Source organism: Pseudomonas sp. p50(2008), from assembly GCF_015351605.1.
Classification (GTDB): domain Bacteria; phylum Pseudomonadota; class Gammaproteobacteria; order Pseudomonadales; family Pseudomonadaceae; genus Aquipseudomonas.
The window spans coordinates 285,358-343,028 of record NZ_JACMYF010000003.1 but is presented as its reverse complement, the minus strand read 5'-3'; the positions used below and the strand labels follow the sequence as shown (position 1 = coordinate 343,028).

Annotated in this window: 54 protein-coding genes (2 of these 54 only partly in view); 36 read left to right on the top strand and 18 right to left on the bottom strand. The window is 59.3% G+C overall.

What is annotated here, in order from left to right; genetic code table 11:
- The 8 genes from H7698_RS10035 to H7698_RS10000 all read left to right on the top strand — a co-directional run.
- Positions 1-599, top strand: partial view of a RodZ domain-containing protein gene (locus H7698_RS10035; protein WP_194691272.1) — the 3' portion only. 409 nt of this gene lie to the left of the window's left edge; only the last 599 of its 1,008 coding nucleotides appear in the window; its start codon lies off the left edge, out of view; it ends in the stop codon at positions 597-599.
- Between the two features lie 3 nt (positions 600-602).
- Positions 603-1,712: a flavodoxin-dependent (E)-4-hydroxy-3-methylbut-2-enyl-diphosphate synthase gene (gene ispG, locus H7698_RS10030; protein ID WP_162438253.1), complete on the top strand. Its 1,110-nt coding sequence runs from the start codon at positions 603-605 to the stop codon at positions 1,710-1,712.
- A gap of 51 nt (positions 1,713-1,763) precedes the next feature.
- Positions 1,764-3,053 carry a histidine--tRNA ligase gene (gene hisS / locus H7698_RS10025; RefSeq protein ID WP_162438254.1) on the top strand — a complete coding sequence of 430 codons (1,290 nt, stop codon included), beginning with the start codon at positions 1,764-1,766 and terminating at the stop codon, positions 3,051-3,053.
- A gap of 40 nt (positions 3,054-3,093) precedes the next feature.
- Positions 3,094-3,735, top strand: coding sequence for a tetratricopeptide repeat protein (locus H7698_RS10020; RefSeq protein WP_162438255.1), 642 nt, complete (start codon positions 3,094-3,096; stop codon positions 3,733-3,735).
- Positions 3,728-4,879 (top strand): outer membrane protein assembly factor BamB, encoded by a 1,152-nt coding sequence (gene bamB / locus H7698_RS10015; protein ID WP_162438256.1) that lies wholly within the window; start codon positions 3,728-3,730, stop codon positions 4,877-4,879. The genes H7698_RS10020 and bamB overlap by 8 nt, the downstream gene beginning before the upstream one ends.
- 139 nt (positions 4,880-5,018) lie before the next feature.
- Positions 5,019-6,488 (top strand): ribosome biogenesis GTPase Der, encoded by a 1,470-nt coding sequence (der, locus tag H7698_RS10010; protein ID WP_194691271.1) that lies wholly within the window; start codon positions 5,019-5,021, stop codon positions 6,486-6,488.
- Between the two features lie 146 nt (positions 6,489-6,634).
- Positions 6,635-7,783, top strand: a complete 1,149-nt coding sequence (locus tag H7698_RS10005; protein WP_194691270.1) for a pyridoxal phosphate-dependent aminotransferase — start codon at positions 6,635-6,637, stop codon at positions 7,781-7,783.
- Positions 7,771-8,562 (top strand): amidohydrolase, encoded by a 792-nt coding sequence (locus H7698_RS10000; protein ID WP_194691269.1) that lies wholly within the window; start codon positions 7,771-7,773, stop codon positions 8,560-8,562. Before H7698_RS10005 ends, H7698_RS10000 begins: the two co-directional genes overlap by 13 nt.
- 106 nt (positions 8,563-8,668) lie before the next feature.
- Here H7698_RS10000 and leuA read toward each other — a convergent pair whose 3' ends face one another.
- From leuA to H7698_RS09985, 3 genes are all read right to left on the bottom strand, one after another.
- Complete coding sequence (leuA, locus tag H7698_RS09995) at positions 8,669-10,348, bottom strand: 2-isopropylmalate synthase (RefSeq protein ID WP_162438260.1); 1,680 nt, start codon at positions 10,346-10,348, stop codon at positions 8,669-8,671.
- Between the two features lie 363 nt (positions 10,349-10,711).
- Positions 10,712-11,215: a L,D-transpeptidase family protein gene (locus H7698_RS09990; protein WP_162438261.1), complete on the bottom strand. Its 504-nt coding sequence runs from the start codon at positions 11,213-11,215 to the stop codon at positions 10,712-10,714.
- Between the two features lie 107 nt (positions 11,216-11,322).
- The gene (locus H7698_RS09985; protein ID WP_162438262.1) at positions 11,323-11,874 is read right to left on the bottom strand and encodes an NUDIX hydrolase; all 552 of its coding nucleotides are present in this window, start codon (positions 11,872-11,874) and stop codon (positions 11,323-11,325) included.
- A 216-nt stretch (positions 11,875-12,090) separates the two neighbouring features.
- Here H7698_RS09985 and H7698_RS09980 point away from each other — a divergent pair, with 216 nt between their 5' ends.
- The 5 genes from H7698_RS09980 to purT all read left to right on the top strand — a co-directional run bounded on the left by H7698_RS09980 (position 12,091) and on the right by purT (position 15,451).
- Entirely contained in the window at positions 12,091-12,690 is a 600-nt protein-coding gene (locus H7698_RS09980) for a CoA pyrophosphatase (protein ID WP_194691268.1), read from the top strand.
- A 66-nt stretch (positions 12,691-12,756) separates the two neighbouring features.
- The gene (locus H7698_RS09975) at positions 12,757-13,281 is read left to right on the top strand and encodes a gamma carbonic anhydrase family protein (protein ID WP_027924900.1); all 525 of its coding nucleotides are present in this window, start codon (positions 12,757-12,759) and stop codon (positions 13,279-13,281) included.
- Entirely contained in the window at positions 13,278-13,493 is a 216-nt protein-coding gene (locus H7698_RS09970) for a DUF1289 domain-containing protein (protein WP_162438265.1), read from the top strand. The genes H7698_RS09975 and H7698_RS09970 overlap by 4 nt, the downstream gene beginning before the upstream one ends.
- A gap of 207 nt (positions 13,494-13,700) precedes the next feature.
- Positions 13,701-14,168, top strand: coding sequence for a preQ0 transporter (locus tag H7698_RS09965; protein WP_162438266.1), 468 nt, complete (start codon positions 13,701-13,703; stop codon positions 14,166-14,168).
- Positions 14,169-14,269: 101 nt separating this feature from the next.
- Positions 14,270-15,451, top strand: a complete 1,182-nt coding sequence (gene purT, locus H7698_RS09960; RefSeq protein WP_194691267.1) for a formate-dependent phosphoribosylglycinamide formyltransferase — start codon at positions 14,270-14,272, stop codon at positions 15,449-15,451.
- Positions 15,452-15,552: 101 nt separating this feature from the next.
- Here purT and H7698_RS09955 read toward each other — a convergent pair whose 3' ends face one another.
- From H7698_RS09955 to H7698_RS09945, 3 genes are all read right to left on the bottom strand, one after another.
- Positions 15,553-16,869: an MFS transporter gene (locus H7698_RS09955; protein ID WP_162438268.1), complete on the bottom strand. Its 1,317-nt coding sequence runs from the start codon at positions 16,867-16,869 to the stop codon at positions 15,553-15,555.
- Between the two features lie 333 nt (positions 16,870-17,202).
- Positions 17,203-18,438: a transporter associated domain-containing protein gene (locus H7698_RS09950; protein WP_194691266.1), complete on the bottom strand. Its 1,236-nt coding sequence runs from the start codon at positions 18,436-18,438 to the stop codon at positions 17,203-17,205.
- A gap of 12 nt (positions 18,439-18,450) precedes the next feature.
- Positions 18,451-19,263 (bottom strand): cytochrome C assembly family protein, encoded by an 813-nt coding sequence (locus H7698_RS09945; RefSeq protein ID WP_194691265.1) that lies wholly within the window; start codon positions 19,261-19,263, stop codon positions 18,451-18,453.
- Between the two features lie 210 nt (positions 19,264-19,473).
- On the opposite strand from H7698_RS09945, the gene ffh reads away from it, so the two are divergent.
- The 10 genes from ffh (at position 19,474) to H7698_RS09895 (ending at position 28,474) form a co-directional block, all read left to right on the top strand.
- Positions 19,474-20,850 (top strand): signal recognition particle protein, encoded by a 1,377-nt coding sequence (gene ffh, locus H7698_RS09940; RefSeq protein ID WP_162438271.1) that lies wholly within the window; start codon positions 19,474-19,476, stop codon positions 20,848-20,850.
- Between the two features lie 249 nt (positions 20,851-21,099).
- Complete coding sequence (gene rpsP, locus H7698_RS09935) at positions 21,100-21,351, top strand: 30S ribosomal protein S16 (RefSeq protein WP_007944872.1); 252 nt, start codon at positions 21,100-21,102, stop codon at positions 21,349-21,351.
- Positions 21,352-21,356: 5 nt separating this feature from the next.
- Positions 21,357-21,893: a ribosome maturation factor RimM gene (gene rimM / locus H7698_RS09930; protein ID WP_162438272.1), complete on the top strand. Its 537-nt coding sequence runs from the start codon at positions 21,357-21,359 to the stop codon at positions 21,891-21,893.
- A 2-nt stretch (positions 21,894-21,895) separates the two neighbouring features.
- Positions 21,896-22,648: a tRNA (guanosine(37)-N1)-methyltransferase TrmD gene (trmD, locus tag H7698_RS09925; RefSeq protein WP_090188015.1), complete on the top strand. Its 753-nt coding sequence runs from the start codon at positions 21,896-21,898 to the stop codon at positions 22,646-22,648.
- A gap of 45 nt (positions 22,649-22,693) precedes the next feature.
- Complete coding sequence (gene rplS / locus H7698_RS09920) at positions 22,694-23,044, top strand: 50S ribosomal protein L19 (RefSeq protein WP_063322826.1); 351 nt, start codon at positions 22,694-22,696, stop codon at positions 23,042-23,044.
- A 99-nt stretch (positions 23,045-23,143) separates the two neighbouring features.
- Entirely contained in the window at positions 23,144-24,040 is an 897-nt protein-coding gene (gene xerD, locus H7698_RS09915; protein WP_162438273.1) for a site-specific tyrosine recombinase XerD, read from the top strand.
- 278 nt (positions 24,041-24,318) lie between these two features.
- Entirely contained in the window at positions 24,319-25,050 is a 732-nt protein-coding gene (dsbC, locus tag H7698_RS09910) for a bifunctional protein-disulfide isomerase/oxidoreductase DsbC (protein ID WP_194691264.1), read from the top strand.
- 134 nt (positions 25,051-25,184) lie between these two features.
- Positions 25,185-26,489, top strand: coding sequence for a homoserine dehydrogenase (locus H7698_RS09905; RefSeq protein WP_162438275.1), 1,305 nt, complete (start codon positions 25,185-25,187; stop codon positions 26,487-26,489).
- Between the two features lie 66 nt (positions 26,490-26,555).
- Complete coding sequence (gene thrC / locus H7698_RS09900) at positions 26,556-27,965, top strand: threonine synthase (RefSeq protein ID WP_162438276.1); 1,410 nt, start codon at positions 26,556-26,558, stop codon at positions 27,963-27,965.
- 221 nt (positions 27,966-28,186) lie between these two features.
- A complete protein-coding gene (locus tag H7698_RS09895) occupies positions 28,187-28,474 on the top strand; it encodes a DUF3509 domain-containing protein (RefSeq protein ID WP_162438277.1) in 288 nt (95 codons plus the stop codon).
- A 170-nt stretch (positions 28,475-28,644) separates the two neighbouring features.
- On the opposite strand, the gene H7698_RS09890 is transcribed toward H7698_RS09895, so the two are convergent.
- Positions 28,645-29,586, bottom strand: coding sequence for a TIGR02285 family protein (locus H7698_RS09890; protein ID WP_442966282.1), 942 nt, complete (start codon positions 29,584-29,586; stop codon positions 28,645-28,647).
- Positions 29,567-30,766 (bottom strand): CaiB/BaiF CoA transferase family protein, encoded by a 1,200-nt coding sequence (locus H7698_RS09885; RefSeq protein WP_194691262.1) that lies wholly within the window; start codon positions 30,764-30,766, stop codon positions 29,567-29,569. The genes H7698_RS09890 and H7698_RS09885 overlap by 20 nt, the downstream gene beginning before the upstream one ends.
- A gap of 145 nt (positions 30,767-30,911) precedes the next feature.
- Between H7698_RS09885 and H7698_RS09880 the strand changes: the two genes are divergently transcribed.
- From H7698_RS09880 to H7698_RS09870, 3 genes are all read left to right on the top strand, one after another.
- Positions 30,912-31,454 carry a YaeQ family protein gene (locus tag H7698_RS09880; RefSeq protein ID WP_008151638.1) on the top strand — a complete coding sequence of 181 codons (543 nt, stop codon included), beginning with the start codon at positions 30,912-30,914 and terminating at the stop codon, positions 31,452-31,454.
- 66 nt (positions 31,455-31,520) lie between these two features.
- On the top strand, positions 31,521-33,230 hold the full coding sequence (recJ, locus tag H7698_RS09875) for a single-stranded-DNA-specific exonuclease RecJ (protein WP_194691261.1): 1,710 nt from the start codon (positions 31,521-31,523) through the stop codon (positions 33,228-33,230).
- 219 nt (positions 33,231-33,449) lie between these two features.
- Positions 33,450-34,556 (top strand): NADH:flavin oxidoreductase/NADH oxidase, encoded by a 1,107-nt coding sequence (locus tag H7698_RS09870; protein ID WP_194691260.1) that lies wholly within the window; start codon positions 33,450-33,452, stop codon positions 34,554-34,556.
- 102 nt (positions 34,557-34,658) lie between these two features.
- Here the strand turns inward: H7698_RS09870 and H7698_RS09865 are convergent, their stop codons facing one another.
- Complete coding sequence (locus tag H7698_RS09865) at positions 34,659-36,284, bottom strand: glucan biosynthesis protein D (protein ID WP_162438282.1); 1,626 nt, start codon at positions 36,282-36,284, stop codon at positions 34,659-34,661.
- A 389-nt stretch (positions 36,285-36,673) separates the two neighbouring features.
- Here H7698_RS09865 and H7698_RS09860 point away from each other — a divergent pair, with 389 nt between their 5' ends.
- The 3 genes from H7698_RS09860 (at position 36,674) to H7698_RS09850 (ending at position 37,655) form a co-directional block, all read left to right on the top strand.
- Positions 36,674-36,859, top strand: a complete 186-nt coding sequence (locus H7698_RS09860; protein ID WP_162438283.1) for a hypothetical protein — start codon at positions 36,674-36,676, stop codon at positions 36,857-36,859.
- A 143-nt stretch (positions 36,860-37,002) separates the two neighbouring features.
- On the top strand, positions 37,003-37,254 hold the full coding sequence (locus H7698_RS09855) for an AbrB/MazE/SpoVT family DNA-binding domain-containing protein (RefSeq protein ID WP_194691259.1): 252 nt from the start codon (positions 37,003-37,005) through the stop codon (positions 37,252-37,254).
- Positions 37,254-37,655: a type II toxin-antitoxin system VapC family toxin gene (locus H7698_RS09850; RefSeq protein ID WP_194691258.1), complete on the top strand. Its 402-nt coding sequence runs from the start codon at positions 37,254-37,256 to the stop codon at positions 37,653-37,655. The genes H7698_RS09855 and H7698_RS09850 overlap by 1 nt, the downstream gene beginning before the upstream one ends.
- Before the next feature lie 65 nt (positions 37,656-37,720).
- Here the strand turns inward: H7698_RS09850 and H7698_RS09845 are convergent, their stop codons facing one another.
- The 9 genes from H7698_RS09845 to H7698_RS09805 all read right to left on the bottom strand — a co-directional run bounded on the left by H7698_RS09845 (position 37,721) and on the right by H7698_RS09805 (position 49,753).
- Positions 37,721-39,583 carry an NAD(P)/FAD-dependent oxidoreductase gene (locus H7698_RS09845; RefSeq protein ID WP_194691257.1) on the bottom strand — a complete coding sequence of 621 codons (1,863 nt, stop codon included), beginning with the start codon at positions 39,581-39,583 and terminating at the stop codon, positions 37,721-37,723.
- A gap of 63 nt (positions 39,584-39,646) precedes the next feature.
- Positions 39,647-41,131, bottom strand: coding sequence for an APC family permease (locus tag H7698_RS09840; protein WP_194691256.1), 1,485 nt, complete (start codon positions 41,129-41,131; stop codon positions 39,647-39,649).
- 251 nt (positions 41,132-41,382) lie between these two features.
- On the bottom strand, positions 41,383-42,807 hold the full coding sequence (locus H7698_RS09835; protein WP_194691255.1) for a gamma-aminobutyraldehyde dehydrogenase: 1,425 nt from the start codon (positions 42,805-42,807) through the stop codon (positions 41,383-41,385).
- A 147-nt stretch (positions 42,808-42,954) separates the two neighbouring features.
- On the bottom strand, positions 42,955-43,764 hold the full coding sequence (locus H7698_RS09830; RefSeq protein WP_162439224.1) for an ABC transporter permease: 810 nt from the start codon (positions 43,762-43,764) through the stop codon (positions 42,955-42,957).
- Positions 43,754-44,701, bottom strand: a complete 948-nt coding sequence (locus H7698_RS09825; RefSeq protein ID WP_194691254.1) for an ABC transporter permease — start codon at positions 44,699-44,701, stop codon at positions 43,754-43,756. Before H7698_RS09825 ends, H7698_RS09830 begins: the two co-directional genes overlap by 11 nt.
- A 1-nt stretch (position 44,702) precedes the next feature.
- Positions 44,703-45,740, bottom strand: coding sequence for an ABC transporter ATP-binding protein (locus H7698_RS09820; protein ID WP_194691253.1), 1,038 nt, complete (start codon positions 45,738-45,740; stop codon positions 44,703-44,705).
- Between the two features lie 266 nt (positions 45,741-46,006).
- A complete protein-coding gene (gene ydcS / locus H7698_RS09815; protein WP_194691252.1) occupies positions 46,007-47,158 on the bottom strand; it encodes a putative ABC transporter substrate-binding protein YdcS in 1,152 nt (383 codons plus the stop codon).
- 90 nt (positions 47,159-47,248) lie between these two features.
- Positions 47,249-48,706: a gamma-aminobutyraldehyde dehydrogenase gene (locus tag H7698_RS09810; protein ID WP_162439228.1), complete on the bottom strand. Its 1,458-nt coding sequence runs from the start codon at positions 48,704-48,706 to the stop codon at positions 47,249-47,251.
- Between the two features lie 132 nt (positions 48,707-48,838).
- The gene (locus H7698_RS09805; RefSeq protein ID WP_162439229.1) at positions 48,839-49,753 is read right to left on the bottom strand and encodes a LysR family transcriptional regulator; all 915 of its coding nucleotides are present in this window, start codon (positions 49,751-49,753) and stop codon (positions 48,839-48,841) included.
- Positions 49,754-49,939: 186 nt separating this feature from the next.
- On the opposite strand from H7698_RS09805, the gene H7698_RS09800 reads away from it, so the two are divergent.
- The 7 genes from H7698_RS09800 to H7698_RS09770 all read left to right on the top strand — a co-directional run.
- Positions 49,940-50,662: a tellurite resistance TerB family protein gene (locus H7698_RS09800; RefSeq protein ID WP_194691251.1), complete on the top strand. Its 723-nt coding sequence runs from the start codon at positions 49,940-49,942 to the stop codon at positions 50,660-50,662.
- Positions 50,663-50,946: 284 nt separating this feature from the next.
- Positions 50,947-52,569 (top strand): methyl-accepting chemotaxis protein, encoded by a 1,623-nt coding sequence (locus H7698_RS09795; RefSeq protein WP_194691478.1) that lies wholly within the window; start codon positions 50,947-50,949, stop codon positions 52,567-52,569.
- Positions 52,569-53,105 (top strand): chemotaxis protein CheW, encoded by a 537-nt coding sequence (locus tag H7698_RS09790; RefSeq protein ID WP_194691250.1) that lies wholly within the window; start codon positions 52,569-52,571, stop codon positions 53,103-53,105. Before H7698_RS09795 ends, H7698_RS09790 begins: the two co-directional genes overlap by 1 nt.
- Positions 53,102-54,373, top strand: coding sequence for a CheR family methyltransferase (locus tag H7698_RS09785; RefSeq protein ID WP_194691249.1), 1,272 nt, complete (start codon positions 53,102-53,104; stop codon positions 54,371-54,373). Before H7698_RS09790 ends, H7698_RS09785 begins: the two co-directional genes overlap by 4 nt.
- On the top strand, positions 54,370-55,053 hold the full coding sequence (locus H7698_RS09780) for a chemotaxis protein CheW (RefSeq protein ID WP_194691248.1): 684 nt from the start codon (positions 54,370-54,372) through the stop codon (positions 55,051-55,053). Before H7698_RS09785 ends, H7698_RS09780 begins: the two co-directional genes overlap by 4 nt.
- Entirely contained in the window at positions 55,050-57,347 is a 2,298-nt protein-coding gene (locus tag H7698_RS09775; protein WP_194691247.1) for a hybrid sensor histidine kinase/response regulator, read from the top strand. Before H7698_RS09780 ends, H7698_RS09775 begins: the two co-directional genes overlap by 4 nt.
- A protein-coding gene (locus tag H7698_RS09770; protein ID WP_194691246.1) for a chemotaxis response regulator protein-glutamate methylesterase crosses the window boundary here: on the top strand, positions 57,344-57,671 show its 5' end (the start). Its footprint extends 683 nt past the window's final position; only the first 328 of its 1,011 coding nucleotides appear in the window; the start codon lies at positions 57,344-57,346; the stop codon falls past the right edge of the window. Before H7698_RS09775 ends, H7698_RS09770 begins: the two co-directional genes overlap by 4 nt.

The following is a 57,671-nucleotide window of genomic DNA, read 5'->3' as shown; positions in this document are numbered from 1 at the left end:
CTTCACAGCGCGCCAAGGACCTGACCACGTTGAGCCCGGAGCACGTTGAAGTCGAAGGCGCCGACGGCACCACCCAGATTCATCCGCTGGATGAGCCTGAAGATCAGGCCATTGTGGAAAATCAGACCGAAGCCGGGGCCCCTTTGGCGTTGCCGCAGACCAGTACATCGGCTGAGCCTGAAGTGGCTGCGTCGGCGACAACACCGACGGCACCAGCTCAAAATACCGCGCCTGTTCCTGCGACGCCTGCCACTCCAGCGACCCCGGCCCCGGCCGTTCCCGCTGTGCCTGCTCCAGTCGCGACTGCGCCCGTTGCGCCGACTGTTCCTGCCCCGGCAGCAGCGGCTCCGACCGCCGGTCAAGGCCAGGTTTCGCTGCAGTTCACTGCAGACTGCTGGACACAAGTGACCGATGGCACCGGCAAGGTGCTGTTAAGCGGTCTCAAGCGTAAAGGCGAAAACGTTTCCGTTACCGGCAAACCACCCTTTTCCGTGCGTCTGGGCTTTGCCCGTGGCGCACAGGTCAGCTACAACGGGCAGGTGGTTGATGTCGCTCCGTTCACCAGTGGCGAGACTGCTCGCCTGAAGTTGGGTCAATAAGTCATGCACGGCGAATCTCCAATCAAACGTCGCGAATCTCGCAAGATCTGGGTCGGTAACGTGCCTGTTGGCGGCGATGCGCCTATCGCTGTGCAGAGCATGACCAACAGCGATACCAATGACGTGGCCGCCACCGTGGCCCAGATCAATCGTCTGGAAGCCGCTGGCGTCGATATCGTACGGATTTCCGTGCCGGATATGGACGCCGCCGAAGCCTTTGGCAAGATCAAGAAACTGGTCAAGGTTCCGCTGGTTGCCGACATCCACTTCGACTACAAGATCGCATTGCGAGTGGCCGAGCTGGGCGTTGATTGTCTGCGGATCAACCCGGGTAATATCGGTCGCGAAGACCGCGTGCGCGCAGTCGTCGATGCCGCCCGTGATCGCGGGATTCCGATTCGAATCGGCGTGAATGCCGGTTCCCTGGAAAAAGACCTGCAAAAGAAATACGGCGAGCCGACACCCGCTGCACTCGTCGAATCCGCCCTGCGCCACGTAGAGCACCTTGAGCGCCTTAATTTCCAGGACTTCAAGGTCAGCGTGAAAGCCTCCGACGTGTTCATGGCCGTCGCGGCCTACCGTTTGCTGGCCAAGGAAATCGTCCAGCCACTGCACCTGGGCATCACCGAAGCCGGTGGTTTGCGTTCAGGCACGGTGAAATCCGCCGTGGGCCTCGGTATGCTGCTCGCCGAAGGGATTGGCGATACTATCCGCATCTCGCTGGCGGCCGACCCGGTCGAGGAAGTGAAGGTCGGCTACGACATTCTCAAGTCCTTGCACCTGCGTTCCCGTGGCATCAACTTCATCGCCTGCCCGAGCTGCTCGCGGCAGAACTTCGATGTGGTCAAAACCATGAACGAGCTGGAAGGGCGCCTCGAAGATCTGCTGGTGCCGCTGGATGTTGCAGTGATCGGTTGCGTGGTAAACGGACCGGGCGAAGCCAAGGAAGCCCATATCGGCTTGACCGGCGGCACGCCAAACCTGATCTACATCGACGGCAAGCCGGCGCAGAAACTGACGAATGACAATCTGGTGGATGAGCTTGAACGCTTGATCCGCCAGAAAGCGGCCGAGAAGGTCGAAGCTGACGCTGCTGTAATCGCTCGCGGCTAAGCACTACTTAAGAGTCGAACGGCTGAAGAGCCGAACGAATAAGGATTTATAGTGAGCAAGTCTCTGCAAGCCATTCGTGGCATGAACGATATCCTGCCCGAGCAGACTCCCCTGTGGCGTCACTTCGAGGGCACCGTCTCGCGCCTGCTGGATAACTACGGTTACAAGCAGATCCGCATGCCGATCGTCGAGTTCACCGAGCTGTTCAAGCGCTCCATCGGTGAAGTGACCGACATCGTCGAAAAAGAGATGTACACCTTCGACGACCGCAATGGCGACTCCCTGACCCTGCGCCCTGAAGGCACAGCGGCCTGCGTGCGTGCGGTGCTCGAGCACGGCATCACCGGCGGTGGCCAGGTGCAGAAACTCTGGTACATCGGTCCGATGTTCCGCCACGAACGTCCACAGAAAGGCCGTTATCGTCAGTTCCACCAGATTGGTTGCGAAGTCTTCAACCTGGATGGTCCGGACATCGATGCCGAACTGATCGTGCTGACCTGGCGCCTGTGGGGCGAGCTGGGTATCCGTGATGCGGTCAAGCTTGAGCTCAACAGCCTGGGCACCGCCGAGTCTCGTGGTCGTTATCGCGAAGCCCTGGTCGAGTTCCTGTCGGCTCGTCTGGACAAGCTGGACGAAGACAGCCAGCGTCGCCTGAAAACCAACCCTCTGCGGGTTCTGGACACCAAAAACGCTGATACACAAGCGGTTCTGGTCGACGCGCCGAAAATGGCTGATTACCTGGACGAAGAGTCCCGCGTGCACTTCGAGGGCCTCAAGGCTCGCCTGGACACTGCCGGCATTCCTTATGTCATCAACCCGAAGCTGGTTCGCGGGCTGGATTACTACAGCAAGACCGTTTTCGAATGGGTCACCGACAAGTTGGGCGCTCAGGGCACCGTTTGTGCCGGTGGTCGCTACGACGGTCTGGTGGAACAGATGGGCGGCAAGCCAACGCCGGGTGTCGGTTTCGCCATGGGCATCGAGCGCCTGGTGTTGCTGCTGGAAACCCTGGAACAGATCCCGGAAGAGATCTCCCGCCAGGTTGACGTTTACCTCTGTGCCTTCGGGGAAGCCGCCGAGCTTGCCGGGTTGGCCTTGAGTGAACGTGTTCGTGATCAATTACCCAACCTGCGCTTGCAAGTAAATGCCGGCGCCGGCAGCTTCAAAAGCCAGTTCAAGAAGGCCGACAAGAGCGGTGCATTGTATGCGCTGATCCTCGGTGACGACGAAATGGCCCAGCAAGTGGTAGGTTTCAAACCCCTGCGTGGCCAGGGCGAACAACAAAGCATTGCCTGGGATGCGCTTGCTGCACACCTGGCCACCTGCATCGTGCAGGGTTGAAGCTGTCAAACAGCCGATTTAGCGATTAAGGAGTATTGGGGTGTCGAATAGCGAAGACGAACAGCTGGCGGATTTTAAGGACTGGTGGACACGCAACGGCAAGCCCCTGGTCACTGGCGGCCTGTTGGCGCTGGTCATCGTGTTCGGCTGGCAGGCCTTTCAAAAGTATCAGAGCAATCAGTCGCAAGGCGCCTCGATTCTCTATCAGCAATTGCTTGAAACCACGCTGACGCCTGATGGCAAGCCTGATGCGGCACGTGTTTCGGACCTGGCCGGCAAGCTCAACAGCGAGTACGGCGGCAGCGCCTATGCGCAGTACGGCAGTCTGTTTGTGGCGAAAGTAGCAGTCGACAGCGGCAAGCTGGATGACGCAGCCAGCGAGCTGAAAGCCATTGCCGACAAGCCGGCGAACCCGGCGTTGGGCGAAATTGCCCGTCAGCGCCTGGCTCAGGTACTGGCCGCGCAGAACAAGGCCGATGAAGCCCTGAAACTGCTCGAAGGCGATGCTGATACTGCATTCCTGGCCACTCGCGAAGAACTCAAGGGCGACCTGCTGGTGCAGCTGGGTCGTACCGACGAAGCAAACGCGGCGTACCAAAAAGCCAAGGCGGCACTGTCGGACGAAGCGGCGGTCGGTGGCTTACAAATCAAGCTGGACGACCTGGCCAAAGGGGATGCGTGACGTGATTCGTTGGAAACATGCAGCATTGCTGGCTCTGGCCATTTTGGCCGCGGGTTGCAGCAGCAACAGCAAAAAGGAATTGCCACCGGCTGAGTTGACCGACTTCAAAGAAGAAGTGGTTCTGCAAAAGCAGTGGAGTCGTTCGATCGGTGACGGTCAGGGCGAGACGTACAACATGCTGGTTCCGGCGATCGAAGGCGATACCATCTATGCCGCCGACGTCACCGGTGTGGTGATGTCGATGGATCGCAGCAACGGCGACGTCAAATGGGAGAAAGATCTCGACGTGCCTGTGTCCGGCGCCGTTGGCGTGGGTTACGGTCTGGTCATGATCGGTACGCTCAAGGGTGAAATCGTTGCCCTCGACGCCAGCAGCGGTGAAGAGAAATGGCGCGCTCGCGTGTCCAGTGAAGTCCTCGCTCCGCCGGCCAACAACGGCGACGTGGTTGTGGTTCAAACCCAGGATGATCGTCTGATCGGTCTGGATGCCTCCACCGGCAACCAGCGCTGGTTGTATGACAGCACTCCGGCAGTCCTGACGCTGCGCGGCACCAGTGCTCCTATCGTCACCAACCGCTTTGCGGTGGCTGGCCTGTCGACCGGTAAAGTGGTTGCTCTCGATATTTCCAACGGCGTGCCGGTATGGGAACAACGGGTAGCGATTCCACAAGGTCGTTCGGAGTTGGAGCGTGTCGTCGATATCGACGGCGGCTTGCTGCTGTCCGGCGGTACGCTTTACGTCGCCAGCTACCAGGGTCGCGTCGCGGCACTGGACCTGGAAAGTGGTCGTCAGCTCTGGCAGCGTGATGCTTCCAGCTATGCCGGCGTCGCTCAGGGTTTCGGCAGCGTCTACGTGAGCCTGTCTTCGGGCACCGTTGAAGGCGTCGATGAGCGTTCCACCACCGCTTTGTGGAGCAACGATTCGCTGGCGCGCCGTCAGCTGTCGGCTCCTGAAGTGTTCTCCAGCTATGTTGCAGTCGGTGATATGGAAGGCTACCTGCACCTGCTGAGTCAGGTTGACGGTCGTTTCGTCGGCCGCGAGCGCATCGACAGCGACGGCCTGCGTGCCCGTCCGCTGGTGGTGGGTGACACGATTTATCTGTATGGCAACAGCGGCAAACTGGAAGCCCTGACCATCAAGTAATGTTTGACTATGCTTGGGGTTTAACCCCCAGGCGGCCTTGCTCTGCAAGGCTTGCAACGCCTTCAAGCGTTGCCCCGAGCACCAGCCGCTGCCTCGCAGCGGCTTTTGTATTTTCTGAAATAACGAAGTGGAGAGCCGCATGGTTCCCGTAATCGCCCTGGTGGGCCGACCGAACGTCGGCAAGTCCACCTTGTTCAACCGCCTGACCAGGACTCGTGACGCCATCGTTGGCGACTTGTCCGGTCTGACCCGTGATCGCCAATACGGTGAGGCCAAGTGGCAAGGGCGTTCCTACATTCTGGTCGACACCGGTGGTATCTCCGGTGACGAGCATGGTATGGACGAAAAAATGGCCGAGCAGTCCCTGCTGGCCATCGAAGAAGCCGATGTCGTGCTGTTCCTGGTAGATGCCAAGGCTGGTTTCACCGCCGCCGACCAGATGATCGCCGAGCATTTGCGCAAACGTAACAAGCGCTCTTATGTGGTTGCCAACAAAGTCGACAACATCGACCCGGAAATGGCCCGCGCTGAATTCGCCCCGTTGGGTATGGGCCACGCGATTCCGATCGCCGGTGCTCATGGCCGTGGCATCACCCAGATGCTGGAAATCGCACTGAGCGAATTCCCGAAAGACGAAGAAGAGCCGGAAGACGGCGAAGAAGAGATCGTTGCCGAAGGTGAGGAAGCCAAGCGCATTCCTGGCCCAAGCGAAAAAGACGGTATCAAGATCGCGATCATCGGCCGCCCGAACGTAGGCAAGTCGACACTGGTCAACCGCATGCTCGGTGAAGACCGGGTAATCGTCTATGACGAACCCGGCACCACTCGCGACAGTATCTACATCCCGTTCGAGCGTAACGACGAGAAGTACACGCTGATCGACACCGCCGGTGTGCGCAAGCGCGGCAAGATCCACGAAGAAGTTGAAAAATTCTCCGTGGTCAAAACCTTGCAAGCGATCAAAGACGCCAACGTGGTGATCTTCGTGATGGACGCCCGCGAAGGTGTGGTCGATCACGATCTCAACCTGCTGGGCTTCGCCATCGAGGCGGGTCGTGCGCTGGTTATCGCGATCAACAAGTGGGACGGCATGACGCCGGGCGAGCGCGACTTCGTCAAGGTTGAGCTGCAACGTCGACTGTTCTTCGTTGATTACGCCGACATCCACTTCATCTCGGCCCTGCACGGCACGGGCGTGGGCAACCTCTACGCTTCCGTACAGAACTCGTTCAAGTCTGCGGTTACCCGCTGGCCAACCAACCGTCTGACCACGATTCTGGAAGATGCGGTTGGCGAACACGCGCCACCGATGGTCAACAATCGCCGGATCAAGCTGCGTTATGCCCACTTGGGTGGCGCGAACCCGCCGATCATCGTGATTCACGGTAACCAGATCGAGAAGGTGCCGAAGTCTTACGTTCGTTACCTGGAAAACACTTACCGTCGTGTTCTGAAGCTGGTCGGTACGCCGATTCGCATCGAATTCAAAGGCGGCGAGAACCCGTACGAAGGCAACAAGAATTCGCTCACCGACCGCCAGGTCAACAAGAAGCGTCGCATGATGTCGCACCACAAAAAGGCCGACAAAAAGCGCCGCGACAAGAAATAGAAGCAGCTTTAAATTTCAAGCTGCAAGCTTCGAGTCAAAGCAAGAAAGGGTCCTGTCAGGGGCCCTTTTTTGTGCCTGAAGGTTTGAGACTTGACCGCTTGCCGCTTACAGCTTGAAACTTGCAGCTCACCTGCAAGGGGCTACCGATGATCACCAGTAAGCTGCCGAATGTCGGCATCACTATCTTCACTCAGATGTCTCAGCTCGCGGCGCAAACCGGGGCGCTCAATCTGTCCCAGGGTTTTCCGGATTTCGATGCCCCGCAGGCCCTGTGTGATGCGGTCGGCCGGCATATTGCCCAAGGCCACAATCAGTATTCTCCAATGACTGGCCTGCCCGCATTGCGCGAGCAGATTGCGACGAAGATTGCCCGCAGCTATGGCGTCAATGTGGATGCCGATCACGAAGTGACCGTCACACCCGGCGCCACCCAGGCGATCTTCTGCGCGATCCAGGCGGTGATCAATCGTGGCGACGAAGTCATCGTGTTCGACCCGTGCTACGACGCCTACGAGCCCTCGGTGGAATTGGCTGGCGGCCGTTGCGTGCACGTCCAGTTGGGCCTGGATGACTTCGCCATCGATTTCGAAAAACTCGCCCAGGCGCTGAGCCCGCGCACGAAGATGATCGTCCTCAATGCCCCGCACAATCCCAGCGGTGCGCTGATCAGTCGTGCCGAACTGGATCAGTTGGCTGATCTGATTCGTGATCGCGACATCTACCTGATCAGCGATGAGGTCTACGAGCACCTGGTGTTCGACGGCGTACCTCACGTCAGCGTGCTTAACCATCCGGAATTGTACGAGCGCGCCTTCGTCGTCAGTTCCTTCGGCAAGACCTATCACGTCACCGGCTGGAAAACCGGCTATGTGGTCGCACCACCGGCTCTGACGGCGGAGCTGCGCAAGGTTCACCAATACGTCAGTTTCTGCGGTGTGACCCCGCTGCAATACGCGCTCGCTGACTTCATGGCCGAGCACCCTGAACACGTCGAAGAGTTACCAGCCTTTTATCAGGCCAAGCGCGATCTGTTTTGCGATTTGCTGGCACCGTCGCGTTTCACTTTCAATCGCGTAGCGGGCACGTATTTCCAGCTGGTCGATTACTCGCAGATCCGCCCGGACCTTACTGACGTCGAGATGGCATTGTGGATGACCCGCGAACATGGCGTGGCGAGCATCCCGATCTCGGTGTTCTACCAGACACCCCCCGAAGGCCAGCGCCTTGTGCGCCTGTGCTTCGCCAAACGCGAGGAGACCCTGCGTGAAGCAGCGGCAAAACTATGCGTGATCTGAGTGCACTGCCCAATCTGAACATCGCGCTGATCCAGACCACCCTGGCCTGGCACGATCGCCTGGCTAACCTGGAGCATTTCGAGCAGTTGCTGGAGCAGGCTCGCGGCGCTGACCTGATCATCCTGCCGGAGATGTTCACCACCGGTTTCTCCATGGAGTCCGAGACCCTGGCCGAAGCGGAGAACGGTCCCACCAGCAAATGGTTGCGGGTTCAGGCAGCGAAGTTCGAGGCGGTGATCACCGGCAGTGTGATTGTCCAGGCTGCCGACGGCAGTCATCGTAATCGCCTGCTGTGGGCGAGGCCGGACGGCGAGGTGCTGCATTACGACAAGCGCCACCTGTTCCGCATGGCCGGCGAGCACAACCACTACACCCCCGGCGAGCGCCAGGTGCAGTTCGAGCTCAAGGGCTGGCGTGTGCGTCCGCTTATTTGCTACGACCTGCGATTCCCGGTGTGGAGTCGTGACGCACAGGACACCGACCTGCTGCTCTATACGGCCAACTGGCCAGGTGCACGGCGCCAGCACTGGAACCGTTTGCTGCCGGCTCGGGCGATTGAAAACTTGTGTTACGTGGCGGCTGTGAATCGCATCGGTACGGACGGCAAAGGCTTCGCCTACACCGGCGACAGTCAGGTTCTGGATTTTCAGGGGGAGACGTTGCTCAGTGCGGGGGAGGCGGATGGGGTGTTTACGGTGGTGCTCAATGCTGCCGACCTTCAGGCGTATCGGACGCGGTTTCCGGCGAATCTGGATGCTGATACCTTCGAGTTCACCTGAAATTCAGCCGATCGTTCCCACGCAGAGCGTGGGAACGATCAAGGCGCCACACAAACAAAAAAGCCCCAAGGTTCACCCCCGGGGCCTTTTGTATTACCGATAACGCTTACGCCGCTTTCGCTTCCGGCTGGCTCAGCGAGCGATTCAGCGCACTGAACAGCGCCTTGAAGCTCGCCGTGGTGATGTTCTCGTCGATACCGACGCCGTGCACCGCACGCTCACCGTTCACACGCAGCTCGATGTAAGCCGCCGCTTTGGCATTGGTGCCCGCGCCGATTGCATGTTCGTTGTAGTCCATGATTTCGACGGGGATCGGCAAACCCGCCACCAGCGCTTCCAGGGCACCGTTACCCTTGCCGCGCCAGTTCAGGTTGGTTTCGCCCTGGCCCTTGCTGGACACTTCCACTTCAACAGCGCTGTGGCCGTTTTCTTCCTGCAGGCGATGGCTCACCAACGCATACGGAGTGTTGGCTTGCAGATACTCGCTGTGAAGCAACGCGTGGATCTGCTGTGCAGTCATCTCCAGGCCCAGGCGATCGGTTTCACGCTGCACGACCTGGCTGAACTCGATCTGCATGCGACGCGGCAAGTTGATGCCATATTCCTGTTCCAACAGGTAAGCGATACCGCCTTTGCCCGACTGGCTGTTGACGCGGATCACCGCCTCGTAGCTGCGACCGATGTCGGCCGGGTCGATCGGCAAGTACGGCACTTCCCAGAGGGCGTCCGGTTTTTGCTGGGCAAAGCCCTTGCGAATGGCATCCTGGTGGGAGCCGGAGAACGCGGTGTGAACCAGGTCGCCGACGTACGGATGACGAGGGTGCACCGGAAGCTGGTTGCATTCCTCAACGACTTTACGCACGCCGTCGATATCGGAGAAGTCCAGCTCAGGGTTCACGCCCTGGGTGTAGAGGTTCAATGCCACGGTCACGAGGTCGACGTTACCGGTGCGTTCACCGTTACCGAACAGGCAGCCTTCGACGCGATCAGCGCCGGCCATCAGGCCAAGTTCGGTGGCCGCAACGCCAGTACCGCGGTCGTTGTGGGTGTGCAGGCTGATGATCACGCTGTCACGACGGTTGATGTTACGACCGAACCATTCGATCTGGTCGGCGTAGATGTTTGGTGTGGCGCATTCGACGGTGGCAGGCAAGTTGAGGATCATCTTGTGCTCAGGCGTCGGGTTCCAGACTTCAATTACCGCATCGCAGACTTCCTTGGCGAAATCCAGTTCGGTGGCGCTGAAGGTTTCCGGCGAGTATTCGAAGGTCCACTGAGTGTCCGGCTGTTGGGCAGCGTATTTGACGAACAACTTGGCCGCGCTCACGGCGATTTCCTTGATTCCGTCCTTGTCCTGGTTGAAGACAATGCGGCGGAACGAAGGGGAGGTCGCGTTGTAGAGGTGAACGATGGCTTTCTTCGCCCCACGCAGGGATTCGAAGGTGCGCTCAATGAGGTCTTCACGGCCCTGGGTCAGCACCTGAATGGTGGTGTCGTCCGGGATGTGGTTGCCTTCGATCAGGGTACGCACGAAGTCGAAGTCGGTTTGCGATGCGGCCGGGAACGACGCCTCGATTTCTTTCACGCCGACCGACACCAGGGTTTTCCAGAAGCGCAGTTTCTTCACCGCATCCATCGGCTCGATCAGCGACTGGTTACCGTCGCGAAGGTCCGAGCTGCACCAGATCGGCGCGGCAGTGATGGTCTTCGACGGCCAGGTACGATCCGGAATGTCGATAGTCGGGAACGCGCGGTATTTCGAAGACGGGTCTTTGAGCATGCTCATCGGGAAATCCTTATTGTGTCGGCCGAAAAAAGGCGGCCTGCCGGTGTATCAAAAGTTCTGGGGATAGAGCGTAGGGCGAGGCACCGCGATTCAGCCCGGCAGTCGTGCACTGACGAGGCACAGACTGCGGTGCTGGCGAAGCTGAATGAGGGTGTGAGATGTTTTCATGCCTTCAACCCTAACCGCGAGGATGAGGGTTGGCAAGCAGTCGAAAAAAATTGAGAGGAATACTCTTAAAGACGACTTTTCTGAGATTTTATTGCTCGAAAGTGCCTCGATAGTTTCAATGATTGCTGCAGGTTTCAGCGTTGCGCAATTGAAAGTGGTTTGCTCGAGTGTTTCAAGATCGACTGGCTCCAAGGGTTACGGACGTATCTCGATCATCGTGCCATCCGGCACCAGACCCCATACCTCGCGCATGTCCATGTTGCGCATGGCAATGCAGCCGTCGGTCCAGTCCAGCGTGTGGAACAGGTTTTCCGGGTAGTCGTAGGTGTCGGGTGTGCCATGGATCATGATCATCCCGCCCGGATCGACCCCTTCGCGTCGGGAGCGGGCGGAGTCAGCAACGTTGGGATAGGAGATATGCATCGCCAGATTGAAGCGGTCGCTGACCTTGCGCCAGTCGACCCAGTAAAAACCTTCAGGCGTGCGCTTGTCGCCCTCCATCAGCTTGGCGCCTTTGGGCTGCTTGCCCAGGGAAATACGGTAGGTCCGCAGAGGCTTGCCATCGGCGATCAATTGCAATTGATGAGCGGACTTGAGCACCAACACCTTTTCGATCGGTTTGCCATCCAGGGTCACCACGGTGGAAGCCTGGGACACAGCGATGAACGACATGCAAAGCAGGGCAAGCAACCAGCGCATTGAAACGATATCCCTAAAAGGTGTCGCGACTATGTATTTATAGGTGATTTTGCAGGAGCTGCCGCAGTCGACGATCTTTTAGCGTCGGCAGCATTCCAAAATTCAAATCAAGTAATGACCGGCTGAGCAAGCGGCGGGATCGATTCGGACCGTACGGGGTAGACCTCGGTCCGCCGGTCAGCGAAAAAGCATTCTAGAGTACGACCCACTGTGCGGAAAGCCAGGTCGGACCAAGGGATGTCGGCCTCTTCAAATAGTTGAACTTCGAGGCTTTCGATGCCTGCTGCAAAGTTCAGGTCAACCAGTTCCGCGCGAAAGAACACATGCACCTGACTGATGTGCGGCACATCGATCAACGTATAGATGCTCAAGTCGCGGACCCGGGCGCAAGCTTCTTCGGCGGTCTCGCGAATGGCCGCTTGCTCGATGGTTTCCCCGTTCTCCATGAAACCGGCGGGCAGGGTCCAATAGCCGAGCCGTGGCTCGATGGCGCGGCGGCACAACAGTACTTTGGAGCCCCAGGTGGCCACGCAACCGGCGACGATATTGGGGTTCTGATAATGAATCGTATGACAGCTGTCGCAGACAAACCGCAGGCGTGCATCGCCTTCGGGAATGCGTTGGGTCACTGGGTTACCGCACTGACTGCAAAATTTCATGCTTGGGTTCCTGAATGCTGCGCCTATCTTGGCGTGCGGCGGTGTCAGTCGGCAAGTTGTCGTTTAGCGACACACGGCTGTTCGGGGCTTGGGCGGTCGGTGTGATTGGTGCATGATGCATAGGGTCTGTTGACGTTTGCTCGCGAACTGCGGTGGCGCCCAACGCGGTCGTCAGCAAACGTCAACAGACCCTACAGGCACAGATCGAGATCACTCATGCTGGATGAGCTACTGCATCGGGTAAGCAACCACACGCCGCGAACCCTGGAAACCGACAAACGCTTTCCCGAGGCCGCCGTACTGGTGCCCATCACCCGCAGTGACGAACCGGAACTGGTTCTGACCCTGCGCGCCAGCGGGCTCTCGACCCATGGCGGTGAAGTGGCCTTCCCGGGTGGTCGACGCGACCCTGAAGACCCTGACCTGATTTTTACCGCCCTGCGTGAGGCTGAAGAAGAAATCGGCCTGCCCCCAGGACTCGTCGAGGTGATCGGCCCGCTCAGCCCGCTGATTTCTCTGCACGGCATCAAGGTCACACCGTATGTTGGCGTGATTCCGGATTTCGTCGAGTACCGCGCCAACGACGCCGAGATCGCTGCGGTGTTCAGCGTGCCGCTTGAATTTTTCCGCGAAGATCCCCGCGAGCATACCCATCGCATCGACTACCAAGGTCGCAGTTGGTATGTACCCAGTTATCGTTACGGCGAATACAAGATCTGGGGCCTGACGGCGATCATGATCGTCGAGTTGATCAACTTGCTGTATGACGCGAAAATCAGCCTGCATCAGCCACCCAAGAGTTTTATCAATACCTGAGCCATCGTTCGTATTGCGAACCCCCCGGCTTTTTAAGTGCGCCTGCCTGGCCCTGAGGACAATAAGATGAAATACCGCCTGGGCGACGCCCGCGTCGAAACCCACCCACAAAGCTGGGTCGCTCCCAATGCCGTGCTGGTGGGCAAGGTCAAACTGGAAGAGGGCGCCAACGTCTGGTTCAACGCTGTGCTGCGCGGCGACAACGAGTTGATCCTGATCGGCAAGAACAGCAACGTTCAGGACGGCACCGTGATGCACACCGACATGGGCTATCCGCTGACCATCGGCACCGGTGTGACCATCGGCCACAACGCCATGCTGCACGGTTGCACGGTGGGCGATTACAGCCTGATCGGTATCAATGCGGTGATTCTCAATGGGGCGAAGATCGGCAAGAACTGCATCATTGGCGCTAATTCTTTAATCGGCGAGGGCAAGGAAATCCCTGATGGCTCGCTGGTCATGGGGTCGCCGGGCAAGGTCGTGCGCGAGTTGACCGAGCCGCAGAAGAAGATGCTGGAGGCCAGCGCTGCCCATTACGTACATAACTCCCAGCGTTACGCCCGGGATCTGGCCGAGCAGGAAGAATGAACACCCCTGAACGGCCGGTCCGATCGCCCTGCGTGAATGTATGTGCGCTGGACGATGATGATATTTGCACCGGGTGTCAGCGCACAGTGGATGAGATCACTCGCTGGAGCCGGATGGACAACGACGAACGACGCCAGGTCCTGGGGTTATGTCATGAGCGGGCCAAGTCCAGTGGTTTGCTCTGGATGATCGGCAAAACACCAAACCTGTAGCAGCCTGCGTCCGGCTGCGCAGCAGTCGTAAATCCTGAGTTCACGATTAACCTATCAGACCGCAGTGTCTGTTTTTACGACTGCTGCGCAGCCGGACGCATGCTGCGCCAGCTGCTACAGGTTCGTTGTCGTGTCCGTGTCCGTGTTTGGTGCTTGTGTGCGGGTGAAGTACCCTGCGCACAAAATTGACAGGTATCCCCCATCTCCATGCTTTTCCTGATCGCCTACATCAGCAGCGTCGTGCTGATCAACTACGCCTTTTCCACTGCCCCGCACCTGGACATCATCTGGTCTGCCTGGGGTGGGTTGGTGTTTGTCCTTCGGGACATGGTGCAAATCCGGTTCGGACACGGCGCCATCGCCGCAATGCTGGCTGCGCTGGTGCTTTCCTACGTCACTTCCGACCCTTCCATCGCGCTGGCCAGTGCCACGGCTTTCGCGGTGTCGGAATGCATCGACTGGCTGGTATTCACCATTACCCGACGCCCGTTGCATGACCGCCTGTGGATAAGTTCTGCGCTGAGCATCCCCCTCGATACTTTCATCTTTTTCGGCATGATCGACGCGTTCACACCGGGCGTGATCCTCACGGCGATGGGCTCAAAGTTCGCGGGTGTGACGGCGGTGTGGCTGATCATGGCGTGGCGTCTGCGCAAACAGGCCGTCGCCAGCTGAAGCCAAAGCCTCAGGTTCATGTAAAATGCCGCGCTTTCGCCCCATGGGAAGCGCGCCACGTGCTCGCTACCCTCGATGATCCGCTTCTTTGAGGACCTGAGATGACCCGTATCGGAACTCCATTGTCGCCAACCGCGACCCGCGTATTGCTGTGTGGCTGTGGCGAGTTGGGCAAGGAAGTGGTGATCGAGCTGCAGCGCCTGGGCGTTGAAGTGATTGCCGTGGATCGCTACGCCAATGCGCCGGCCATGCAAGTGGCGCATCGCAGCCACGTGATCAACATGCTCGACGGCGCCGCTTTGCGCGCGGTCATCGAAGCCGAGAAGCCGCACTTCATCGTGCCGGAAATCGAAGCCATCGCCACCGCCACGCTGGTTGAGCTGGAAGCTGAAGGCTTCACCGTGATCCCGACGGCGCGCGCAACGCAGCTGACCATGAACCGAGAAGGCATTCGTCGTCTGGCGGCTGAAGAGCTGGACCTGCCGACGTCGCCGTATCATTTCGCCGACACCTTCGAGGACTACAGCAAAGCCGTCGAAGACCTCGGTTTTCCGTGCGTAGTGAAACCGGTAATGAGCTCGTCGGGCAAAGGCCAGAGCCTGCTGCGCAGTGCAGATGACGTGAAAACCGCCTGGGATTACGCCCAGGAAGGCGGTCGTGCCGGTAAAGGCCGTGTAATTGTTGAAGGCTTCATCGACTTCGACTATGAAATCACCTTGCTGACCGTGCGCCACATTGGCGGCACCACGTTCTGTGCACCGGTGGGTCACCGTCAGGAGAAGGGCGATTACCAGGAATCCTGGCAGCCGCAAGCCATGAGCCCGATTGCCTTGGCTGAATCCGAGCGCGTGGCGAAAGCTGTCACCGAAGCCTTGGGTGGCCGCGGTCTGTTCGGTGTGGAGCTGTTCATCAAAGGTGATCAGGTGTGGTTCAGCGAAGTCTCACCACGTCCGCATGACACCGGTCTGGTGACCCTGATTTCCCAGGACCTGTCGCAGTTCGCACTGCATGCACGGGCGATTCTGGGCTTGCCGATTCCGCTGATTCGTCAGTTCGGCCCTTCGGCTTCCGCTGTGATACTGGTGGAAGGTCAATCGACCCAGACGGCGTTCGCCAACCTGGGCGCGGCGTTAAGCGCGCCGGACACGGCGCTGCGTCTGTTCGGTAAGCCTGAAGTGAATGGTCAACGCCGGATGGGCGTGGCGTTGGCGCGGGATGAGTCGATTGAAGCAGCACGTGCCAAAGCGACCCGCGCTGCTCAGTCGGTTGTTGTAGAGCTGTAAAAGCATCGCGAGCACGCTTTGCTCCACAGGTCAGTGCCTTTCACATAATTGTGCATGAACACTGACCTGTGGGAGCAAGGCTTGCCCGCGATGACGCCTTGTCAGGCAACCCGATTCAAATCGTTGTGACGGGTTTCCTTCAAGCACAACACCGCAATCAGACTCAACACCGCCGCCCCCGATACATACCCCCCGACATAACTCAAACCACCCATCGCCACCAGCTTCTGCGCGAAGAACGGTGCCGCGGAGGCGCCGACGATGCCGCCCAGGTTGTAAGCGGCCGACGCGCCGGTGTAGCGCACGTGCGTTGGAAACAATTCAGGCAGCAGCGCGCCCATTGGCGCAAACGTCACGCCCATCAGAAACAGCTCGATGCACAGAAACAGCGCCACGCCCCAGGTTGAGCCTTGAGTCAGCAACGGCTCCATCAGGAACCCCGACAGAATTGCCAGCACACCACCGATGATCAGTACCGGTTTGCGCCCGTAACGGTCGCTGGCCCAGGCCGATAATGGCGTCGCAGCGGCCATGAACAGAACCGCAAAGCACAGCAATGCAAGGAAGGTTTCGCGGGTGTAGCCCAGTGTCGAGACGCCATAGCTCAGCGAAAACACGGTCGAGATATAGAACAGGGCATAGCACACGACCATCGAACCGGCGCCCAGCAACATGGGCGCCCAGTACTGGCTGAACAGCTCGACCACAGGCATTTTTACCCGTTCCTGGCGCGCCATTGCGTTAGCGAATACTGGGGTTTCGTGGAGCTTGAGGCGGACATACAGACCGACCATCACCAGTGCGGCACTCAGCAGAAACGGAATGCGCCAGCCCCACGAGCGGAACTGCTCATCGGTCAGCGTCATGGCCAGGGTCAGGAACAGACCATTGGCGGCGAGGAAGCCTATGGAGGGGCCAAGCTGCGGAAACATGCCAAACCAGGCGCGTTTTCCTTTGGGCGCATTTTCCGTAGCCAATAGTGCCGCACCGCCCCATTCACCTCCCAGTCCCAGGCCTTGGCCAAAGCGCAGCACGCACAGCAGGATCGGCGCCCAGGCCCCGATGCTGTCGTAGCCCGGCAGCACGCCGATCAGCGTGGTGCACACGCCCATTAGCAGCAGCGAGGCGACCAGTGTCGATTTGCGACCAATGCGGTCGCCGAAGTGGCCAAACAGCGCCGAACCCAGCGGTCTGGCGATGAAAGCGATACCGAAAGTGAGAAACGCCGACAGCATCTGAGCCGTGCCGGAAGTTTGCGGAAAGAACACCGGGCCGATCACCAGCGCGGCGGCCGTGGCGTAAACGTAGAAATCGTAGAATTCGATGGCGGTGCCGATGAAGCTCGCCGTGGCCACACGTGTGGCGGAATTCGTCGGCTGCGCAGGCGCGGTATCTGAGTAGGTCGTGCTGGTCGTCATGCGGTTATCCCTGACAGTCATGTGCCCCAGTGGAGCAAATTTTATTATGGTCGAACACCCAGGGATGTGGGTTTAACGCAGAGTGCGGGTAGCACAAGGGTGAGGCGAGGCTTGGGTAAGCGCCCCGATTATAGGAAGGAGCCTAACGATCAAACAAGTGCAAATCCTTGTAGCAGCTGGCGAAGCCTGCGTTCGGCTGCGCAGCAGTCGTAAACCCCGTAAACGCGGATTTTCTGAACCACCACATTGTCTGGTTTTACGACTGCTGCGGTCGAGCGCGACCCCGGAGCCAACGCAGGCTTCGCCAGCTGCTACAAGGGGCGACTGTGAGAATTAGAGAATGGCTGGCACTGAACTGGTATGCCAGATCAACACCCGAGTAACTCGATTGTCTTCCGTCTCCAGGATTTCCAGCCGATACCGTCCGATCTTCAGGCAGACCGCGCTTTCCGGAATCGTCTCCAGTGCCTCGGTGACCAGCCCGTTGAGGGTTTTCGGGCCATCGCTGGGCAGGTGCCATCCCAGGCTCTTGTTCAGCTCGCGAATTGACGCTGCGCCCTCGATCATCAGCCTGCCGTCGGCTTGAGGGTGAATATGAGGGTTGTCCAGGCTGTGCTGGCTTTCGAATTCACCAACGATTTCTTCAAGAATGTCTTCCAGCGTGACGATGCCGAGCACTTCGCCGTACTCGTCGACCACCATGCCCAGGCGCCGTTGTTGCTTGTGGAAATTCAATAGTTGCAGCTGCAGCGGCGTACTTTCCGGAACGAAGTACGGTTCGTGGCTGGCCGCCAGTAACGCGTCGAGGGTCAACGTGCCGTCGGGCAGCAAATGGCGGATCTGCCGGGTATTAAGGACGGCTTCAACCTGATTGATGTCGCTGTGGAACACTGGCAATCGCGTGCGCTTGTTGTTGCGCAGCTGCTCGATAATCTCTTCGAGGGAGTCATCGAGGTTGATCCCGTCGACGTCACTGCGCGGTACCAGAATGTCGTTGACCGTGATGTTGTCCAGCGCATGGATACCCGACAGCGGATGCGGGCGGCAAACCGCCTGATCATGATCGTCATGCCGATCATTCGGTGTCTCGTCTTCACTCTGCTGAACCACTTTGGTCGTACGGGCAAACGGTCGCGTCAGTAATTGCGCGATGCCATTGAGCAGCCAGGCGGCGGGGTAGATTATTTTCAGGGGCGCGCGCAGCAAAGAGTTGCCGAGGGCCAGGATCGCATCCGGGTAGCGGATCGCCAGGGTACGCGGCAGGTAATCAGCGAACACCAGCAGAACGGCGCCAGCCCCAAGGCAGGCAGCCCATGGACCGTTTTCGGCCCAGGTGAAAATCGCCAGCAAGGTGCTGATGACCACCACCAGCGCACGGCACAGGGTGTTGCAGAGGATCAGGCTGTTGAGGGGGAAACTCAGCTTCGCCACCGGTTTGTCGCTGGCACGCGAGGCGGTGCGCTGAGCCAGCAGATGCTGTTGCGCTACTTCGATGGCTGTAAACAGCCCCGACCATAAAATCAGCAGGGCCAAAACCGCGAGCATCGGCCCTATGGGCAAGTCGTCCATTAATGCCGCCCGTCAGATGTGCAGAATGTATTCACGAACCAGCTTGCTGCCAAAGTACGCCAGCATCAACAGGCAGAAACCGGCGAGGGTCCAGCGAATGGCCTTGTGTCCGCGCCATCCGAGACGATTACGGCCCCACAGCAGCACGCTGAACACTATCCAGGCCAGGCAGGCCAGCAAGGTCTTGTGCACCAGGTGTTGGGCGAACAGATTGTCGACAAACAGCCAGCCAGAAATCAGCGACATCGACAGCAGGGTCCAGCCGGCCCAGAGGAAGCCGAACAACAGGCTTTCCATGGTTTGCAGCGGCGGGAAGTTCTTGATCAGGCCGGACGGGTGCTTGTGCTTGAGCTGATGGTCCTGGACCAGCAGCAGCAAGGCCTGGAACACGGCGATAGTGAACATGCCGTAGGCAAGGATCGACAAGAGGATGTGGGCAAGAATGCCGGGCTCTTCGTCGATGATCTGTACGGTTCCCGCCGGGGCGAACTGGGCGAGCAGCACGGTAGCGGCGCCGAGCGGGAACAGCAACACAAGCAGGTTCTGCACTGGAATACGCGAGCAGGCCAACAGGGTCAGGGCAATGACCGCCACCGCAATCAGGCTGGCGGCGTTGAAAAAATCCAGGCCCAGGCCGATCGGCGTCAACAGATGGGTTAAAAGGCTGGCGCTGTGGGCCAGCACGGCCAGCACGCCAAGCGTGACCAGCAGGCGTTTGTTCGCCTTGGCGCCGGAGGCCAGGCGAGTGCCTTGGTAGATGGTCGCAGCGGCGTATAAGCAGGCGGCGGCGAGGGTCGTTAGCAAGCTGGGTGACAAGGGGAGCATAAATCCTGTTAGGCAAGCCCGAAAGGCGCTGAGTTTGGCATAGAACCTTAGTTGCACGAAAGACCATGCAACCTGACAGCGAGGTGTCCGCCAGCCGCAGTCTTCGCTATAATCCGCGACCTGCCCACGCCGCAGGCTCGCCGAGCACATGTTTATTCCGGTCTGGGCCGCCATTATCCCGGTCTACACAGGGCCTGAAAGGATCGCGCAATGTTTGAAAACTTAACCGACCGTCTCTCGCAGACGCTGCGCCATGTCACCGGCAAAGCCAAGCTGACCGAGGACAACATCAAAGACACCCTGCGTGAAGTGCGCATGGCGTTGCTCGAAGCTGACGTCGCCTTGCCGGTGGTCAAAGACTTCGTCAATTCGGTCAAGGAGCGCGCCGTCGGCACCGAGGTGTCGCGCAGCCTGACGCCGGGCCAGGCCTTCGTGAAGATCGTTCAGGCAGAGCTCGAAAGCCTGATGGGCGCTGCCAACGAAGACCTGAACCTGAGTGCCGTGCCACCAGCCGTCGTGCTGATGGCCGGTTTGCAGGGCGCTGGTAAAACCACCACCGCCGGTAAACTTGCGCGCTTTCTTAAAGAGCGCAAAAAGAAATCCGTCATGGTCGTGTCTGCAGACGTTTACCGTCCTGCGGCGATCAAGCAGCTGGAAATGCTCGCGGGCGAAGTGGGCGTTACGTTCTTCCCGTCCGACCTGAGCCAGAAGCCGGTCGACATCGCGCAAGCGGCTATTAAAGAAGCCAAGCTCAAGTTTATCGATGTGGTCATCGTCGATACCGCCGGTCGCCTGCACATCGATGAAGAGATGATGGGCGAGATCAAGGCGTTGCACGCTGCGATCAACCCGGTCGAAACCCTGTTTGTGGTCGACGCCATGACTGGCCAGGATGCCGCCAACACGGCCAAGGCCTTCGGTGATGCACTGCCGCTGACCGGTGTGATCCTGACCAAGGTCGACGGCGACGCCCGTGGTGGTGCCGCGCTTTCGGTCCGCGCCATCACTGGCAAGCCGATCAAGTTCATCGGTATGGGCGAAAAGAGCGATGCGCTCGAACCGTTTCACCCTGAGCGTATTGCTTCGCGCATCCTCGGCATGGGTGACGTGCTCAGCCTGATCGAACAGGCGGAAGCGACGCTCGACAAGGATAAAGCCGACAAACTTGCCAAGAAACTGAAGAAGGGCAAGGGCTTCGACCTCGAAGACTTCCGCGATCAGCTGCAACAGATGAAGAACATGGGTGGCCTTGGTGGCCTCATGGACAAACTGCCGAACATCGGCGGTGTAAACCTGGCGCAAATGGGCAATGCCCAGGGTGCGGCAGAGAAGCAATTCAAGCAGATGGAAGCCATCATCAACTCCATGACCCCGGCCGAGCGCCGCGACCCTGAGCTGATCAGCGGTTCGCGCAAACGCCGAATTGCCATGGGTTCCGGCACTCAGGTGCAGGACATTGGTCGCTTGATCAAGCAGCACAAGCAAATGCAGAAGATGATGAAGAAATTCTCCGCGAAAGGCGGAATGGCCAAAATGATGCGCGGCATGGGCGGTATGTTGCCCGGCGGCGGCATGCCCAAAATGTAAAGTTTTCGCGTAAGGGCTTGCTCTTGCGCAGCTCACAGGGATGTGAGATCTCCAGCAAACCCGCACTTGGCGGGAGCTGACTGGCCGTTTTCAACGACGGCTCTATAGCAAATCTTGATGGCGGCCGATAGGCAGCCGGAAAAAGACATTTGCAAAAGTCCGGATATTCCTTAGAATATGCGGCCTTTCGGGCACCTATGCCCGCTGTGCCTTTAGATTTGCAGCACCGACTACAGGAACGATGTTCACATGCTAACAATCCGTCTTGCCCTTGGCGGCTCCAAAAAGCGCCCGTTTTACCACTTGACCGTAACCGACAGCCGCAACCCGCGCGACGGTTCGCACAAGGAACAGGTTGGTTTCTTCAACCCTGTTGCTCGTGGTCAAGAAGTTCGTCTGTCCGTGAACCAAGAGCGCGTAGCCTACTGGCTGAGCGTTGGTGCACAACCTTCTGAGCGTGTTGCTCAGTTGTTGAAGGACGCTGCTAAGGCTGCGGCCTGAGCAATATGAACGCGACGCCAGCTGATGCTGATGATTTGATCGTTATCGGCAAGATTTATTCTGTTCATGGCGTTCGCGGCGAAGTGAAGGTGTACTCCTTTACTGATCCTACTGAAAACCTGTTGCAATACAAAACCTGGACGCTCAAGCGCGAAGGCAATGTGAAGCAGGTTGAGCTGGTCAGCGGACGCGGGAACGACAAGTTCCTGGTCGCGAAGCTCAAGGGTCTCGATGATCGTGAAGAAGCTCGTCTTCTGGCCGGTTATGAGATCTGCGTGCCGCGCAACCTGTTCCCTGAATTGACCGACGGCGAGTACTACTGGTACCAGCTCGAAGGTCTGAAGGTCATTGACCATCTTGGGCAATTGCTCGGGAAGATCGATCATCTTCTGGAAACCGGCGCCAATGATGTAATGGTGGTCAAGCCTTGCGCTGGCAGCCTGGATGATCGCGAACGCCTGCTGCCCTATACGGAGCAATGCGTGTTGGCCGTCGACCTTGCCGCAGGCGAGATGAAGGTGGATTGGGATGCGGACTTCTAAGCGTGGCTAACTTGCGCGTAGAAGTGATCAGTTTGTTTCCCGAGATGTTCTCCGCCATCAGCGAGTACGGCATCACCAGTCGGGCGGTGAAACAGGGGCTGTTGCAGCTGACCTGTTGGAACCCGCGAGACTACACGACGGATCGACATCACACTGTGGATGATCGCCCATTTGGCGGTGGTCCGGGCATGGTGATGAAGATCAAGCCCCTGGAAGATGCTCTGGTTCAGGCCAAGGCAGCAGCCGGGGAGGCGGCGAAGGTGATTTACCTGTCCCCCCAAGGCCGTCAACTGAATCAGTCGGCGGTACGCGAGTTGGCGAATCTGGATGCATTGATCCTGATTGCCGGCCGTTATGAAGGCATTGACGAGCGTTTCATAGAAGCTCATGTCGATGAAGAGTGGTCGATTGGCGACTATGTACTGTCTGGCGGCGAGCTGCCGGCGATGGTCCTGATCGATGCGGTTACACGACTGCTGCCTGGAGCTTTAGGGCATGCGGACTCCGCAGAGGAAGATTCCTTTACGGATGGTTTGCTGGATTGCCCGCACTACACCCGACCGGAGGTGTATGCGGATCAGCGTGTTCCCGACGTATTGCTAAGTGGCAATCACGCGCATATCCGGCGTTGGCGTTTACAGCAGTCCCTTGGTAGGACCTTTGAACGACGCGCCGATCTTCTGGAAAGCCGCTCGCTTTCTGGAGAAGAGAAGAAGCTGCTCGAGGAATACATCCGCGAGCGGGACGATAGTTAACAACGTATCGATGGTAGATCCGACGATTTACCTTAGGAGCACAGCATGACTAACAAAATCATCCTTGCACTCGAAGCAGAGCAGATGACCAAAGAGATCCCTACCTTTGCCCCGGGCGACACTGTTGTCGTTCAGGTGAAAGTGAAGGAAGGCGACCGTTCGCGTCTGCAAGCGTTCGAAGGTGTTGTTATCGCCAAGCGTAACCGCGGCGTAAACAGTGCTTTCACCGTTCGTAAAATCTCCAACGGTGTTGGCGTAGAGCGTACTTTCCAGACCTACAGCCCGCAAATCGACAGCATGGCCGTTAAACGTCGCGGTGACGTACGTAAAGCCAAGCTGTACTACCTGCGTGACCTGTCCGGTAAAGCAGCTCGCATCAAGGAAAAACTGGCTTAAGTCCAGCTTCCGATGCAGAAAAAAGCAGCCTACGGGCTGCTTTTTTGTTGCCTGCGATTTATCTTCCCTAGCCGTACTGTCGGTCTTGCCTGAGCCTTTATGCCTGCCATCGATCATCCTCTGATAGACCAGTTTCTCGACGCGCTGTGGTTGGAGAAAGGCCTTTCCGATAACACCCGTGATGCCTATCGCAGTGACCTGGCCCTGTTCAACGGCTGGTTGCAGGAAAAAGGGCTGGAGCTGATCAACGCCGGACGCGAGTTGATTCTCGATCATCTGGCCTGGCGTCTGGAGCAAAACTACAAGCCTCGTTCCACTGCTCGATTCCTATCGGGAGTGCGCGGGTTCTATCGCTACCTGCTGAGGGAAAAACTGATCGCCGTCGATCCGACCTTGCGCGTCGACATGCCGCAGCTGGGGCGGCCATTGCCTAAATCCTTGTCGGAAGCCGATGTGGAAGCCTTGCTGAAGGCGCCGGACTTGAGCGAGGCCATTGGTCAACGGGATCGCGCCATGCTTGAGGTGCTCTACGCCTGTGGGTTGCGGGTGACAGAGTTGATTAGCCTGACGCTGGAGCAAGTCAACCTGCGCCAGGGTGTGTTGCGAGTGATGGGCAAGGGCAGCAAGGAGCGGTTGGTGCCGATGGGCGAGGAGGCGATTGTCTGGGTAGAGCGCTACATGCGCGACGCACGCAGCGAGTTGCTCGGCGGACGTCCCAGCGATTGTCTGTTCCCGAGTCTGCGCGGCGAGCAGATGACGCGGCAGACGTTCTGGCATCGCATCAAGCACCAGGCCAAGGTGGCCGGGATCGGCAAGTCGCTGTCACCCCACACCTTGCGCCACGCCTTCGCCACACACCTGCTCAATCACGGCGCGGATCTGCGGGTGGTGCAAATGCTGCTTGGCCATAGTGACCTGTCCACGACCCAGATCTACACCCACGTCGCCCGCGCCCGCTTGCAAGACCTGCACGCCAAACACCACCCGCGTGGCTAGCTCGGTCTTCAAGGTTGAAAAGTTTCTCGTGGCGAGGGGATTTATCCCCGTTGGGTTGCGAAGCAGCCCCAATTGGGACCGCTGCGCAGTCCAGCGGGGATAAATCCCCTCGCCACATTAATGCCTGGCCTTCGAACTCACAGGGTGTTGCGTCTGGCACATTCGGCCCCGCAAGCCTTATGTGGTAGGCTTTGCCGGTTTGCACGATGGGCGGTTATGACCCGGTGTTTCGGCACGGGCGTTCTGATCGTCCCATTTGTCCGCCTTCAGGAGTTCTCATGCGTCTGACCCATATTTTCGCCGCCGCAGCCATTGCGTTGGTCAGCACCTTTGCCGTCGCCGATGACGCGGCCGACAAAGCCATCCGTAAAAGTCTGGAAAATCTCGAGCTGGAGGTGCCGGTAGAAAGCATTTCCGCCAGCCCGCTGCCGGGCATGTATGAAGTCAAGCTCAAAGGCAGCCGCGTGCTCTACGCCAGCGCTGATGGCCAATACATCGTTCAGGGCTACCTGTTCCAGCTCAAGGATGGCAAGCCGGTCAACCTGACCGAGAAGACCGAACGACTGGGCGTCTCCAAACTGGTCAACGATATTCCGGTAGCAGAAACCGTGGTCTATCCGGCCATCGGCGAAACCAAATCGCACATCACCGTCTTCACCGACACCACCTGCCCGTATTGCCACAAACTGCACGCCGAAGTGCCTGAGCTGAACAAGCGCGGCATCGAAGTGCGTTACGTCGCGTTCCCGCGCCAGGGCCTGGGTTCGCCGGGTGACGAGCAGCTGCAAGCGGTCTGGTGCTCCAAGGACAAGAAAGCGGCCATGGACAAAATGGTCGACGGCAAGGAAATCAAGGCCGCCAAATGCGATAACCCGGTTTCCAAGCAATTCGCTCTCGGTCAGTCGATTGGCGTGAACGGCACGCCGGCCATCGTTTTGGCTGACGGTCAGGTCATTCCGGGCTACCAGCCTGCGCCACAAGTCGCCAAACTGGCGCTGGGCGCGAAGTAAATTCGCATCGTCACGGTCAGCCTTTGACGATCATGGTTCGGCGGCGTTGTTCGCCGAGCCATTAATAGAGAACCGCGAGTATGCGGTTGTTTTCACGGCCGGCCTTGAGTCGGCCGTTTTATGGGGAGTTCACAGTGAAACCGGTCAAAGTAGGCATCTGTGGGTTAGGAACCGTCGGTGGCGGTACCTTCAACGTACTTCAGCGCAACGCCGAGGAAATTGCTCGTCGTGCCGGGCGTGGGATCGAAGTGGCACAAATTGCCACGCGCACGCCAAAGCCTCAGTTCCAAACGACCGGTATTGCGATTACCAACGATGTCTTCGAAGTGGCCACGAACCCTGAGATCGACATCGTTATAGAGCTGGTGGGCGGCTACACCGTTGCCCGTGAGCTGGTACTCAAGGCCATCGAGAATGGCAAGCATGTGGTCACCGCGAACAAGGCACTGATTGCCGTTCACGGTAACGAAATCTTCGCCAAGGCACGCGAGAAAGGCGTGATCGTGGCGTTCGAAGCAGCAGTGGCCGGTGGCATTCCGGTGATCAAGGCGATCCGTGAAGGCCTGTCCGCCAACCGTATCAACTGGGTCGCCGGCATCATCAACGGCACGGGCAACTTCATCCTGACTGAAATGCGTGAAAAAGGCCGGACCTTCGAAGATGTGCTCGCCGAAGCGCAGGCCTTGGGTTACGCGGAAGCCGATCCGACCTTTGACGTTGAAGGTATCGATGCAGCCCACAAGCTGACGATCCTGGCGTCCATTGCGTTCGGTATTCCGCTGCAGTTCGACAAGGCCTACACCGAAGGCATCACCAAGCTGACCACCGCTGACGTGAACTACGCCGAAGCGCTGGGCTACCGCATCAAGCACCTTGGTGTGGCTCGCAGCACGGCTGCCGGTATCGAGTTGCGGGTGCATCCGACACTGATCCCGTCCGATCGTCTGCTCGCCAACGTCAACGGCGTGATGAACGCGGTCATGGTCAACGGCGATGCTGCGGGTTCGACCCTGTTCTACGGTGCTGGCGCCGGCATGGAGCCGACCGCTTCGTCGGTCATCGCCGATCTGGTGGACGTGGTTCGCGCCATGACGTCCGACCCGGAAAACCGCGTACCGCACCTGGCCTTCCAGCCAGACTCGCTGTCGGCCCACCCGATCCTGCCGATCGAAGCCTGCGAAAGCGCCTACTACCTGCGCATTCAGGCCAAGGACCATCCTGGCGTGCTGGCTCAGGTCGCAAGCATCCTGTCGGAGCGCGGCATCAACATCGAATCGATCATGCAGAAAGAAGTCGAAGAACATGACGGTCTGGTGCCGATGATCCTGCTGACCCACCGTGTGCTGGAACAGCACATGAACGACGCGATTGCCGCGCTGGAAGCCCTGACAGGCGTCGTGGGGCCGGTCGTACGGATCCGCGTCGAGCACCTGAACTAAGCCGTTATCGTTCACCGGGCCCGCCTGTGGGCCCGGCTTTGCGAACACTGTCCATTGGAGTCAGTCATGCGTTATATCAGTACCCGCGGCCAGGCACCGGCCCTGAATTTCGAAGACGTCCTGCTGGCCGGTCTGGCCACGGACGGCGGCCTCTATGTGCCGGAAAACCTGCCACGTTTCACCCAGGAAGAAATCGCGTCCTGGGCCGGCCTGCCTTATCACGAGCTGGCCTTCCGGGTGATGCGCCCGTTCGTTACCGGCAGCATTCCGGATGCCGATTTCAAAAAGATTCTTGAAGAAACATACGGCGTGTTCTCGCACAGCGCCGTGGCGCCATTGCGCCAGCTGAACGGTAATGAATGGGTATTGGAGCTGTTCCACGGCCCGACCCTGGCGTTCAAGGATTTCGCCTTGCAGCTGCTCGGGCGCTTGCTCGACTATGTGCTGGAAAAACGTGGCGAGCGCGTGGTGATAGTCGGCGCTACGTCCGGCGACACCGGTTCGGCTGCCATCGAAGGCTGCAAGCACTGCGAAAACGTCGACATCTTCATCCTGCACCCGCACAACCGCGTGTCCGAAGTGCAGCGTCGCCAGATGACCACCATTTTTGGCGAGAACATCCACAACATCGCCATCGAAGGCAACTTCGATGACTGCCAGGAAATGGTCAAGGCCAGCTTCGCCGACCAGAGCTTCCTCAAAGGCACGCGTCTGGTGGCAGTGAACTCGATCAACTGGGCGCGGATCATGGCCCAGATCGTTTACTACTTCCACGCAGCCCTGCAGTTGGGCGGCCCGGCTCGCTCGGTATCGTTCTCGGTGCCTACCGGCAACTTCGGCGACATCTTCGCCGGCTACCTGGCACGCAACATGGGTCTGCCGATCAACCAGCTGATCGTCGCCACCAACCGCAACGACATCCTGCACCGCTTCATGAGCGGCAATCAGTACGTCAAGGAAACTTTGCACGCCACGCTGTCGCCGTCCATGGACATCATGGTGTCGTCGAACTTCGAGCGTCTGCTGTTTGACCTGCACGGTCGTAATGGCGCGGCGATCGCCGGTTTGATGGACAGCTTCAAGCAGGGTGGCGGTTTCAGCGTCGAACAAGAGCGCTGGACCGAGGCCCGCAAGTTGTTCGACTCCCTGGCCGTGGATGACGCACAGACCTGCGAGACCATTGCCGAGGTGTACGAGCAGACCGGCGAGCTGCTGGACCCGCACACCGCCATTGGCGTCAAGGCCGCGCGTGAATGCCGTCGCAGCCTGGACATTCCGATGGTCATCCTGGGGACGGCCCACCCGGTAAAATTCCCGGATGCCGTGGAAAAAGCCGGTGTGGGTAAAGCGCTGGAGCTGCCTGTGCACCTGACCGATCTGTTTGATCGGGATGAGCGCTGCACCGTGTTGCCGAATGATCTGAAAGCGGTACAGGCTTTCGTCAGTCAGCATGGCAATCGCGGCAAGCCGTTGTAATCGGGCCGCGTCAGTCACAACAAAAAACCTGTCTTCCGACGGGTTTTTTGATTTCGCGACCGCGTGTTTTTTCCCTGTCATCTTTCCCGTGCATGCTCCATCAACCCAAGGCGCCAACCCGCCTGCAATTGAAATCCAGAACTTTCTTCTCAGGCCAGCGGTCATTTAGAGTAGGCCTGCCCCAGGCACTTTTGTTTTCGGACTATTGAGTGGTGATCGAGATGGAAAGTATCAGTCTGTTGCTCGGTGAGGCTCTAAGCCCGTATCAAGTCACGCTGACCCCATCGGGCGCCCATGGCGAATGCCTGGTGACCCTGAAGAGTTCGACCGGCGCAATCGTGGTCGAGCGAGCATTCAATCAGGCTCAATTGAGCGACAAGCGTTTGCTGACGGATGTCGTCGACGGTCTGCACCGTGACGTCATGATTGCCGAAGGTCGGCTGGAACCCTGCGTCATCGCGGCCTTGCGTAACGCCGCTCAGGACAAAATCCTGGCAAGCCGAAATTGAATTGGAGTGTGTGGGAACCATCCTGCACGAAAGCCTGTCAGAGCATGTAACAGCAGGATCAAGCATTGTGCTCCGGTGCTTGTAGCTTGCTGTTACTGGTCTTTATGTAGGCCACGTTTAACCCCGAGTCGTCTCCCCACTTCTCGGGGTTTCTTTTTGCCCGCGATTTGTCATGGCTGGGCTTGCTGCTCGAAATACACCCTGGATTCTTCCAGATAGGCACGCCGACTTTCCGGGTCGAGCCACGCAGCGTAGGCCTCGCTCAATCGATCGCGGGGCAGTTTGCGCAGCAGTTGGTTGATCTCGACAATTGCCTGTCGACCCTGCGGCGTGTCGGTACAGCCGATGTAGCCGGACAGGAACTTCTCTGCCCCGCGAATCGGATAGAACTGCAACTCATCCACGGCAATGCCTTGCTGTTCCGCCTGGTAGCGTATTTCCGGGCGATACCCCAACACGACTCGCAAGCGCCCCAGACGTTGCATCTGCAGCAGGCTGCCCAGTGCATCGTTGCCATAGTGGGCGGTGAGGGCGTTGGGCGGTGCTTGTTTGAGCAGCCCGTCGAGGTAGTCGCCGTAGTTGCGCTCGGCAATGATGCCAAGCTTCTCGCTGCCGCTGGCCAGCAGCGCTGCGAGGTCCACTTCACCGTCCTGAACAAAGGGCGCGAGCGACTCGCGGTCGACACGCCGCACCGCCAGACCATTGCTCATGGCCCGAAACACTGGAATGGAAAAGACGATCCAGCGCTCACGCTCCTTGCTCCGATTCAATGCGGCATCGCACGTCAGGGAAGGCTCGTGGAGCATTTGCAAACCGCGCGCACGATTGACCCGCATCAGGGTGTGCGTGTATTGCGGCATGCCGGCAATCAACAGGGGCAACAGCTGATCAATGACGCCCTGACCCTTTTTCGGGCCTTCGAAAATCATCAGTGGCGGCAGATCCCGCAATAGCCAGACCAGGGCTTCCTTGGGTTGCGCCATCGGTGACGACATCGAACCCATGAGCAAAATAAAGGCCACGTACACGCACACGCCCCTGCCTCGTTGCGACAGGACGCGTGTGTGCAGCGGCGAAAACTGGCGTTTCAGCTTAGATAGCCCCGTCTTCACGCAGCTTTGCGATCTGCGCATCGTCGTAACCAAGATCGTTGAGTACCTGCACATTGTGTTCGCCCAACTTCGGCCCGACCCATTCCGACGTACCGGGTGTCTCTGAGAGTTTCGGCACGATCCCCGGCATCTTGAAATCCTTGCCGTCCGGCAGCTTGGCCTTCAGGAACATCTCTCGGGCCAGGTACTGCGGATCACTGAACATGTCTTCGGCACTGAATATTCGGCTGGCCGGTACCTCGGCCTGATTCAGCTGCTCGATGATGGTGTCCAGTGGCAGCGAGTTGACCCAGCGATCAATCACCCCATAGAGCTCGTCCCGGCGCGTGTCACGGCCATCGTTACTGGCCAGGACCGGGTCGTTGGCCAGGTCTTCCCGACCGATGATCAGCATGAAACGCTTGAAGATGGCATCGCCATTCGCGCCGATCTGCACGTGTTTGCCATCGGCGCTGGTGTGAATCGAGGAGGGCGTGATACCCGGCATGATGTTGCCGGTACGTTCGCGGATGAAGCCGAACACGTCGAACTCCGGCACCATACTTTCCATCATGGCGAAGATCGCTTCATAGAGCGCCACATCCACCACTTGACCCTGTCCACCATTGACCTCGCGATGACGCAACGCCATCAGCGCACCAATCACGCCCCAGAGTGCGGCGATCGAGTCGCCAATCGAAATCCCGGTACGCACTGGAGGTCGGTCCTCAAAGCCCGTGATGTAGCGCAGGCCGCCCATGGACTCACCAACAGCGCCAAACCCCGGTTGATCTTTCATCGGCCCGGTCTGGCCGAAACCCGAAAGACGAACCATGACCAGTTTAGGATTCAGGGCATGTAAAACGTCCCACCCCAGGCCAAGTTTTTCCAACACGCCTGGACGAAAATTCTCGATCAATATGTCTGCTTCGCCGAGCAGCTTTTTCAGAATGGCCAGGCCGTCGGGGTGTTTCAGGTTCAGGGTCAGGGACTTTTTGTTGCGCGCCTGAACGAACCACCATAACGAGGTGCCTTCATACAGCTTGCGCCATTTGCGCAACGGATCGCCGCCGTTCGGGGATTCAATCTTGATCACGTCAGCACCGAACTCGCCGCAAATGCGCGAGGCAAAGGGCCCGGCGATCAACGTACCCAATTCAATGACTTTCAGACCTGAGAGCGGTTTGGCGGTGAACGGCATGCTGGATCCTGTAGGACAAAGGCTGGCTGGTAGAGCGTTTTAGCATAGCCCGGCGTCAGTCGCCCAAGGTTCATCGCTTGAATTCGTTGATTGCCTGCCGCATCGGTTAGACTTGCCGCCTTTCTCCGTATCAAGAAGCCCGTTCATGGCCCAGCCGTCCACGACCTACAAGTTTGAACTGAACCTCACCGACCTCGACCGCAGTGTTTACGAGAGCGTGAAGCAGACCATCGCCCGTCACCCTTCGGAAACCGAAGAACGCATGACCGTGCGCCTGCTTGCCTACGCCTTCTGGTACAACGAGCAACTGTCGTTTGGTCGCGGTCTGTCAGACGTGGATGAACCTGCCTTGTGGGAAAAAAGCCTGGATGACCGCGTTCTGCACTGGATCGAAGTCGGCCAGCCCGATGCGGACCGTCTGACCTGGTGCTCCCGTCGTACCGAACGCACCAGCTTGTTGGCCTACGGCAGCCTGCGCGTGTGGGAAACCAAGGTTATCCCGGCGATCAAGAACCTGAAGAACGTGCACATCGCCGCCGTGCCGCAGGATGTGCTGGAAACCCTGGCCAAGGACATGCCCCGCGTTATCAAGTGGGACGTGATGATCAGCGAAGGGACGATTTTCGTCACCGACGACCGTGGTCAACACGAAGTCCAGTTGCAATGGCTGAGCGGCGAACGGGGCTGATTCTTTTCACGTCAGTCCACAGCGCCCGATATTTCCTACCTATTCAAGAGAAGCACCTGTCACCCCATGCGTATCGAACCTCGCCTGCTGCCCGACATCCTGCCCTTCCTCGGTGATATTCCCCCACTGTTGACCCGCCTGTACGCAGCGCGTGGCGTGCAGTCCGAGGCTGAACTGGACAAGAGCCTGGCGCGGTTGATCCCGTTCCAGCAGCTCAGGGGCATCGAGGCGGCGGTGGACCTGTTGGTGACGGCCCTGGAGCAGCGACAGCGGATTCTGATTGTCGGCGACTTCGATGCCGATGGCGCGACCGCCAGTACGGTGGGCGTGTTGGGCTTGCGTTTGCTGGGCGCGGCGCATGTCGACTATTTGGTGCCGAACCGTTTCGAGTACGGCTACGGCCTGACACCGGAAATCGTTGAAGTCGCCCTCACGCGTACCCCGCAGTTGCTGATAACGGTGGACAACGGCATCTCCAGCGTTGAAGGCGTCGCGGCAGCGAAGAACGCCGGTCTTCAGGTGTTGGTGACCGACCACCACCTGCCAGGCGATGAACTGCCGTTGGCCGATGCCATCGTCAATCCCAATCAGCCAGGTTGCGAATTTCCAAGCAAGGCACTGGCCGGTGTCGGGGTGATTTTCTACGTGTTGATGGCCTTGCGTGCACGTTTGCGCAGTCTTGGTTGGTATGAGAGCAAGCCGCAGCCGAACATTGGCGAGTTGCTGGATCTGGTGGCCCTGGGCAGCGTAGCCGACGTGGTCCCGCTGGATGCCAACAACCGGATTCTGGTGCATCAAGGTCTTGAGCGGATTCGCGCCGGACGTGCTCGACCCGGCGTCAAGGCGATCCTTGAAGTGGCCAAACGTGAGCCAGCGCGCATTACCTCCACCGATCTGGGCTTCATTGTCGGTCCACGCCTGAACGCGGCGGGGCGTCTGGATGACATGAGCCTGGGCATCGAATGCCTGCTCACTGAAGACGCGGGGCTTGCCCGGGAAATGGCAATCCAGCTCGACGGCATGAACCAGGACCGTAAATCCATCGAGCAAGGCATGCAGCGTGAGGCGCTGGCCCAGCTCAAGGATTTACCGGTCGAATCCATGCCGTTCGGCTTGTGCCTGTTCGATCCGGAATGGCACCAGGGCGTCATCGGTATCCTCGCGTCCCGTATGAAAGAGCGCTATTTCCGTCCGACCATCGCCTTTGCCGATGCGGGCGATGGCTTGCTCAAGGGCTCTGGGCGTTCGGTGCAGGGTTTTCATATTCGCGATGCCTTGAGCGTGGTGGCAGCGCAACACCCCACGTTGATCAGCAAGTACGGCGGCCATGCTATGGCGGCAGGCTTGACACTACCTGAAGCGAATTTTCCGCTGTTCGCCGAGGCATTCGACGCTGAAGTGCGCCGGCAATTGCGCGAAGAAGACCTGACCGGGCGCCTGCTGTCGGACGGCACGCTGGCGGTCGAGGAATTTCACCTGGAGCTGGCGCGCGCCTTGCGGCATGCCGGCCCCTGGGGGCAGCATTTTCCGGAGCCGTTGTTCCATGGCGTGTTTCAGCTGGTCGAGCAACGTGTGGTCGGTGAACGTCACCTCAAAGTCGTGCTGCGAAGCGAGTGCGGCTCGGTGAAGCTCGATGGCATTGCGTTCGGAATCGACCGCGACATCTGGCCAAATCCGACCATCAAGTGGGTGGAGCTGGCCTACAAACTCGACCTCAACGAGTTTCGTGGCAACGAGACCGTGCAGTTGATGATTGCCCATATCGAACCGCGCTGAGCCCATCGCGGGCTTGCCCGCGATAACCCCTTTCACCGAATTCATCTGAACCCTCCCTCATCCCCCGATGTCGACTAGGCTCTAAGCACTGCTTGATAATCCTTGTGACGTCTTGTCGAATTTTTTGCCCGCGGGGGCGGGCGCTGTACCTCTTTCCTGTCACTCGTCGACTTTTCAAACAGAACCCTGGAGCCTGCCCACTGATTCGAGAGGTGCCCCATGAGTCTGCTGCTAGAACCCTATACCCTTCGCCAACTGACCCTGCTCAACCGCATTGCGGTATCGCCCATGTGCCAATACTCCAGCGTCGATGGCCTGGCCAATGACTGGCACCTGGTCCACCTCGGCAGCCGTGCAGTTGGCGGTGCGGGGCTGATTTTTACTGAAGCCACCGCCGTCACCGCCGATGGACGCATTACCGCCGAGGATCTCGGCTTATGGAATGATGAACAGATCGAACCATTGCAGCGCATCACGCGCTTTATCGCCGCGCAGGGGGCTGTTGCCGGCATCCAGTTGGCACACGCCGGGCGCAAGGCCAGCACTTATCGGCCATGGCTGGGCAAACACGGCAGCGTCAAACCCGAAGACGGTGGCTGGGTGCCGGTAGGGCCTTCGCCCATCGCATTCGACCCCCAGCACACGCCGCCCACGCAGCTTGATGAAGGCGCGATCGCCCAGGTCATTCAAGCCTTTGTCGACTCGGCAAAGCGCGCCCTGACGGCGGGTTTCAAAGTGGTTGAAGTCCACGCCGCCCACGGTTACCTGTTGCACCAGTTTCTTTCGCCATTGAGTAATCAGCGTCGCGATCAATACGGCGGTTCTTTCGAAAACCGGATTCGTCTGGTGTTGCAAGTCACTGAAGCGGTACGGGCGACATGGCCTGAGGAATTACCCGTGTTTGTTCGCGTGTCGGCCACCGACTGGGTAGAAGACGGCTGGAACCCCGATGAGACTGTTGAACTGGCGCGCCGCCTCAAAGCCTTGGGTGTTGACCTGATCGACGTCTCGTCGGGCGGTACGGCGGTCAACGCCGAGATTCCAACCGGCCCGGGCTATCAGACGCGGTTCGCCGAACGTGTACGCAAGGAGTCAGGTATCGCCACCGGCACTGTAGGAATGATTACCGAGCCGGCCCAGGCGGAGCATATCTTGCGCACGTGTCAGGCGGACATCATCTTCCTTGCCCGTGAGCTGCTGCGCGATCCGTACTGGCCGTTGCACGCCGACGACGATCTGGGTGGACGCAAGGCCATCTGGCCGGCGCAGTACCAGCGGGCGACACACCGCGATCAGCCGATTCATGAGTCGGATTTGCGTGATTAGTTGAACGCAAAAGATCGCAGCCTGCGGCAGCTCCTACAGGGTGAATTCAATTCCCTGTAGGAGCTGCCGCAGGCTGCGATCTTTTGATTTTGCCGTTAGCGGTTAGACGTACTTACGCTTGTCCGGCGCCGGCGGGAAGTACTGATACAACCAGGTTTCACTCAGCGTCCTGTCCTGGGTACGGATGAACAACCGAAGCTCTACCGGCTCCACGCTGTCATTGGTCGGGAACCAGTCAAAGGTGATGCGATAGCCTTTGATGTCGTCCAGCACCAGCACGTTGAAATCCTTCACCTCGCCATTCGAGCACGTCACCACCGGCTCGATTCCGGCACCTTCCGGCAAGCGATCCAGGCCACCCCCGGTGAAGTCCACGGCAAAACGGCGCGCCCAGACTTCCGGGTAATGCTCACCCGGCGCCCAGCCCTCAACGAAACCACCCATACCCGAACGTGTCGCATTGACTCGCGCCAGCGGCGTGCTCACGGGAGGCAAAGCGCTCCAGAAGAGCTTGTAGCCGTAGTTCAGGGAATCCCCCGCGGCGACCGGTTTTTTCGGCGTCCAGAAGGCAACGATGTTATCCAGGGTTTCGCCGGTTGTAGGAATTTCCAGCAAATCGATAGAGCCTTCGCCCCACGCGGTCGTAGGTTCTACCCACAGGCTCGGGCGTTTGCTGTACCAGTCGACGGTGTCCTGATAGCTGGCGAATTCGTGATCGGTCTGCACCAGGCCAAAGCCCTTCGGATCGGTATCGGCAAAGGCGTTGAACTGCAAGGTGGCCGGATTGTTCAGCGGACGGCAGATCCATTCGCCGTTGCCGCGCCACATGGCCAGGCGATCAGAGTCATGGATTTGCGGGTGAATGGTGTCGCACATGCGCCGCTCATGGGTGCCGCAGCTGAACATGCTGGTCATGGGTGCGATGCCCAGTTGTTCGATCGCAGTACGGGCGTTGATGTGGGCATCGACCCCCATGACCACCTGGCTGGCCTGACAGTCGATGTCAAAACGATAGGCACCTGTGGCGCTTGGCGAATCCAGCAGGGCGTACACCACGAAGCGAGTGCTGTCCTTGGCTGGCGTCTCGAACCAGAACTTGGTGAAGTCCGGGAACTCCTCACGCTTTTTGGCGTAGGTATCGATCGCCAGGCCGCGTGCAGACAAGCCGTACTGGCCTGACGCATCGACCGCACGGAAATAGCTCGCGCCGAGGAAGGACAGCACATCATGGCGGTCCAGCTCGGGGGCTTTGAACAGCTTGAACCCGGAAAAACCCAGGTCGCCCTTCAGTTGCTGGGTATCGACCGTGGTTTTCTCGTAATTGAACAGGGAAGGGCGGAAATGCACCTCGCGCGCCTGACGCGTCTTGGGGTCGACGCTGTACATCCGCACCGGCTGCTTGAAGCCCATGCCCACGTGGAAGAACTGCACGTCCAGCTGACCGTTCAGGTCATTCCACAAGGAGTGATCGGCGTCGTAGCGAATCGCATTGAAATTCTGCGGCGTCATGGTCGCCAACGTCGGCGGTAGCACCTGTTTGGTGTCCTGGTAACGCTGGCCGGCGAGTTGTTTGGCCTGAATCTTCAGGGCCTCGAAATCGAACGCCTGCGCGTCGCCATCGGCGGCGCCATTACCCGCCCAGGCCCGAGCGGCCAGCAGGCCAGTCGCTGACAATCCCGTGTAGGCCGCAATGGCCATGGACGCTTTGAGTAAATTCCTGCGGTGCATAAGTAAACCTGTCGTGAACAATCCCGCGCCGTTCCTGGCACGTGCTGGATCAAAAATGGGGTTCGGACATGCCTTCGGCCAAACGCAACGGACGTTAAACAGATACCAAATAGCTTAAACCGTTCGGTTGCAGACACAAATTGATTGATGGCATAGCGACAGCTTGGCAATGAAACAAGAAATGTCGGTTCATTTTTCTGACAGGACATTCTGAATTTAAGGGCATTTCTGCTTTTTTCGACTAATTACTCTAAAAACTGCTTTCCAGTGCCGATTATCTTTCTATTCTAAGGGCATGACCGATTTCTGCCCTTCAGATCGGTGAGTCAAAAAGTGAAAGGGCGATGGGTTTTTTTGCAGTTTTCTTTTATAGGGAAAGGACCTCGTCCATGGCAAAAGTACAGAGCATCACCGAAATACTGGGAATATTTCCTTGCCTCAGTGTTGGCCGTCGCAGACGTCGCCTGAGTTCAGAAGAAATAAAGTTGGTCGAGCAGTATCGCGACTTGTCGGAGAGCGACCGGATTGCGATGCGTTATTTGGTGGATGCGATGAGGAGTGTTTCGCGGTTTTAAAGAAATTGGAGATTAGGTCGTGACGCGGTGTCGCGGCCGAAATCCTTCGATGTGAAGAGAATTTACCTACGATCAGCGGCGGTTGCAGACCGATATTCTAAGTATTACTTTGCTGTATTCAGTAATACTTTGCGGAGATCAGCATGACGACCACCACCATGACCAGCAAAGGGCAGGTCACTATCCCCAAACCCATCCGTGACGCTTTGCACCTGTTGCCAGGTTCAGCGATCGAATTTAGCGTTAACGCGCAAGGTGAGGTCGTACTGCAAAGTCATAAGGCAAAAGGTGACATCGATTCAGCGACTCCTGACCGATTTGAGGCCGTACGTGGAAAGGCTGACATCAAATGGAGGACCGACGAATTGATGGCGTTATTGCGAGGTGATGACTGATGCTTTTGGTCGACACGAATGTGTTGATCGACGTTCTGGAAGATGACCCCGTCTGGGCTGATTGGTCCATTCAACAGCTACGTGCTCAATCCAGGATTCATGAGTTGGTGATAAATCCCATTATCTATGCCGAGTTGTCCCAGACATTTTCCACCTTTGAAGGATTGGATGATGTGGTCAGTCAGCTTGGTTTGCGGATGCAAGAAATGCCACGTCCCGCCTTGTTCCTGGCCGGGAAGGCTTTTACTCGTTATCGAAGAGTGGGCGGTGGGAAAAATAATGTTCTGGCGGATTTTTTCATAGGCGCACATGCCGCAGTAAAAAAACTGCCATTACTGACGCGTGATGCCAAGCGTTACCGCAGTTACTTCCCTTCCGTTGAGTTGATAGTGCCTTCTTGATTGCGACACAAATCCACGGATGAACCTGTGCAAGCGCTATCCGTGGATTTTTGTCCTGCAGTGGCTTACCCGATTTCACCCACCGCTCGATACGCCTCATCAATCGCGGCATGCGCATAAGCGCTCCACGCCGCATCCGAGTTGGCGATGCTGACTCGCCCAACTGGCTGACGCGCCAGGTTCATCAGTCTTTCGCTCTCGTCAGAATCGTCGTACAGGCTATTGGAGAAGTACGCATAGCCGTGTGACCAGCGATTCACCGTAATGGCGAGGATGTCGGTCTGGTGATTGAATCCACCAGGGCCCAGCATTCGTTGCAGCTGATCGCGCAGTTGCGCTTCCAGTTGTTCAAAGGATTGCCCGTACAGACGACCACGGCCGGCCCGCGCCTGGTCACGGGCATTCATCCCGCTGTTAGGGCTGGTAGGCACGTAAACCATGTGCAGGCCGATAGGCTGTTTCGGATCGCGCGGGTGGTCGTAGCCGCCCATGCTCACCGGGTAGTCGAGTTTGATGCGGCTGTAGGGCTGGGTCGCGGCGTAGATTTCATGCACACCCAGTTTCTGGAACGACTCCCAGTTGCGGATCACCACTTTGGTGTAGACCAGCGGGAATTTCACGTTCTGACTCAGGGCGTGTGACTGCTCGGCCGACAGGTCTCGCAGCAGGTACGGAATGATCATGTTGTAGCAGGCCATGATGCAGTGTTTCCCGCGTACCTGGCTCAACTGACCCCCACGGCTATAGCCGACGTTCACGCCCGTGCCGACGTTGCGCACGCTGACGGCGGTGCTGTTGAGACGAATGCGCACCGCTGATTTCGGTTGATCCAGTTTGGCGTAGTCGAACGTCGCGAGGACCACATCGTCCATCGTGTGACCCGGTGCCACGGACGGGATCAGGCTGCGGACCAGCAACCGTGCAAGCGAGGCGTTACCGTCGGGAAAGTGGTAGATGTAGGGCTCTTCCATCTCCGCCTGGGCTTCTTCGCTGATCGGTTCGAGATTCATCGCACCGAAGCCTGGGAAGCCAACCGAATAGGCGTCGGACGCTGCGACCGCATCAATGCTCAGGGCCATGAAATCGTTGGTGCGGCTCTGGAAGTACTTCACCGCCTGTGCCGACAGTCCTACGTCCTTGAGCAGGAAATCCTGGTAACTGGTGGACTCCAGGTGCGCGGTTTTCTCTTCGAGGGTTTTACCGGCGAGGTAGTCCTTTGGCGCCATGTGCAGCGCGATCAGCGCTTCGCGATCCGCTTGCGGTAGCGGGAAATCGTTGATGAAGTCAGGGATGGAGCGTGCGTGCAATTGGTCGGGGGCGATGTCGTCGGCGACCATCGGCGTTGGGTCGCCACTGACCAGTTTGTCTTCGCCAAAGTTTTCCTTGTCGAAGAACACTGCGCGGGACAGGCCCAGGTCAGGGTAAAACTGGCGGTCGAAGGCGGTCTCGAAGCGTTTGATGTCGACGCCGAGTTTCTTCAGCAGGCCATTCACCTCTTTGCTGTAGAGGTGATTGGGTGACTGGAAGGCTTCGCTGCCGCCGTAGCCGATGATCGTACGACCGCCGGCCGAGAACTCGTTGCGCTTGGCGTGACCGCCAAAGTCGTCGTGGTTTTCCAGAATCAGGATGCGGGCTTTCGGATGTTTCTCACGGTAGAACCACGCGGCTGACAGACCGCTGAGGCCGCCGCCTACAACCACCAGGTCATATTCTTCGCTGATCGGCAGCTTGTCGGTATCAAAAACCTTTTTCTCCCAGCCCATCTGGTGCGCAATTTCGAAGGAGCCGACGTGGCTACCGCGCAGACCGGTAAGGGCAGGAGGGTAGTAGCGTCCGTCTGGGGCTGCCTGGAGAATTTGCAGCGGCGTCATGCCGGCAGCGATGGTGACTGCAACGCCGTTGAGGAAGTCGCGGCGGGTGATGTCCATGTTCAATCCTTGTTGGTTTTTATAAATCGCTGCGGCGCGAAAATGGCGCCGCAGCGAGGGCCGTTACCGGCTGACTTTCCAGGCATCACCCGCAGGTGCGGTGCCGTGGTCGTAAGGTTTTGCAAGCCACATGTAGAGCAGACCCAAACCGATGACGATAGCCGTACTCAGGACCATGGCGTAGTTGATGTACCACGCCGCATCCGGTGTCCGCGGCCAGGCCATGTTGATGATGGCGCCGACGCCGTAAACCAGTGCGCCGATGTTTACCACCCAGCCCCACGCGCCGAGGGTGAATTTGCCACTCGGTTTCCAGCCTTTCATACGCGCATACAACGCCGCGAGCACGATCATCTGGAACGCCAGGTAGATGCCGATCGCTGCGAAACTGACGATGGTTGCGACCGCATCCTGCAGGAAGAAACCCAGGATAATGATCAGCGCTGGCAGGACGCCGGAAACGAACAGTGCCGCAACCGGTACCTGAGTTGTAGGAGATATCTTCTTCAGCAGTGAGCTACCGATGACCATTTCATCCCGTGCGTAGGAATACAGCAACCGACTCGCCGCCGCTTGCAGGCTAATCACGCAGGAAATAAAGGAAATCATCACCACGCCCATCACCACTTTTGAGCCCACCGGGCCGAAGGCGTTGTTGAGGATGGTGGTGACCGGGTCCTTGTCGGTGCCGTTGATCACGGCTTGCATGTCTGGCACAGCGAGGATCAGCGCGAGGCAGGCGAACATCGCCGCGATGCCGCCGATGTAGATGGTCATGCGCATGGCGACCGGAATTTGCTTGCTCGGGTTCGGCGTTTCTTCGGCCACGTCGCCGCACGCCTCGAAGCCGTAGTACAGGAACATCCCCGCCAGCGAAGCAGTGAGGAAAGCGGGCAGGTACGAACCGTCGACACTGATATCAAAGGTGTTGAACAGCACGCTGATCGGCTGATGGCGTTCGAACACCAGCAAGTAAACGCCAACGATCACCGCCCCGACCAACTCGCACAGGAAGCCGAACATGGCGATTCGCGCCAGGACTTTTGTGCCACTGAGATTGACCAGGGTGGCGAACAGCGTCAGCACCAGGGCGATGACGATATTGGTGTTGTTGCTTGGTTCAAAGCCCAGCATGGCGGCCAGGTACGGACCGGCACCGACGGCAACCGCAGCGATGGTGACGCACAGAGCGATGGAATAGATCCAGCCGACCATCCATGCCCAGCGCTTGCCCACCAAGCGGCGAGCCCAAGGGTAGACGCCACCGGAAATCGGGAATTGCGAGACCACTTCACCGAAGATCAGGCACACCAGCAACTGGCCGCAACCGACCAGCAGATAGGCCCAGAACATTGGCGGCCCGCCAGCGGCGAGGCACAGGCCGAACAGGGTATAAACCCCTACGACCGGAGAGAGATACGTGAAGCCCAGGGCGAAGTTTTCCCACAGGCTCATGCTGCGATTGAAGTTCGAGGTGTAACCCAGTTTGCGTAATTGCTCGGCATCGCTGTCGGCAATGGCTGCAGAGAGATCGGGTGATGCACTCATGGTGTGTTAGCTCCGGAAAATCGGCAGATTTCGGATGTCCGAAACCGTGGCGGGGCCATGACGGCTCGGCCCGGATCGGTGGTTTTTGTTTTATGTGTCCAACGTTGAAACCTGATGGTGCGTATTGCCGGTCTCTGCCTTGAAACCGAGGTGACGCCATCGCTGGCAAGCCAGCTCCCACACGTTTTGTGGTTGCCCACAGGGCCAGAGTACACCGCAACCCTGTGGGAGCTGGCTTGCCAGCGATGCTGTTAGTGCTTGAACATCACATGCCGAACCACGGTGTAGTCCTCCAACCCGTACATCGACATGTCCTTCCCGTAACCGGACAATTTCTGACCGCCATGGGGCATTTCGCTGACGAGCATGAAGTGCGTGTTCACCCAGGTGCAGCCGTACTGCAGGCGCGCTGACAGGCGATGGGCGCGGCCGACGTCTGAGGTCCAGACCGACGACGCCAGGCCGTAGTCCGAATCATTGGCCCAGTCCAGCACCTGCGCTTCGTCGGTGAACTTCGTCACCGACACCACCGGCCCGAACACTTCGCGGCGGACGATCTCGTCATCCTGCTGCGCATCCGCCAGCACCGTCGGTTCAAAGAAGAACCCGTTGCCTTCCACGGCCTTGCCGCCGGTGATCAAACGGATGTGCGACTGCGCCACGGCGCGCTCGACGAACCCGGCCACGCGGTCGCGGTGTTGCGCGGTGATCAGCGGCCCCAGCTCGGTTGACGGATCGTCCTGCAAGCCGTACTTGATGCTGCTCACCGCCTCACCGAGCTTCTCTACGAATTTCTCGTAGATGCCGGCCTGGGCGTAGATGCGGCACGCGGCGGTGCAATCCTGGCCGGCGTTGTAGAAACCGAAGGTACGAATGCCTTCCACGGCGGCGTCGATGTCGGCGTCGTCGAAGATGATCACCGGGGCTTTGCCACCCAGTTCCATGTGCATGCGTTTGACGCTGTCGGCGGTGCTGGAAATGATGTTCGAACCGGTGGCGATCGAACCGGTCAGCGACACCATGCGCACTTTTGGGTGGGTAACCAGCGGGCTGCCCACGGTAGGACCCCGGCCAAATACCAGATTGAGTACGCCGGCCGGGAAAATGTCCGACGCCAGTTCGGCCAGGCGTAACGCTGTCAACGGGGTTTGTTCTGACGGCTTGAGCACCACGGTATTACCCGCTGCGAGGGCCGGGGCGATTTTCCAGGCAACCATCATCAGCGGGTAGTTCCACGGCGCGATGGAGGCGATCACACCCACCGGATCGCGGCGGATCATCGAGGTGTGGCCGGGCAGGTATTCGCCACCCGCCGAACCGCTCATGCAGCGGCTGGCGCCGGCGAAGAAACGAAACACGTCGGCAATCGCCGGGATCTCGTCGTTCAGCGCCGCGCTGTAGGGCTTGCCGCAGTTGTCCGATTCCAGCCTGGCCAGTTCTTCGCCGTGGGCTTCGATGGCGTCGGCGAGCTTGAGCAGCAGCAACGAGCGGTCTTTCGGCGGCGTTTGCGACCAGCTGTCGAACGCGGCATCGGCGGCGCGCACGGCGGCGTCGACCTGGGCTTCGCTGGCTTCGTTGATCTCCACCAGAACGCGGCCGAGCGCCGGGTTGAACACGGCTTGGGCAGGGCCTTCGCCATCGATCAGCTGGCCGTTGATCAGGAGTTTGGTTTGCATGGTTCTGTCCTCTTCGAATCTATTATTTTCATTGTCGAAACCGCCCCTGGACCCTGTGGGAGCAGGGCTTGCCCGCGATGGCACCCTCGAGATCGCTATCGCGGGCAAGCCTTGCTCCTACAGGGGATTGTGGTTGTCCGTCCTGATCTATTTCCCACCACTGCCCGCAACGCTTTCGCCGCCACGGGTCAGGTAATAGGCGCCGAGGATAGGCAGCATGGTCACGATCATCACCAGCATCGCGACGACGTTGGTCACGGGCACATCCCGCGGCCGACTGAGCTGGTTGAGCAGCCAGAGGGGCAGCGTGCGTTCATGGCCGGCGGTGAAGGTGGTCACGATGATTTCGTCGAACGACAGCGCGAAGGCAAGCATGCCACCGGCCAGCAACGCAGAGCCCAGGCTCGGCAGGACGATGTAGCGGAAGGTCTGCCAACCGTCGGCGCCGAGGTCCATCGAGGCCTCGATCAAGCTGTGCGAGGTGCGGCGCAAGCGGGCGATCACGTTGTTGTAAACGATCACCACGCAGAAGGTCGCGTGGCCGACAATGATGGTGAACATCCCCGGCTCGATCCCCAGTGTCTTGAACGTCGCCAGCAAAGCGATACCGGTAATGATCCCCGGGAGTGCAATCGGCAGGATCAGCATCAACGAGATGCCTTGTTTGCCGAAGAAATCACGTCGGTACAGGGCTGCCGACGCCAGCGTACCGAGGACCATTGCAATCAAGGTCGCAATCGCCGCGATTTGCGCCGACAGCTTGATCGCCTCCAGAACGTCGGGACGTGAGAACGCCACGCTGAACCAGTGCAGGGTAAAACCCTTGGGCGGAAAGCTGAACGCCGCGTCTTCGGTGTTGAAGGCGTACATGAAGATGATCAGGATCGGGAAGTGCAGAAACACCAACCCGCCCCAGGCCGCGATTTTCAGGCCTAAAGAAGCTTTCTCAGAGTGCATCGAAGGCCCCCAGTCGTTTGACGATAGTCAGGTAGATGGCAATCAGCACGATCGGCACCAACGTGAACGCTGCAGCCATCGGCATGTTGCCGATCGCACCTTGTTGGGCGTAGACCATGCTGCCGACGAAGTAACCCGGCGGCCCCACCAGTTGCGGCACGATGAAGTCGCCCAGGGTCAGCGAAAAAGTGAAGATCGAACCGGCGGCGATGCCCGGGATCGACAGCGGCAGGATCACCTGCATGAAGGTCTGGCGTGGCTTGGCCCCGAGGTCGGCGGAAGCTTGCAGCAGCGAAGGCGGCAAGCGTTCCAGCGAGGCCTGGATCGGCAGGATCATGAACGGCAGCCAGATGTAGACGAACACCATGAAGCGACCCAGATGCGAGGTCGACAACGTGCTGCCGCCGACGCCGGGAATGCCCAGTACGAACTGCAGAACCGGTTCCAGCCCCAGGTGCTGAACGAACCATTGCGCCACGCCACCCTTGGCCAGCAGCAAGGTCCAGGCATACGCCTTGACGATGTAACTGGCCCACATCGGCATCATCACCGCGATGTAGAAAAACGCCTTGGTCTTGCCGGTGGTGTAACGCGCCATGTAGTAAGCAATCGGAAACGCCACGATGGCGCTGGCAATCGAAACGACGATCGCCATGCTCAAGGTGCGCAGGATGATGTCGAAGTTCGACGGTTGGAACAGGGCCGCGAAGTTCGCCAGGGTCAGGTCGGGTGTGACCGCCATGGTGAAGTCGTCGAAGGTGTAGAAACCCTGCCACAACAACGTCAGCAGCGAGCCCAGGTAAATGGCGCCGAACCAGATCAGCGGCGGCACCAGCAGCAACGACAGGTACAGGTTGGGGCGGCGATACAACAGGTTGGAGAACCTGCGCAATGCCGAGCCACCCGACGGGTTCCGGGAGATAGCCAAGGTGCTCATCTCATACCCCGCCGACTACGTTGTCGTGCAGCGGGATCATGGCTTCCCGTGCCCAGCGAGCATTGATGCGCTGCCCGGTCTGGTGCTGGGCGCTGGTGTCCAGCCACTGATTGTTCGCCTGACTGATGTTCAGGGTCTGGCCGTTTTCCAGCTTCAGTTCATAGCGTGTGGCACTGCCCTGGTACTGGATGTCATGGAGCAGGCCGCTGACTTCAATCTCATGGCTCGCCAGCGGGCCTTCGGCGAAACGCACGTGTTCCGGGCGAATCGAGAATGGCTGTGGATTGCCGCTCAGCTGCTTCGCCAGATCGCCACGAATCACGTTCGAGGTGCCAACGAACTCGGCGACGAAGGTGGTTGCCGGTTTCATGTAGAGGTTGCGCGGCGTATCGACCTGTTCGATGCGACCTTTGTTGAACACCGCCACACGGTCGGACATCGACAGCGCTTCGGTCTGGTCGTGGGTGACAAAGATGAAGGTGATGCCTAGCTGGCGTTGCAACTTCTTCAGTTCACTCTGCATCTGCTCGCGCAGCTTCAAATCGAGCGCGCCGAGGGGTTCGTCGAGTAGCAGCACGCGAGGGCGATTGACCAGGGCACGGGCGAGGGCCACACGCTGGCGTTGACCACCAGACAGTTGCACCGGTTTGCGATCGCCGTAGCCGCCCAGGGCAACCATGTCGAGAGCTTCCTCAGCGCGCTTCTGGCGTTCGGCCTTGCCGACGCCCTTGACCTTCAAACCGTAGGCGACGTTGTCGCGTACGTTCATGTGCGGGAACAGTGCGTAATCCTGGAAAACAGTGTTGACGTCACGCTGGTACGGCGGCAGCCCGGCGGCTTCTTCGCCGTGAATACGGATAGAGCCTGCGCTCGGTTGTTCGAACCCGGCGATCAGGCGCAGACAGGTGGTTTTGCCCGAGCCGGAAGGCCCCAGCATGGAGAAAAACTCGCCGTCCTGGATGTCGATGGAAACCCGATCTACGGCTTTCACTTCGCCGAATAGACGGGAAACGTTGGTGAACTGGACTGCAAGCGTCATGGTGCGGTGCTCCAAAAAGGCGAGGGTCGTCACAGCGGCCCTGCCTGGACTTCTGAAAAATCTGGATCTTGATGAATAACCCTGTAGCAGCTGCCGAGGTACGAGGCTGCGTTGCGTGTCCGCAGGACCGCCCTCACGGGGCGCCTCGCAGCCCAGCGCAGCCTCGTACCTCGGCTGCCGCTACAAAATGGTTTTGGGGCGGCTTCGCCACCCAGCGGGAGCAAGCTCCCTCGCCACAAGGTTTTTGCCGAACAGGTTCTCGAGGCTTAACGGCCGCCCATGATCGCGATGTAATCCTGGGTCCAGCGGCTGTACGGCACGAATTTGCCGCCTTCAGCCTGCGGGGTTTTCCAGAATGCGATCTTCTCGAACTGGTCGAAACCGTTGGTTTTGCAGCCTTCGGCGCCCAGCAATTCACTGCCCTGGCACGCTGCCGGGACGGCTGGCAACGAACCGAACCAGGCGGCTACATCACCCTGGACTTTCGGTTGCAACGACCAGTCCATCCACTTGTAGGCGCAGTTCGGGTGCTTGGCTTCGGCGTGCAGCATGGTGGTGTCCGCCCAGCCGGTGGCGCCTTCTTTCGGGATGGTCGAGGCGATCGGCTGCTTCTCGTTCATCAGGCCGTTGACCTGATACGGCCAGGCGCTGGACGCGACCACGCCTTCGTTCTTGAAGTCACTCATCTGCACGGTGGTGTCGTGCCAGTAGCGGTGGATCAACGGCTGCTGTGCGCGCAACAGTTCGAGCACCGCCTTGTATTGGGTCTCGGTCAATTCGTACGGGCTTTGAATGCCCAGTTCCGGCTTGGTGGTTTTCAGGTAAAGCGCCGCATCGGCGATGTAGATCGGGCCGTCATAGGCCTGCACGCGACCCTTGTTCGGCTTGCCATCAGGCAGGTCCTGCGCGTCGAACACCACGTTCCAGCTGGTTGGCGCGGTCTTGAAGACGTTGGTGTTGTACATCAGTACGTTCGGGCCCCACTGATACGGGGTGCCGTAGGTCTGTTTGTTGACCACGTACCACGGCGCATCCTTCAGGCGCGGGTCAATGCTTTTCCAGTTCGGGATCAGGTCGGTGTTGATCGGCTGCACACGTTTGCCAACGATCAAGCGCAACGAGGCATCGCCCGATGCGGTGACCAGGTCGTAACCGCCCTTGGCCATCAGGCTGACCATTTCGTCGGAGGTGGCAGCAGTTTTGACGTTGACCTTGCAGCCGGTTTCCTTCTCGAAACCGGTCACCCAGTCGTAAGCCTTGTCGCTTTCACCCCGTTCGATGTAGCCGGGCCAAGCGACGATATCCAGCTGACCTTCGCCGGCGCCCAAGGCTTTCAGCGGTTCGGCGGCCTGGATACTGGCACTGGCCAGCAGCGCTGTGGTGATTGCACTGAGCAGTGCGGTCTTGTGCACGAACATGGGGTTTCCCTCTTCTTTAATTATGGTCGGGGCAGTTTTGAACGGGGTGAAGCCAATGCCTTTACGGCTAATTGTTAGCGTAGTGCGCTTTCATAAATGCTGTCCGTGGCGGGCCATGATGTGCCGCACCACGCTGTAATCCTGGAGCGAATCGCTGGACAGGTCCTTGCCGTAGCCCGAACGTTTCAGGCCACCGTGGGGCATTTCGCTGACCAGCATGAAGTGGCTGTTGATCCAGGTGCAGCCGTATTGCAAGCGCGCGGCAACCTGCATCGCCTTGTCGAGGTTCTGGGTCCAGACCGACGACGCGAGGCCGTATTCCGAATCGTTGGCCCAGTCCACCGCTTGTTCAAGCTCATCGAAACGGGTCACCGTGACGACCGGCCCGAACACTTCGCGCTGGACGATTTCATCGCTCTGTTTGCAACCGGCCAGCAAGGTTGGCTGGTAATAGAAGCCTGCACCGGAGTGCACCGCCGCACCGGTTACGCGCTCAATGTGCGGTTGGCCGAGAGCGCGTTCGACAAAGCTGGCAACGCGGTCGCGCTGACGGGTGCTGATCAGCGGGCCGATTTCGTTGTCGGCGTCGCGTTTGCCGGCGAAGCGCAAACTGCTGACAGCGGCGCCGAGTTCAGCCACGAGTCGGTCATGAATGCCGGCCTGTGCATAGATTCGACACGCCGCCGTGCAATCCTGACCGGCGTTGTAATAACCGTAGGTGCGTACGCCTTCGACCACGGCCTGAATGTCCGCGTCGTTGCAGACAATCACCGGGGCTTTGCCGCCGAGTTCGAGATGCGTGCGCTTCAGGGTTTTTGCCGCGGCCTGGAGAATTTTCTGCCCGGTGACGATATCGCCGGTCAGCGACACCATGCGCACTTTCGGGTGGCTGACCAAATGGCTGCCGACGCCTTCACCGCCGCCACACACGATGTTGATCACGCCGCGCGGCAGGATCTCGGCCAGTGCAGGTGCCAGCGCCAGGATCGACAGCGGGGTGTGTTCGGAAGGTTTGAAGACCAGGGTATTGCCGGCGGCGAGGGCCGGGGCGATTTTCCACGCGGCCATCATGATCGGGTAGTTCCACGGCGCAATCGAGGCGACCACGCCAATCGGATCGCGGCGCACCATGCTGGTGTAACCCGGCAGGTATTCGCCGCTGAGCTGGCCGGTCTGGCAACGTACGGCACCCGCGAAGAAGCGGAAAACGTCGACAGTCGCGCTCAAATCGTCCTGACGGGCCAGGTGCAAAGGCTTGCCACAGTTCAGGGATTCGAGGCGGGCGAGGAGGTCGGCGTTTTTTTCGATCGCGTTGGCGATGTCCAGCAAGAGCACCGAGCGTTGCTGCGGCGTGGTCCGCGACCAGCCGGGGAATGCGCGATGGGCCGCGAGAATGGCTGCTTCGACCTGCTCGGTGCTGGCTTCGGCAATGGAGGTCAGGACTTCGCCAGTGGCCGGGTTAAGGATTGGCTCGACAAAGCCTTGTCCTGCGACCAATTCGCCGTCGATCAACAACGCGGTGAACAACGGGGTCTGCGCGCCAGCCATTTTTCGGGTTCTCTTTTCTTGTGTGGCCATGGTGCTCCCAGTGACTGAGGCCCGGCCGTCTTATATAGATGTAACAAGACTAGTCCGAGGCCCCGAGGTCGACAAATACTAAATACTGAAGGTGGCGTTCGATTAAATAGATGGCTTGCGCCCGCCGTGGGGTTGTTCCCGCGCCACGGTGAGGAAGGGGTCGACCAGGGCCGGTCGCGCGGTGCCTCGGCGCCAGGCCAGGCCGACATCGAGGGTCTGGCTCAAGTCGGCAATGGGGCGCGCTTCGATGATGTCACCCTCCAGCGACCAGGGGCGGTAGGTCATGTCCGGCTGAATGGACACGCCCAATCCAGCGGCAACGAGGCTTCGAACCGCTTCCGTCGATGCAGTTTTAAGCGTGATGCGCGGTTGCAAGCCGGCGCCGCTCCACATGCGGTGAGCGTTGCGGTCCATTTCATCGACATTCAGCTGAATCAATGGCTCGCGGGCGACGTCCGCCAGGTTGATGCTGTCGTGTTCCAGCAGTGGATGCTGGGCGGGCAGCCACAGGCGATGGGGCGAGTGGGTCAATACTTCGGTTTGCAGTGCGTGGCGATCTTCCAGGTTGGAGAGGATCAACACCCCCACATCGATCTCGCCGCTGACCAGCAAATGCTCAATGTAAGGACGTTCATCTTCCATCACGCGCAGTTCGACATTGGGGTAAGCGCGCTGGAAACGGGTGAGCAAATCCGCCAGGTAATAGCCAGCGACCAGACTGGTTACGCCGATGATCAGTTGCCCGGCCACCTGGTCGGTGCTTTGTTGAAGGCTGCGTTTGGCATTGTCCACTGTCGCCAGGATCAGGTGCGCCTGACGCAGGAATTGGTGCCCCTGGTGGGTCAGCGTCATGCCCTTGGCGTGGCGATTGAACAGGCTGACGCCGATTTCCTGCTCCAGTTGCTGGATGGCCAGGGTCAGGGTGGATTGGGAGATGAAGGCGGTTTGTGCAGCGGCGGAGATGGAGCCGGTTTCGGCGACGGCGATGAAATGACGAATCTGACGCAAGGTCATCATGGAAAATTACCCGGTGGGCGGTTTTTATATATTTACATGAGTGTATATCTTTTTTTTCGATGGTCTGCGGTCGCCTGTTCTTTCTCGCGCAACATCTCGAAGCACTCTCGCTTCCGGAGGCCGGGCACTTTCGATCTAGGCTGGTGGCCTTAATGGTCCGGTTAACCCCATTTTTGGAGGCGGAAAATGAATACCCGTGGATTGCTCGATCAGTTGCTCAGGTCGGGTCAGGATATGTTGCAAAAGAAGGCTGGTGGCTCCCATAACAAGGCATCCAGCGGCGGATTGGGCGGTTTGCTGGGCGGATCCGCTGGCTCGGGTGGTCTTGGCGGCCTGCTGTCAGGCGCCGGTGGCGGTGCGTTGGCCGCTGGCGCGATGGGCCTGTTGCTGGGTAGCAAGAAGGGCCGCAATGTGGGTGGCAAGGTCCTGACCTACGGTGGCCTCGCGGCGCTGGGCGTCATTGCCTACAAGGCTTACGGCAACTGGCAGGCACAGCAGGGCGGCGGGGCGAAGACTGAACCGCAAACCCTGGACCGCTTGCCGCCGGCGCAAGTCGAGCTGCACAGCCAGGCAATCCTCAAGGCCCTGGTGGCAGCAGCCAAGGCCGACGGCCATGTCGATGAGCGCGAGCGGACGCTGATCGAAGGTGAGTTCACCAAGCTCGACAACGACCAGGAGTTGCAGCACTGGCTGCATGCCGAACTCAACAAACCGCTGGATCCTGCTGATGTCGCGCGCGCCGCCAGCACCCCGGAAATGGCCGCCGAGATGTACATCGCCAGCGTGATGCTGGTGGATGAGGAGAACTTCATGGAGAAGTCCTACCTTGATGAACTGGCTCGCCAGCTCAAGCTGGAGCCGGGCTTGAAGGCTGAACTGGAAAAGCAGGTGCGCCAGGCTTCGGTTTAAGCAACGCCCGTGAAAATCGTCTTCCCCGTTTAAGAGCTGCCGAGGCTGCGATCTTTTGATCGTTTGCCGTTATCGGCAGCTTCTTCACCATCAATGACCATCCACCATTCGTTTCTACCAAATCGCCGCTAACACTCTTCTTCCCAGATAGCGGAAAGTCCCATTCCAGAACCAATCCCGGTGTTTGCATGGCCAGGATGAGAAGTGGTGCGCATCCGTCTTATAAATGAAACACCGCCCTCGGCTATACTCCGCAACATTTGAAACGGCCCCGAGGAATGACTGTGAAGAACTGGACGTTGCGCCAACGCATTTTGGCGAGCTTTGCGGTAATTATCGCCATCATGTTTCTGATGGTCATCGTGTCCTATTCCCGTCTGCTGAAAATCGAAGAAAGCGAAGCCAGCGTCCGTGACGACGCGCTGCCTGGTGTGTTCTTCAGCTCGGCGATTCGGGGGGCCTGGTCCGACAGTTTCCTGCATATCCAGGAGATGCTTGGCCTCAAAGAGGGGCAGGGTGTTACCGCGGAGGATGACGCCGAGTTCAAACTCTTCGAGACGCGCCTGCAAGAGCAGATGAGCAACTATCGCAACACCGTCACCACCGATGAAGACAAGGTCGAATTCGCCCGGTTTGAAAAATTCCATGAGGATTACAACAAGATCCTGACGGCGGTTCTCGACTTGCATAAACGGCAACAGGTAGACGACGCGACAAAGATGTTCAATGAGCAATTGACCCCGGCCTGGACCGCAGGACGCGTCAAACTCAATGACATTATTCGCGAGAACAAGAAGGTCGCCGACGATGACATGGTGGCCATCGATAACGCCGTGGTCACGGCTAAAGTCATCATGGGCGTGTCCCTGCTGATTGCAGTGCTGGCTGCCGGCCTCTGCGGCCTGCTGCTGATGCGCGCAATCATGGCGCCGATGAACCGTATCGTGAAAATCCTCGAAATCATGCGTACCGGCGATCTCAGCGGCCGCCTGAACCTGGATCGCAAAGATGAATTCGGTGCTGTCGAAACCGGCTTCAACGACATGATGACCGAGCTGACCTCGCTGGTTTCCCAGGCCCAGCGCTCGTCGGTGCAGGTCACCACGTCGGTGACCGAAATCGCTGCCACGTCCAAGCAGCAGCAAGCGACTGCCACTGAAACAGCGGCGACGACCACTGAAATCGGCGCGACCTCCCGTGAAATCGCGGCCACTTCCCGTGACCTGGTGCGCACCATGACGGAAGTCTCCACCGCCGCCGATCAGGCGTCGGTGCTGGCCGGCTCTGGTCAGCAAGGCCTGGCCCGCATGGAAGACACCATGCACTCGGTGATGGGCGCCGCCGACCTGGTCAACGCCAAACTGGCGATCCTCAATGAGAAGGCCGGCAACATCAATCAGGTGGTCGTGACCATCGTCAAAGTGGCCGATCAGACCAACCTCCTGTCACTCAACGCCGCCATCGAAGCAGAGAAAGCCGGTGAATACGGCCGTGGCTTTGCCGTGGTCGCCACGGAAGTGCGCCGCCTGGCGGATCAGACCGCCGTGGCCACCTATGACATCGAGCAGATGGTGCGCGAGATCCAGTCGGCGGTGTCGGCCGGCGTCATGGGCATGGACAAGTTCTCCGAAGAAGTGCGCCGTGGCATGTCCGAAGTGCAACAGGTTGGCGAGCAGTTGTCGCAGATCATCCATCAGGTTCAGGCGTTGGCACCGAGAGTGTTAATGGTCAACGAAGGCATGCAAGCCCAGGCTACGGGCGCGGAACAGATCAACCACGCGCTGGTGCAATTGGGCGATGCCAGCAGCCAGACCGTCGAGTCCCTGCGCCAGGCCAGCTTCGCCATCGATGAGCTGAGCCAGGTGGCCGTGGGTCTGCGCAGCGGCGTTTCGCGATTCAAAGTCTGATGAGCGAACTCGCGGCCAGGCGCGGCACTGTGATGCCGGCCAAACAGTCCCTGTTTCTGGTGTTTCGCATCGGTAACGAGCGCTATGCCCTGCAGGCCATCGAGGTGGCTGAAGTGCTGCCGCGCCTGCCGTTGAAGCCGATAGCCAAGGCGCCGGACTGGGTCGCAGGGGTGTTTGCCTATCGCGGTGCGGTGGTGCCGGTGATCGACCTCAGTGCACTGACTTTCGGCGAACCGGCGCAGGTTCGCACCAGTACCCGATTGGTGCTTGTTCATTACCGCCCGAATGAAGCCGTTGCCCCACAATTGCTTGGGCTGATTCTGGAACAAGCCACTGATACCTTGCGCTGCCACCCGACCGAGTTTCAACCCTACGGTTTGGACAATCGCCAGGCGCCTTATCTGGGGCCAGTGAGGGAAGATGCCCAGGGTTTGCTGCAGTGGGTGCGGGTCGCCGATTTGCTGGATGAGCGGGTGCGCGGGTTGCTGTTCCCCTCGCCACCGCTGGATCCGGCACTGCTTGAGGAGCGGCCATGAACAGCGATCAGCGTTTTTTCGATTTCCTCAAAGAGCGCATCGGCCTCGACGTGACGTCGGTGGGGCCGGCGATCATTGAGCGAGCAGTGCGCCAACGCAGCGCCGCGAACAGTGACCTCACTGCCGATGCGTATTGGCACCGACTGCAAGGTTCGCGGGACGAGCAGCAAGCGTTGATCGAAGCCGTGATCGTTCCCGAGACCTGGTTTTTCCGCTATCCGGAGTCCTTCGCCACGTTGGCGAAGCTCGCGATCAAGCGGCTGGGCGACATCAACAACATGCGCGCCTTGCGGATTCTCAGCTTGCCGTGTTCCACCGGTGAAGAGCCGTACTCCATTGCCATGTCGTTGCTTGATGCCGGCCTCAAGCCCCATCAGTTCAAAGTCGAAGGAATGGATGTCAGCCCCCTCTCGGTGGAAAAAGCCCGGCGCGCGCTGTACGGCAAGAACTCGTTTCGCGGTCAGGACATCGAGTTTCGCGATCGGTTTTTCACGCCCGACAATGAAGGCTTTCGCCTCAGCGAGCGTGTTCTGGAGCAAGTGCGATTGCAGGTCGGCAATCTGCTGGATCCAGTCTTGCTGGCCAACGAGCCGCCCTATGATTTTGTGTTCTGCCGAAATCTGCTGATCTATTTCGACCTGCCGACGCAACAACAGGTCTTTGAAGTCTTGAAGCGTCTGACCCACGTTGACGGCGTACTGTTTATCGGCCCGGCCGAGGGCAGTCTGTTGGGACGTTTCGGCATGCGTTCGATCGGCATCCCGCAGTCTTTTGCGTTCAGTCGCCAAAGCGCGCCCGAACTGACGCCCGTTTTTGTGCCGACGCCGACGCCGCTGCCGGTGCAGCGCCCTGTCCGCAACGTGACACCGTTACCGGTTCGCAGCCGGCCTTTTGCCGCCGTGGCGCCGCGGCCGGTTGTTGCCAAAACCGGTCATTCGGATGCCGCCGCACTGCTGGCGAACATCGCCGCCCTGGCCAACGAAGGCAAAAGCGCCGAGGCCCGGGCCGCGTGCGAACGTTATTTGCGCAGTCACGAACCGGTTGCCCAAGTGTTTTACTGGTTGGGATTGCTCAGCGATGTCGCCGGTAGCGCCCTTGAAGCCCAAGGGTTTTATCGCAAGGCGCTGTACCTTGAACCCCAACACCCCGACGCGTTGATGCACCTGGCAGCCTTGCTGCAATCCCAGGGCGACACGGCGGGCGCCAGACGATTGCAGGACCGCGCCGCCCGTAGCGAGCGCGCCGCTGACAGTGAGCGCAAACGATGAACGCCTCCGACGCCTTGAGCGTAACTCACGACGATGCCCAGGCCATCGATGACTGCTGGAACCGCATCGGTGTCCATGGCGATAGGTCCTGCCCGCTGCTGAGCGAACACATTCATTGCCGCAACTGCGCTGTCTACTCGACCGCTGCCACGCGTTTGCTCGATCGCTACGCCTTGCAGCAGGAAGACCGCGGACAGGTGTCCAGCGCGGTCGAAAGCGATGTCAAAACCCGATCGCTACTGATGTTCCGCCTCGGCGAAGAATGGCTTGGTCTGGCCACCCGTACCTTGGTGGAAGTGGCGCCGCTGCAGGCTATTCACTCGTTACCCCATCAACGCTCCCGGGCCTTGCTCGGTGTGGCCAACGTGCGCGGCGCGCTGGTGGCCTGCCTGTCGCTGGTCGAGCTGTTGGGGCTCGATGCGGTTGGCAGCGTGGCGTCCGGGGCACGGGTGATGCCGCGCATGCTGATCATCGCCGCCAACGGTGGTCCCGTGGTGGTGCCGGTGGACGAGGTCGATGGCATTCATGCCATCGACGAGCGAATCCTCGACGCGGCGTCGCGTTCCGGGACACAGGCCAGCAGCAAATACACCCATGGCGTGTTGCAGTTCAAAGGTCGCAGCCTGCGTTGGCTCGATGAAGAGCAACTGTTGTCCGCCGTGACCCGGAGCCTTACATGACCCCTGAACAGATGCGCGACGCCTCGTTGCTGGAACTGTTCAGCCTGGAAGCCGAAGCCCAGACGCAGGTGCTGAGCGCGGGCTTGCTGGCACTTGAACGCGACCCGACTCAAGCCGATCACCTTGAGTCGTGCATGCGTGCCGCGCACTCGCTCAAGGGCGCGGCGCGGATCGTTGGCGTCGATGCCGGTGTCAGTGTTGCCCACGTCATGGAAGATTGCCTGGTCAGCGCGCAGGAAGGGCGTCTGTACCTTCGGCCAGAACACATCGACGCTTTGCTGCAAGGCACCGATCTGCTCATGCGCATTGCGACGCCTGATCACGCGCCGAGCCCAGCGGACATTGAAGCCTATGTGGCGCTGATGACACTGTTGCTGGACCCGCTGGCACTGGCTCCACCCATCAGCACACCGATCGCGCCGTTCATGGCCGAGCCTGAACCCGAAGCACCTGCTGCACCGATCGAGGTGCCGATCCCGGTCGTCGAGCCGCTGCCGGTGGCGCCCACCGAGTCGCCACCGAAAAACAGGCGCACCACGGAAAATGGCGAGCGTGTCCTGCGGGTCACGGCCGAACGCTTGAACAGCCTGCTCGATCTGTCGAGCAAGTCCCTGGTGGAAACCCTGCGGCTCAAACCGCATCTGGCGACCATGCAGCGCCTCAAACGCACGCAAAGCAACGGCTTGCGCGCGCTGGAAAATCTCAATGTGCACCTCAAGGACCACGCCTTGAGCCTCGAAGCCCGGGAAGCCCTTGAGGATGCTCGTCGGTTGCTGGCGGAATCCCAGCAGTTGCTGGTGGAGAAAAACGCCGAGCTGGACGAATTCGCCTGGCAAGCCAGTCAACGCGCCCAAGTGTTGTACGACACGGCGCTGGCGTGCCGCATGCGACCCTTCGCCGACGTGCTGACCGGGCAAGTACGCATGGTCCGCGACCTGGGTCGCAGCCTGGGCAAACAGGTGCGGCTGGAGATCGAGGGCGAGAAAACCCAGGTCGATCGCGACGTACTGGAAAAACTCGAAGCGCCGCTGACTCATCTGCTGCGCAACGCTGTCGACCATGGCATCGAATCTGCGGAGCAACGTCTGTTGGCCGGCAAGCCCGCTGAGGGCTTGATCCGACTGCGCGCCTCGCACCAGGCCGGTCTGCTGGTGCTGGAACTTAGCGATGATGGCAACGGCGTCGACCTGGAAAAGGTCCGCCGCAGCATCATCGAGCGTCAATTGTCCCCGGCGGAAACCGCCGCGCAGTTGAGTGAAGAAGAGCTGCTGACGTTCCTGTTCCTGCCGGGTTTCAGCTTGCGCGACAAGGTCACCGAGGTTTCCGGGCGGGGGGTCGGTCTGGATGCGGTCCAGCATATGGTCCGTCAACTGCGGGGCGCAGTGGTGCTTGAGCAGACGGCGGGCGAGGGCAGTCATTTCCATCTCGAAGTACCGCTGACACTGTCAGTGGTGCGCAGCCTGGTGGTGGAGGTCGGTGACGAGGCGTATGCGTTTCCGCTGGCTCACATTGAACGCATGTGCGATCTCGAACCTGTGGACATCGTTCAGGTCGAGGGCCGTCAGCATTTCTGGCACGAAGGCCGACATGTCGGGTTGGTCGCGGCCAGTCAATTGCTGCAACGGCCGGCCAGCCAGAGTGCGCAGGAGACGCTCAAGGTCGTGGTCATCCGCGAGCGCGAGGCGATTTACGGCGTGGCTGTCGAGCGGTTCATCGGCGAACGCACCCTGGTGGTGCTGCCGCTGGACGAGCGGCTGGGCAAGGTGCAGGACATCTCCGCCGGGGCTTTGCTCGACGACGGTTCGGTGGTGTTGATCGTCGACGTTGAAGACATGCTGCGTTCGGTGGACAAGCTGCTCAATACCGGTCGCCTGGAGCGCATTGCGCGTCAGGGCAATCAGGTCGTCGAAGCGGCTCGCAAACGGATTCTGGTGGTCGACGACTCGCTGACGGTGCGCGAACTGCAGCGCAAACTGTTGCTCAATCGCGGCTACGATGTGGCCGTGGCGGTCGACGGAATGGATGGCTGGAATGCCCTGCGCTCGGAGGATTTCGATCTGCTGATTACCGACATCGACATGCCGCGCATGGACGGCATCGAACTGGTGTCGTTGTTGCGGCGGGACAACCGTCTGCAATCGCTGCCGGTCATGGTGGTGTCCTATAAAGATCGCGAAGAAGACCGCCGTCGTGGACTGGACGCGGGAGCCGACTATTATCTAGCCAAAGCCAGTTTTCATGACGACGCCCTGCTTGATGCAGTGGTTGAGCTCATCGGAGGAGCGCGGACATGAAAATCGCAATCGTCAACGACATGCCCATGGCGGTAGAGGCTCTGCGCCGCGCCCTGGCATTCGAACCGGCGCATCAGGTGATCTGGGTTGCCAGCAATGGCGCCGAGGCGGTACAGCGTTGCGCTGAAAACACGCCGGACCTGATCCTGATGGACCTGATCATGCCGGTGATGGATGGCGTCGAAGCCACACGACGGATCATGGCCGAGACCCCGTGCGCCATCGTGGTCGTCACCGTCGATCGCCAACAGAATGTGCATCGGGTGTTCGAGGCCATGGGGCATGGCGCGCTGGACGTCGTCGATACCCCGGCGCTCGGTGCCG

Coding starts and splice junctions, on each gene's coding strand:
- ispG (WP_162438253.1), top strand. CDS start 603: ATGCACGGCGAATCTCCAATCAAACGTCGCGAATCTCGCAAGATCTGG.
- bamB (WP_162438256.1), top strand. CDS start 3,728: ATGCGTGACGTGATTCGTTGGAAACATGCAGCATTGCTGGCTCTGGCC.
- der (WP_194691271.1), top strand. CDS start 5,019: ATGGTTCCCGTAATCGCCCTGGTGGGCCGACCGAACGTCGGCAAGTCC.
- H7698_RS10005 (WP_194691270.1), top strand. CDS start 6,635: ATGATCACCAGTAAGCTGCCGAATGTCGGCATCACTATCTTCACTCAG.
- H7698_RS10000 (WP_194691269.1), top strand. CDS start 7,771: ATGCGTGATCTGAGTGCACTGCCCAATCTGAACATCGCGCTGATCCAG.
- leuA (WP_162438260.1), bottom strand. CDS start 10,348: ATGAGCATGCTCAAAGACCCGTCTTCGAAATACCGCGCGTTCCCGACT.
- H7698_RS09990 (WP_162438261.1), bottom strand. CDS start 11,215: ATGCGCTGGTTGCTTGCCCTGCTTTGCATGTCGTTCATCGCTGTGTCC.
- H7698_RS09985 (WP_162438262.1), bottom strand. CDS start 11,874: ATGAAATTTTGCAGTCAGTGCGGTAACCCAGTGACCCAACGCATTCCC.
- H7698_RS09980 (WP_194691268.1), top strand. CDS start 12,091: ATGCTGGATGAGCTACTGCATCGGGTAAGCAACCACACGCCGCGAACC.
- H7698_RS09975 (WP_027924900.1), top strand. CDS start 12,757: ATGAAATACCGCCTGGGCGACGCCCGCGTCGAAACCCACCCACAAAGC.
- H7698_RS09970 (WP_162438265.1), top strand. CDS start 13,278: ATGAACACCCCTGAACGGCCGGTCCGATCGCCCTGCGTGAATGTATGT.
- H7698_RS09965 (WP_162438266.1), top strand. CDS start 13,701: ATGCTTTTCCTGATCGCCTACATCAGCAGCGTCGTGCTGATCAACTAC.
- purT (WP_194691267.1), top strand. CDS start 14,270: ATGACCCGTATCGGAACTCCATTGTCGCCAACCGCGACCCGCGTATTG.
- H7698_RS09955 (WP_162438268.1), bottom strand. CDS start 16,869: ATGACGACCAGCACGACCTACTCAGATACCGCGCCTGCGCAGCCGACG.
- H7698_RS09950 (WP_194691266.1), bottom strand. CDS start 18,438: ATGGACGACTTGCCCATAGGGCCGATGCTCGCGGTTTTGGCCCTGCTG.
- H7698_RS09945 (WP_194691265.1), bottom strand. CDS start 19,263: ATGCTCCCCTTGTCACCCAGCTTGCTAACGACCCTCGCCGCCGCCTGC.
- ffh (WP_162438271.1), top strand. CDS start 19,474: ATGTTTGAAAACTTAACCGACCGTCTCTCGCAGACGCTGCGCCATGTC.
- rpsP (WP_007944872.1), top strand. CDS start 21,100: ATGCTAACAATCCGTCTTGCCCTTGGCGGCTCCAAAAAGCGCCCGTTT.
- rimM (WP_162438272.1), top strand. CDS start 21,357: ATGAACGCGACGCCAGCTGATGCTGATGATTTGATCGTTATCGGCAAG.
- rplS (WP_063322826.1), top strand. CDS start 22,694: ATGACTAACAAAATCATCCTTGCACTCGAAGCAGAGCAGATGACCAAA.
- xerD (WP_162438273.1), top strand. CDS start 23,144: ATGCCTGCCATCGATCATCCTCTGATAGACCAGTTTCTCGACGCGCTG.
- dsbC (WP_194691264.1), top strand. CDS start 24,319: ATGCGTCTGACCCATATTTTCGCCGCCGCAGCCATTGCGTTGGTCAGC.
- thrC (WP_162438276.1), top strand. CDS start 26,556: ATGCGTTATATCAGTACCCGCGGCCAGGCACCGGCCCTGAATTTCGAA.
- H7698_RS09895 (WP_162438277.1), top strand. CDS start 28,187: ATGGAAAGTATCAGTCTGTTGCTCGGTGAGGCTCTAAGCCCGTATCAA.
- H7698_RS09885 (WP_194691262.1), bottom strand. CDS start 30,766: ATGCCGTTCACCGCCAAACCGCTCTCAGGTCTGAAAGTCATTGAATTG.
- H7698_RS09880 (WP_008151638.1), top strand. CDS start 30,912: ATGGCCCAGCCGTCCACGACCTACAAGTTTGAACTGAACCTCACCGAC.
- recJ (WP_194691261.1), top strand. CDS start 31,521: ATGCGTATCGAACCTCGCCTGCTGCCCGACATCCTGCCCTTCCTCGGT.
- H7698_RS09870 (WP_194691260.1), top strand. CDS start 33,450: ATGAGTCTGCTGCTAGAACCCTATACCCTTCGCCAACTGACCCTGCTC.
- H7698_RS09865 (WP_162438282.1), bottom strand. CDS start 36,284: ATGCACCGCAGGAATTTACTCAAAGCGTCCATGGCCATTGCGGCCTAC.
- H7698_RS09860 (WP_162438283.1), top strand. CDS start 36,674: ATGGCAAAAGTACAGAGCATCACCGAAATACTGGGAATATTTCCTTGC.
- H7698_RS09855 (WP_194691259.1), top strand. CDS start 37,003: ATGACGACCACCACCATGACCAGCAAAGGGCAGGTCACTATCCCCAAA.
- H7698_RS09850 (WP_194691258.1), top strand. CDS start 37,254: ATGCTTTTGGTCGACACGAATGTGTTGATCGACGTTCTGGAAGATGAC.
- H7698_RS09845 (WP_194691257.1), bottom strand. CDS start 39,583: ATGGACATCACCCGCCGCGACTTCCTCAACGGCGTTGCAGTCACCATC.
- H7698_RS09840 (WP_194691256.1), bottom strand. CDS start 41,131: ATGAGTGCATCACCCGATCTCTCTGCAGCCATTGCCGACAGCGATGCC.
- H7698_RS09835 (WP_194691255.1), bottom strand. CDS start 42,807: ATGCAAACCAAACTCCTGATCAACGGCCAGCTGATCGATGGCGAAGGC.
- H7698_RS09830 (WP_162439224.1), bottom strand. CDS start 43,764: ATGCACTCTGAGAAAGCTTCTTTAGGCCTGAAAATCGCGGCCTGGGGC.
- H7698_RS09825 (WP_194691254.1), bottom strand. CDS start 44,701: ATGAGCACCTTGGCTATCTCCCGGAACCCGTCGGGTGGCTCGGCATTG.
- H7698_RS09820 (WP_194691253.1), bottom strand. CDS start 45,740: ATGACGCTTGCAGTCCAGTTCACCAACGTTTCCCGTCTATTCGGCGAA.
- ydcS (WP_194691252.1), bottom strand. CDS start 47,158: ATGTTCGTGCACAAGACCGCACTGCTCAGTGCAATCACCACAGCGCTG.
- H7698_RS09810 (WP_162439228.1), bottom strand. CDS start 48,706: ATGGCTGGCGCGCAGACCCCGTTGTTCACCGCGTTGTTGATCGACGGC.
- H7698_RS09805 (WP_162439229.1), bottom strand. CDS start 49,753: ATGATGACCTTGCGTCAGATTCGTCATTTCATCGCCGTCGCCGAAACC.
- H7698_RS09800 (WP_194691251.1), top strand. CDS start 49,940: ATGAATACCCGTGGATTGCTCGATCAGTTGCTCAGGTCGGGTCAGGAT.
- H7698_RS09790 (WP_194691250.1), top strand. CDS start 52,569: ATGAGCGAACTCGCGGCCAGGCGCGGCACTGTGATGCCGGCCAAACAG.
- H7698_RS09785 (WP_194691249.1), top strand. CDS start 53,102: ATGAACAGCGATCAGCGTTTTTTCGATTTCCTCAAAGAGCGCATCGGC.
- H7698_RS09780 (WP_194691248.1), top strand. CDS start 54,370: ATGAACGCCTCCGACGCCTTGAGCGTAACTCACGACGATGCCCAGGCC.
- H7698_RS09775 (WP_194691247.1), top strand. CDS start 55,050: ATGACCCCTGAACAGATGCGCGACGCCTCGTTGCTGGAACTGTTCAGC.